Origin of the sequence: Clostridium pasteurianum, from assembly GCF_001705235.1 — a bacterium.
Taxonomy (GTDB): domain Bacteria; phylum Bacillota; class Clostridia; order Clostridiales; family Clostridiaceae; genus Clostridium_S; species Clostridium_S pasteurianum_A.
In genome coordinates this window covers 519,044-576,714 of sequence record NZ_MCGV01000001.1, presented here as the reverse complement: position 1 = coordinate 576,714, position 57,671 = coordinate 519,044, and the positions used below count along the sequence as shown (strand labels likewise).

Here is a 57,671-nt window from a genome sequence, read left to right as displayed (position 1 = left end):
AGATGTATGAACATTTTTTAAGCTTTTACAGTAAATATAATATTATTCCAAAGTCTATTATAACTGCTGCAGATAGTCAAATATTAAGTTTAATGATTGATTTAAACATGGGAATAAGTATTGTTCCTAAAAAAATTAAAGAACTAAATAAGGAGAAAATTTCATTCGTAGAAATAGAAGGGGAGCCACATTCAATTAAATTTAGTGCAGCATATTTAAAAGGAAATACAAATCCATGTGTAGATTTATTTATAAATAATGCAGCTATAAGATAATCTTATAGTTGCATTATTTTATTGTATTTCTAATTAAAATAAATGAGAATTATAATAGGTGTATACAAGTAATGGGAGGGAATTATATGAACAAGAATTCTAATATTTTTAAATCTATAAAGATAGGAAATTTTACAGCTAAAAACCGTATAGAGATTTCTCCAGCAGGATCATTTTTATGTGCAAAAGATGGTGGAAATAATGCGGAATTTTTAGCATATACACGATCACTTGCTAGATCTAGAGCTGGAATTGTTACTTTAGGAGTTTCATCAATAGATGAAGAAATTTCAGGTGTGCCTATAACCAGTGTTGGAAGTCCTTTATGCATAGCTGATTTAGCAGATATAGCAGAGATAATTCATACATATGGAGCTTTAGCTAGTATAGAATTAGTATCTGGAAAATACATGCTTATGCCGCCGGAGGTTGTGGCAACAGAAAGCAGCAAAGAAGAAGTAAATCACCTCATAGAACTTTTTGCAAATGCAGCAGAAAGATGTATGATAGCTGGTTTTAATATGATAATGATTCATGGTGCACATGGAAATGTTCCAGCAATGTTCTTTTCTAAAAAATACAATCATAGAACTGATGAATATGGTGGAAGTTTTGAAAATAGATGCAGGTTTGGAAAAGAGCTGTTAGAGGTAATACGTCAAAAGGTTGGAAATAAAATTGCAATAGAATATCGTATAAGTGCAGAAGAATTATTAGAAGGAAATTCTGAAATAGAGGAAACTTTAGAATATGCAAAGAAAATTCAAGATAAGGTGGATATGATGCATGTTTCAAGAGGACTCCTTTCAGAAAATTCTCTTCTCCCATATTTATTTCAGCCAACATATTTTCCGCGTGCAATGAATTTAGAAGCAGCAAAAAGATTTAAAAAGGAACTTAATATTCCAGTGTCTGTAGTTGGAGGCTTTGATTTGGAAACGGCAGAAAAAGCTGTATCAAATGGTGATGTTGATGTGGTTGCTATGATAAGGAATATTTTAGCAGATACTAATTGTGTAAGTAATGCATATAAGGGAAAAAGTGAAGAGACAAGACCTTGTGTACGCTGCAATACTTGTATTAATAGAACTCATACACAGTTTTTACATTTAAGATGTGCAGTTAATCCACTAATAGGAAGAGAAATTCAATTTCCTAAAATTAGAGAAGAAGCTAAAAAGAAAAAGGTAGTTATAATTGGAGGAGGACCATCAAGTCTTGAAGCAGCAAGGGTATTAGCTAAAAAAGGTCACAATGTCGTTATCTTTGAAAAAAATAATGAGCTTGGTGGAGCTTTAAGGATGGCTTCTACTGCAGCATTTAAAAAAGACATGAAAAAGTATTTAGATTGGTCAATTAGAACTGTAATGAATAATCCTAAAATAGAAGTAAGACTTAACATGGCAGCAACAAGAGAAAATGTAATCAGTGAAAAGCCGGATGCAGTTTTAATAGGGGTTGGAGCAAAGCCAATAATCCCTAAGTTTACTTTAAGTGGTACAGAAAAGCTTGCTTGGGTTGGAGATGTGGAACTTAAAAGAGTAAAAGTTGGACAAAATATTGTAATAGTAGGAGGTGGTTTTACAGGCCTTGAAGCAGCTCTTAGCTTATCAAGAGAAGGAAAGAAAGTTAAAGTTATAGACATGCTACCAGAAGAAAGAATAGGTGCCGATGGTATACAGATAAGTATGATTGCACTAAAAGAACTTCTTAAAAAAGAAGGGGTAACTTTCACCTGTGAAGTTAAATTAGCAGATGTTACAGAAGAAGGTGCGGTTGTAGAAAATAAATTTGGCAAAAAAGAAGTTATTACATGCGATACTGTGATTTTATCTTTAGGTGTGAGAGCAGATAGAGAGCAAGTAGAATTGTTTAAAGATATAGCAGAAGAAACTTATGCTATTGGAGATTGTAATACAAAAGGCGGAACCTTGTGGAATGCAACAAGAACAGGTTTTGATGCGGCAATGGAAATATAAAAAAGGTGAAGTAACAATGTTTCGTCGCATTAAAAAAATTCTATAAATCTTATCATAACTGAGGCTTGGATCATATTGGATTACCGATAATATTTAATATATTATTATAAATACAAAGCTATATTATATTTGGTAAAGAAGGATAATGAGCTTCGTCCAAGCCTCACATATGATAATTATCCTTCTGTATAAAATACAGGCTATCTTAATATTTACGAGTAATAACTTTGATTTATTAGAATTTTTTAGGCATCTGAAAGAAAATAACAAGTCTATATTGTGAGATAATTTTGTGCAATACGAGGAAACTGGTTCCGTTAATACTAGGCAGTCTTAGCGGGTTCAGTTGACGAAATATTACGCAAAATTAACCACTAGATGGACTTGTTATTTTTTTAAAGATGCCGTCAACTGTTCCTTCACTGTGAAATGTGAACTGATTCAAATTTCAGTTTATAGTTTTAAAGTTTTACTATATAATTATAGAAAAGTGAGGTGGTTATATGGATTATAAAATAGATTTACATACTCATACTAATGTTTCTGATGGAGCAAGTGCGCCAAAACAATTGATAGAAACAGCTGCTTTGGAAAAGATTAAAGCGGTGGCACTTACAGACCATGATAATATAGGTGGATTACAAGAAGCCGCTTCAGCGGCGAAAGATAAAAATATAGATTTCTTAAATGGAATAGAGATAAGTTCTCTATACAAAAATGGGAGAATACTTCATATTTTAGGTCTTGGAATAGATACTGAAAACGAGGAATTTTTATATGAGTATAATAAAATGAAGAAGGCTAGGGACAAGGGAGTAGAATACATTTTAACTGTAATTAAAAAGCAAGGCATAAATATAGATATAGAAGAATTAGGGCAAAAGGCTTTTGAAAAGTATTTGGATAGATATGATATTTATAGATACTTTGTTAAAAATAAATTATGCAGTACAGCTCAAGAGATTTGGGACAAATATTTAGATCCAATTCCATATGGTGAAGATGAACTTATGAATGTTAAAACTTCTATTAGAATCATAAAAAAAGCAGGTGGACTGTCATTTTTGGCACATTATAATAAGGCTATAGGTTTTGCGGGACTTAATAATGAAGAAATAGAAAGTGAAATTAAGTATTTAATTAGCATTGGTCTAGATGGAGTTGAAAGGTACTATCCTTCATTTAATGAAGATGATTATAAATTTCTAGATTATTTGATTAAAAAATATAATTTAATATTTTCTGGTGGAACGGATTATCACGGAGCAAATAGACCAGAAATAAAACTTGGAACTGGAAAAAATAATAATCTTTTTATACCTTATGAAGTTTATACTGGGATTATAAGCAAGTTAAAATAAGGGATAAATTCATATTGAAAACATAGCACTACTGTGAAAGTGAAGTAACAATGCTGAAGGAACGCTTTATAAGATTTCTTTAACGCAGCTAAGCATTATTACTTCACTAAATTACAGCTTGCCTATCTATAAAAAATGATCTTTAAAAGCATCCAAATCCAGTAATATCGCTTCCGCTAACTGGGCGCATAAATGTAACATCAGGTAAATTACCATTTGCAGTTCTACTTTTAGATAGTTCATTTACATCTAAGCTTTGAAAATCTGAAGCTGATACAGCTATGCCATTTGTATTCCATGAATTATTATTTGCATTTGCGTAAGGAAGATTGGAATCCTTTAGTGAAATCCCACTATATGCAAGATTGTAATGAAGTATTTCTCTTGTTCCTGGAATATCTGTTGGATTATCTGGACTTATACGCTCAAGCATATCAAAATTTCCAAGTCTATTATTGTAAGCTGTATTGTAAGTCCAAGTTGCAGCCTGTCCTGGCTGATGATTTGCATAAAAGCCATGAGCATTGTTATTTGCTGATATGCAGTACTTTACAGTATGAATTGGAGCTGGATTAAATGGAGTACCACTTGCATATCCGCCAATTTTAAAACCATTGGAGTCACCGCCAGCTTTCATGTTAAAGGCCCAACAGTGATCAAAAGTATTAGAACCTCTTGAAGTTAAACAATCAAAACCATCATCACTATCGTTCCAGGCTCTACAGTACTGAAAGGTAACACCATCGGCATGTGCTCCAAAGCCATCTGTATTTCCAATTGAATATGATGTAGTTCCTATGTTGTTGTAAGAATCACATTTAATACAGCTTCCAGTACCATGGTTTACAAAATAAAAACCATTAGCAGCATTATCATGACAAGCTACTTGATTAAAGGTAGCATTACCTTCTACTCTGAAACATTCGGATTGTTTTTGATTACCAACTTGAACACCTGTTACTTGGAGTGATAAAAAAGTAACATTAGATACTCCAGGAGCTATATGAAAAGCTGCAACACGTTTAGTAGCTGGAATTTTTGAAAAATCGAAAATTGGTACATTCTTAGAAGAATATGCTCTATAAGCAATTCCACTTTTAGTTATATTATTAACGTAATTATAATTAGAATCTGAAGCAGCAATTTTAAAATTATTGTAGGTTCCACCTAATATGTAGACTGTATCGCCATAAGAAGCTGCTGATTGTGCTTTTGTAATACTTTCAAAAGGAGAGGTAAAAGTTCCTAAATTGTTATCATTACCGTATGGAGCTATATAATAATTAGCAGCATAAACAGTCTTAGATGAGATTGAAAAAGAAGCTAAACTTACTCCTAAAAGTATAAAAAACAGAAATAATTTTTTTGAAAAATGTTTCATTAAATGTATCCTCCTCATATTTGTTATATAATTTGCAGCCAATATAGTAACATTATATGTGTAAAATAAAATATTTTGTTACCTTGTGTAATATAATGTATGCACATATTATATGTTACAAATAAGGAAATGTAAACATAAGAAGTAAAACAGTATTATTACAAAATAGGTCTATTGATTTGTATTTGTTATTAGTCATATAATAAAACAATAAAAAGGATAGTGGAAAGTGGGGAATAAAATGGATTTAGTAAATTTCTCAAATAAGAAAGTATTACTTATAGATGATGAAAAAGATATAACTGATTTAATAGAAGATGTCTTACTAAAGGAAGGTTTTAAAAACATAAAAAAGGTGCATTGCGGATTAGATGGCATAACTATTTGCAAAAATGAGGCTCCTGACGTAATTGTACTTGATATAATGCTTCCGGATATTGATGGTATAGAGGTGTGCAAAAGAATAAGAGAATTTTCTTATTGTCCAATTTTATTTTTGTCAGCTAAAAGTGATGATATTGATAAAATTCTTGGTCTAAGTATGGGTGGTGATGATTATATTACAAAGCCTTTTAGTACAAAAGAAATTGCTTTTAGAATTAAGGCACAGCTTAGAAGGCAGCAGTATGATAATGTAAAAGAAAGTAAGCAAAATAAAATTTTAAAAATAGATGATATTTCTATAGATACAGAGCATTGTCAGGTATACAAGGAAAATAAGGAGGTCAAACTTACAGCCAAGGAATATAAGTTGCTTTTATACTTATCAGAAAATGCAAATAAGATAATTAACAAGGAAAGAATTTGTGAAGTTGTGTGGGGCGATGAATATACGGGGTATGATAATACTATTTCTGTTCATGTAAGACATCTCCGTGAAAAGCTTGAAGAAGATCCGTCTAATCCAAAGCTTATAGTTACAATAACGGGACTTGGATATAAGCTTGTAAAAGGAAATGAACAAAATGAAAAAATTGAATTATAAATTTATTTCTCGGGTGTATTCTATATTTTTTGTCCTCCTTTTAATATTAATTTTTTTGTTTGTAGGAATAACAACTTATTTGCTAAAAAGTGATAATGGCAGTAAAGCTAGTTGGGCAAGCTGGCCCATATCTTTTACGGAAAAGTTCAGCGAGAAAATTATTTTTAATAATGGAAAGCCAGAATTATCAGCTTCAGGAATAAATGAATTAAAAAAGTATAAGCTTTCTTTGCAAATTATTGATGAAAATGGTAATGTGGTTAAAAGTTATAATAAAATTAAAGGTGAATTAGTACATTATTCTCCTATACAAATGGTGCAATTATATAAAAGTGGTGGAGATGTGAAAAATCATACCATATTTGTTGGAAGTGTTAAATCAAATGGAACCAGATGGACATACATAATTGCCTTTCCTATGCAGGTATCAAAATTAACCTTGTATGTGGATTATAATAAAGCTTCAAACTTTAAGTTCCTTATATTAGGAGTAGTGCTTGTAATTGTGATTATAATTGCTGTGTATGGAATGAAGATGAACTATAGTTTGTTAGAAGTAATAGCATCAATAAAAAAGTTGACTTCAAATTCATATGTACCTATGAAGAAAAATGGGATTTATAAGGATGTATATGAAAATCTTAATCTTTTAGATACTAAGCTTAAAGCAGCAGAACTTGAGAGAAAGAAAAATCAAACTTTAAGGGAAGAATGGATATCAAATATATCACATGATTTAAAAACTCCTTTATCACCTATAAAAGGTTATGCTGAGATGCTAGCTGATTTTAATTATGAAGTTAATTCTAAAGATGCACAAAAATATGGGACCATAATACTTAGAAATGCAAATAATTTGGAAAGTATAGTTAAAGATTTGAATTTCACGTATAAGCTTAAAAATGGCAAAATACCTATGAAAAAGGAGAATGGAAATTTAGTACGATTATTGAAAGAAGTAATAATAGATATATTAAATACTCCTAAATATGAAGAAAGAAATATTGAGTTTAAGTGCACTAAGGACAAAGTGAATTTTAAATTTGATAATACACTTTTAAGGAGAGGATTTACAAACTTAATTTATAACTCAGTAGTGCACAATGAGTCTAATACTATACTTAAGGTTTCAATAGAAGAAGATGATAAAATACATATAAATATTGAGGATAATGGCAAAGGTATGGGAGAAGAAGAGGTTAGTAAACTTTTTGAAAGGTACTATAGAGGAACTAACAGTGAAGTTAAGGTTCAAGGCTCCGGGCTGGGTATGGCAATTGCAAAGCAAATAATAGAAGCTCACGGTGGCAATATTCGTGTTGAAAGTAAATTGAATGTAGGAACAAGCATAAAAGTAGAATTTGCTAAAGAAACTTAAGATGAAATTAAGATTAATTAAAAGTCCAGTTAAGAACGTTTATTTATAATCTAACTAAAGAGATACGAAAGTGTAACTTAATTTATGCATGTACCAAAATGTCAGTCTTCAAGGTATTATGGTACATGTATAAAGTAATAGCTGCCTGGTAACTCTCCATGAAGTTAAATTTTGGAGGTAATTTTATGAATGTAATGGAAGTTAGAGATGTAAAAAGGACTTATAGTTCAGTAGCAAGTGGAATTCCATCGCAAGCTTTAATGGGAATAAGTTTTTCAGTTAAAAAAGGCGAGTTTTTGGGAATAATGGGTCCCTCTGGAGCGGGAAAATCAACTTTGCTTAATGTAATATCCACTATAGATAAGCCGACTAGCGGAACTGTATTAATTGGCGGTAAAAATATAGTTAATCTTGATGAAGATGCATTATCTGATTTTAGACGAAAAAAACTTGGATTTATATTTCAAGACTACAATCTACTGGATACGCTTACGATTAAAGAAAATATTATTCTTCCACTATCACTTGCAAAGGTTAAGGTTTCCTTAATTGAAGAAAAGTTAAAAAGGATAAGTGAATTACTTGGAATTGAAAAAATAATAAATAAAGCTCCATATGAGGTTTCTGGTGGTCAAAGGCAGAGAGCAGCGGCTGCAAGAGCAATTATAACAGAGCCTGAATTAATTTTAGCAGATGAGCCAACTGGTGCACTTGATTCAAAATCATCATCGGAACTTTTAAATAGTTTATCTGAGCTTAACGAAAAGAATGATGCAACAATAGTAATGGTTACTCATGATTCTTTTTCTGCTAGCTACTGTGACAGAATTATATTTATAAAAGATGGGACTTTAAATTGTGAAATTGAGAGAGATGGACGTAATAGAAAAGAATTTTTCGATGAAATTCTACAAGTGCTTTCTTCCTTAGGAGGTGGCATGAATGACGCTGTTTAAGCTTGGAGTTTCCAATGTTAAGCATAATTTTGGAAAATATCTGTCATATTTTATAAGCACAGTATTTTCAGTTTTTATGCTTTTCTTATTCTTTTCTATTTACTTTAATAAACAGATACAGGCCTTTAGTGGGGGAAAAGTAAAAGTTGATACTGCTTTTAAGGCGGCTTCTATTATAGTTATAATTTTTTCGGCACTTTTTATTTGGTATGCTAATAGTTTTTTTATAAAAAGTAGAAAAAAAGAAATGGCTTTATACTCAATTCTTGGTATGAAAAAGAAAGAGATAGGTACGCTCTTATTTTCAGAAAACATATTTCTTGGATTGTTTTCAATCATATTAGGCTTACCTCTAGGAATTATAGTATCTAGGTTTATTTTACAGCTCTTAGTTAACATGATGAAGTCTAATGTCAACATAAAATTTACATTGGAACCTAATGCGGTTATTGCTACAATACTAATATTTGCAGTGGTATTTATATTTAATTCGATACGGTCTTCAAAGGTAGTATATAAGTACAGTCTTATAGAACTTTTGAGTGCGGAAAAAGAATGTGAAGTATCGACTGAAGGCTCAAAGGGCATGGCTTTAATATCTATACTAATGATTTTTGTTGGGTATGTTATTGCTTATACTAAAACACTTCAAGGTGGAAGTCAAATGGTTTACTTTGGACTTCTTGTATTAGTATTAGTAGTCACTGGAACATATATTTTATTTAATAATCTAATTGTAATACTACTAAAGCGCTTGAAAAAAAATAAAAAGCTGTATTATAAGGGAGAAAATCTCGTGAGTATTTCGCAGATATTGTATAGAATAAAGGCAAATTCAAATGTCCTTGCAACTATAGCTATAGTATCTGCGGTTGCAATTACAGCCCTTGGTTTTACTTTTAGTCTTTATATGTCTTTAGAAAAACAAACAGCATTAGCCGCGCCATATTCTTTGATGTACAAGGCTGGAAATAAAGAATTGGATACTAAAATATATGATGTAATAAATAAACACAAGGAAGTGAAAATTACTCATAGATCAAATATTTCAATTGTAGAAGCGTCAGGACTTACAAACAAGTATAAGGGTCCTAATGGCAAAGATTTAAAAGTGCCTTTTGGTGTTAAGATAATATCTGAAAGTGAATACAATGAAATCTTAAGATATTCGGAATTAAATAAGTCTGCGGATAGTTTAAAGATGGTTAAGAAATTGAAATTAAATAAGGATAATGATTGCTTTTTTATAGAGGTAAGTACTACAGACAAAAAGGGATTTTTAAAAGGAGAAAATGTTAAAATTGAGTCTTCTAAGGCTAGAGGAGAAGCTTTTAATTTAAATATCGTGGATTCTGATGTAAATGGTGTGCTTGGATACAATTTGGGTGGAACAACAGTTGTAGTTACGGATAAAGCTTTTAAGAGGTTAACTAATAATAATGCATATAGCAGTATATTAATTAGAGGCTACAGTTTAAATGATTCATTAAAAAGTGAAAAGCTTGTTTCTGAATTAAATAAGATAATTCCTAATGAAGCGTACTTTGATTCATATTTTAGTGAACATGTGAGTGAATATAGGTTAATGGGAAGCTATGTGTTTATAGGAATGTTCCTTGGCATTTTATTTGTGCTTTCTACGGGAAGTATACTTTATTATAAGCAGTTAATAGAAGCTTTTGCAGATAGAGAAAGGTACAGAATATTAAGGAAGATTGGTACTAAGAAAAAAGAAACGAAGCATATTATTTCTAAACAACTTGCGCTTATATTTGGCATGCCTTTAATTATAAGTTTGCTGCATAGTTCTGTAGCCCTGGCTGCTTACATTGTTAAATTAATGGGAGCAAGCAAACTTGTGGTAGAAAGTACCCTTGCTATAACCGCAGGTTATATTATAGTTTACTTATTTTATTATGTTATTTCAGTTAGTTCATATACTAAAATTGTTAGCTCAAATAATTAAGAAGGGTAATGGGTCTATGACCCAACCTTCAGTTATGATAAAGATTTACATAATTAGCTTTAATGCTGTAATTTTGTCTGTATTGGAAGTGATGACATTACCGTTATTATCATATGCAACGGCGAAAAGCCAATTACTATTATAAAAATAGATTTCAGCATTTGGTATAATATATTTGCCTTTCGAATCAGTTTTTGCATATCCACTTTCATAAGTAGTTACTTTTGAATCAGCATTATTGTCGTATACTTTTACCAGTACATTAGGAATGGGTTTGCCATTAGCATCTTTTACATAACCTGATACATATAGATGTGGATCATGAAACAGACCAGTTATGATTACAAGATGATTTTCAGGCACTAATGTAACACTTTTTAATGCAGCTGCATTTACGAAGTTCGCAGGAGTAATAGAAAATACAAACAATAAAATAGTTAAGAACCTAACAAATTTTGACTTTAAAAACTTCATTTATAAATGCCTCCTAATTTGTTTATATTATACAATTGTGCACTATAATTATCGTATGCTTAATTAAAAAAATTAGCATATTAATTAAAAAATGCTAATTTTTTGATGTAAACAATTATTAAAAAACAAATTTAAAGATTTATATATTGATGAAGAATTTTTGAAATGAGTATAATAAATTAACGTATAAAGTTTGTTTTAACTTTTGTCTCTTTTTCAGGAAGAGCAATTCCGGCTTTTTTGCCAGCTTCAATTGATTTTAAAAGCCATGCCATATTTTTGCCGAGAGTTCTCATTGTCTGCATTCCTTCTAAATCTTTTTTTACTTCTTCAGGAGTATTTCCGTGAACCATATTCCAGTAAGAAGAAGATACTACAGGCATGTTTCTAATAGTAAAATATTTGTTTAATTGGTCAAGTGCAGCAGAGGCACCACCACGGCGGCAGCTTACAACAGCAGCACCAGGTTTGTATTCCCAAAAGTTTCCGGCACAAAAAGCCCTGTCCAAAAATGATGTCAAAGCACCAGATGCAGCAGCATAATGTACAGGAGAACCAAATATAAAGCCGTCACAATTTTTAGCTTTTTCAAGACCTGCGTTTAAGGTATCATCGTCAAATATACATTTATTATCTGAACATTTACCACAGCCTATGCAGCCTCTTACAGGAGCGTTTCCAACATGGAAAATTTCGGTTTCGATATTTTCTTCTTTTAAAGCTTTTGCAACTTCGCATAGAGCAGTATAAGTACAGCCCTTAGCTTTCGGACTTCCATTGATAAGCAATACTTTCATTTTTACACCTCATTTTTAATATATAATAATAAAACTACTTGTAAAATTAAATGTAGTTCTAATATATTATATAATAAAACATGACTTATTTAAAAGTATGTTGAGGTATGGATAATATACTAATTACTTTGATTTTTAAATTATAAGATTACAAAATACACACTAAATTGTTAAAATGAATACGGTATAAAGGAATTTTAAAGTATAAAAAAAACAGCCAAACTCCCATCATGGGGCGAATGTCTGTCGCGGTACCACCCAAATTATTACTTGTGATTATAACGGCATTACCGGCACGACTTAATTTAATTAATTTCAGTCTGCAACTCTAGAGTGATATTCAACAAATTTTAGCTTATGGGTTCACACCAAACTCCCATTCTCTGAAAGCATATTTTTGTTTACTTGTCTCTGTCATCGTTTTTCTATTTGCAAACACTATAATATAAAAAAAATTTTTTGTCAACAGTGAAAATTTGAATGAATTTAATCCAAACGGTTAAAAAATTGAATAAATTAAAAAATGAGTACAATACAATCGATTACAATATCAAATTAGCAATAAAATAATAGCTTTTTAAAAAAATAATTAAAAAATACTACCAATACCAAACTTTTTAATACTGATTTTTAAATATAATGTAGTAAAAAATAATTTTTGAAAAACAGCAAAAAAACTATTGACATTTTGTGAAAGTGGTACTATTATCTTAGCATACACTAAATTTTGTTAAGTAAATTTGAATTTGTTATAAAGAAATGATTAAAGGTAAAATGAAGAATTATGGTATGCAATTTTGCGACTCCGATGATTCTAGAATTTATCTTTATTTGTGTATATTAAAGTATAAAAGTATCTATAATGAAATTATTTGGATAAAGGCTATATGTACCATAATTTTTGAAGATTATGATTTTGGAATATGTGTAGTTTAAGGTTCATTCTGTTATTACGTTAAGTGAAAAATTTGGGTGGTACCGCGCGGTCAAGATTCTCGCCCCAAGGAGAGAATCTTGACCGCTTTTTTATATATTAAAAAAAAAATTATTATTATGTATATTAATTGCAATATTCATAATAATAAAAATTAATTTAATATTTAGAATAGTAGCAATTCAATACATTTATTATGAAAAATTTTTTAGTAATATGATTATGCAAAAACAAATAAGGGGGGAAAAAAATTATGACTATTAAAGGTAGTGTCACTAAAAGGAAATATTTAAATGTTATCTTACCATTATTTATCGCATCAATGCTTGCATATATTGACAGACTCAATATATCATATGCAGCACTTACAATGAACAAAGATCTTGGGTTTTCTGCTCAGGTTTTTGGGATGGGAGCAGGAATCTTATTCTTTGGGTACATAGTGTTTGAAGTACCAGGAACTGTATTTGCAGAAAAACGAAGTCCAAGCAAATGGGTTGTTAGAATTATGCTTACGTGGGGTATAGTTACTGCACTTATGGGTTTTGTACATACACGAACTCAGTTTTATATTGTTCGTTTTTTAGTAGGATCTGCAGAAGCAAGCTTTTATCCAGTTTGTTATTCAGCTATTGTTCCTCGTTGGTTCAACACGAAAGAGAGACCTAAAGCGCTTTCAATACTATTAACTTCAATGTTAGTTTCAAGTATTATTGGTTCTCCTTTAGCAGGTGCAATTTTAGGTATTGCAGCTTTTGGATTTAAGGGATGGCAGATGTTATTTATTTTAGAAGGAGCCTTGGCATTTATTTTTGGAATCGTACTTATATTTTGGCTTAAGGATTCTCCTGAAGATGTTAATTGGTTAACTCAAGAAGAAAAGAAGTCAATAAGAGAAGATTATGAAAGAGAAATTGCTGTAAAAAATTCAGTAAAGAAGTATACATTATGGGAAGCTCTAAAAGATAAAACAGTTCTTAAATTGTGTTTCATATATTTTATGTGGGTTACAGGATTTTGGGGCTTTGGTTTCTGGCTTCCAACAGTACTTAAATCAATTTCTGGATTAAGTAATTCTAGTGTAAGTTGGTTAATTATAATACCAATGTCGGTTGCACTTGTTGGTTTCATAATTAATGGTAATTCTACATCTAAGACAGGGGAACGAAGATGGCATATAGCTCTTCCACTTTTTATTGGTGCTGCAGGTATGGCTTTAGGAACTTTGACAGGTAATCCTGTATTGAGTTTCATATTTACTTGTGTTACTGCAGTTGGTGTATATGTAGGAATGGGAGTATGGTGGACAGTACCTACATCATTCTTATCTGGCCCAGCAGCAGCTGGTGCTACAGGACTAATTAACTCTGTAGGAAACTTAGGAGGTTTTACTGGACCTTATTTTGTTGGATTCATCAAAACTAGTACAGGCGATTATAAAGCTGCATATATTTGTTTAGCTATATCACTTGTAATTGCAGGTGTTGCTATGCTTTCACTTAAGTCAAAAGCTCCTGCTGATATACTGGTTCAAGATATTGACGAGCCACAAAAAGCTGAATTGTAACAAATTGACTTATTGTTTTTGAAGATAAATTTTTATTATTAAGTTATAGTGTTTAAAGAAAAAAACTCTAGCATACTTGCTTATATTATCATTGATTGATGATATTTTAATGATGGATTAGCAAAATGTTAGAGCTTTTTTATTTTGATATTAAATATTAATATTGATATAATTTATTTAGGATTAATTGTATAGAAATGAAGGAGCCCAAAATGGAATGCAAAATAAATGATATGTCACTAAATTATGAAATTATAAGGTAAGTTATTTTGAAAAATTATTACTTCAAAGGAGAATGCAAATGAATTGTAAAAAAAGTAGTAAAGTAAATTTATATTTAATGAGACATGGACAAACTATATTGAACAGGGCAGAAAGAACACAGGGTTGGTGTGATGGAGTACTTACAGAAGAGGGTATAGAGGTTGCTAAAGATGTTGCAGCCGGACTTAGTGATATCGAATTTAAAGCGGCTTACAGCAGTGACCTAGGACGGGCTATAAAAACTGCAAGAATTGTAATAAAAGGAAATAAGGTAAGTGGAAATTTACAAGTAAATGAAGTCCCAGAGCTTAGAGAAACGTGTTTTGGAAAGTATGAAGGCGAAAAAGAAAAAATAATGAGAAAAGATATGCTCAATTATTTTAAGATGGATTCATTTGAAGAAGTTATAAAAAAAATTCCGGAATTTGATAAAGCATTTGTTAATACCTGTGCTGCTTTAGATGAAACAGGAACGGCAGAAGATTATGATACTTTAATGAAAAGAATTAAAGGAGGAGTTCAGAATATAAGTGAGCATATTTCAGAGCAGGGTGGAGGAAATGTACTTTTAGTAGTTCATGGTGGAATGCTCAGGATACTTCTTACGAGTATAGATAAGAATATAAATGTAAGAGAAATGGAAAATTCAAGTGTTTCTATGGTTGAGTATGATAATGGAAACTTTAAAGTTTTATCTGTAAATGATATGAGTTATAGAAGAAAAGGTGAGAAATTAAGAAAAAAATGATTAAAAAGAGTGCTGAATTAGAAAAATATGCAGCACTCTTTTTAATTTATTATCTTATAAAATATATAGCAATTACTGCTGCGCCAGCTATAAGTCTATAAACAGAGAAAATGCCAAAGCCTCTTTCTTTCAAATAATCTAGAAGGAATTTGATACTTAGTAGTCCAACTATAGCTGCTGTTATAACCGCAGTAATAAAAGGTGTATTTATTACTAATGTACCTGCTTTTGCTACCTTTAATAGGTGGTAACCAGCATCTCCTAATATAATTGGTGTGGATAAGAGAAATGTAAATTTTGCAATATCTTCTCTTTTCATTCCAAGAAAACGTCCCATGGACATTGTAATACCTGAACGTGAAACACCAGGAACTATTGCAAGAACCTGAGAAATTCCAATAATTACACTTCTTTTAAGTCCTATGTTTTCAATTTTAATGTTGCTTCTGCTAAGCTTATCAGCATAGTATAATACAATACCCATAATAATAAGCATAACACCAATAAGTGCTGGATTTTTAAAGCTATCCATATACTTATCTAATACTAGCCCGAAAACTGCTCCAGGGATTGTGGCTATAATAACCATCCAAAATAATTTTCCGCTTTTTGATTTAGGATTTGTAAATCCGTTTTTAATTAGTTCTATCCAATCTTTCCAGAAGAATAAAATAACGGCTACAGATGTACCTAAATGCAGTGCTACATCAAAAACAGTTCCTGGATCCTTCCAGCCAAAGAGCCATGGAAGTAATACTAGATGCGCAGTACTGGATATTGGTAGAAATTCACCAATTCCTTGAACAACACCATAAATAATTGCTTGAACTATAGTCAAAAAAATCACCTCATATTTAATTTGTCTAAAATAATATTATATTATATATTTTCAATTTATAAAAGTAGGTTACGTAATTATTATCAACCTGTTAAATTAAAATGGCATTGCATAAAGCAAATATGCATTTTTAAAAAATAGGGCGATTTATAACGGAATTAATATATAAATGTTATAGAAATTATTGATTTAATAAAAATACAATGATAATATTATAATACAAATAATAAATAATAAAGTTAGGAAGTGTTATTATGCATGAAGCATACAAAATGACAAGTACAAAATTCAAAGAGGGAAATTATGATAAAGCTATTTTAGCAGTAGGTTCATGTGAAAATCATGGAGGACATTTGCCGCTTGGAAATGACACTCTTGTATCTTATAAATTAGCAGTTGAGGTTTCAGAAAAAGTTGAAGGACTGCTTGTTTTGCCTCCAATAACAGTTGGCTACAGCAAACATTATAGTAAATTCCCTTTTACAATTTCACTTAGCAATGACACTCTTATAAATGTTTTAAAGGATATTTTGATATCAACTATAAAAAATGGTGTAAAAAATATATTTATATTAAATGGCCATGATGGAAATATTGCACCTATAGAAATTGCAAGTCGTGATGTAAAAGTGGAATATCCAGAGGCTAAAATAGCTTCACTTGATGCATGGTGGGTGGCAGCAGGAAATTTACTTCCTAAGGATACTTTTGAAGTTTGGGATGGACTTGGACATGCAGGGGAAGGGGAAACTTCCATGTCTTTAGCTTTGTTTGAAGATTTAGTTCAAATGGAAAAGGCTAAGGGGGTAGTTCCTGATAATTTAGTAGATAACATTGATATAAAATGGAATTTTGCAGAGCTTACGAATTGTGGGGCAACAGGAGATCCAACTAAGGCTACTTTTGAAAAGGGTAAAAAAATGGAGAAAGCTTTAGTAGGCTTATTGGTGGATTTTTTTAATCGAATGGACAAAAATAATTGGGATTATAATTCTAAAGATTCAGCGATGAAGGTAGATTAATACAGATTATAACTTAACGTAGGAGGCAGCTATGGATTTGGAAAATTATCATATAGAAGAGAATATAGTAAGAATTGTACACCTTAAAAGTGATAAGATAATAAGATTTAGAAGAAAATTTCATATGATGCCAGAACTTGAGCTCCATTGTTATGAGACTTCAAAAATAATAAAAGAAGAATTACTAAAATGTGGACTTGAAGTGAAAAGTGGGCTAGCCAATACAGGTGTAGTTGGCATATTAAAAGGTGGTAAAAGCGGTCCTGTAATTGCCCTTAGATTTGATATAGATGCTCTACCTATAACAGAGAATACTGGACTTCCTTTTGAATCTAAAATAGAAGGAAAAATGCATGCCTGTGGTCATGATGGACATACAGCGATAGGACTTGGATTAGTTAATGTATTTGCTGAAATGAAAGATTCTATATGTGGAGCTATAAAGTTCATATTTCAACCTGGGGAGGAGGAACCTGGTGGAGCTAAAATAATGATTAAAGAAGGTGTATTAAAAAGGCCAAGGGTTGATGCTATTTTGGGTTTTCACATATTTCCTGGCATAGAGTTTGGAAAAGTTGGCTTACGATATGGAATAATGACTGCTGGAGATGATGATTTTACTATTACAATAAAGGGTACTGGAGGACACGGTGGACATCCAGATAAAACAAAAGATCCAATTGTGGCAGCGGCATATTTTATAACAGCTGTTCAGACAATTTCGTCAAGGAATGTAGAGCCAACAGAACCTTTGGTAATAAGCATTTGTGAAGTTAATGGTGGAAAGGGCTACAATGTAATTCCTGATAGTGTGACTTTAAGAGGAACTATAAGAACTACTTCTGGTAAGACAGCAATTATGGCTAAAAAGAGGATAAAGGATATTTTAAAGGGAATTAAGTACAGTTTTGGTGTGGAATGCACCGTAAATATTATTCACGAAGCAAATCCGTTAAAGTGCGATAAAGGGCTTTCTGCGTTTTTTCATGGTCAATTAAAAAAAATAATTGGAGATGATAATATTACTTTGATTGATGCTCCTTCCATGGGGGCTGACGATTTTGCTGATTATACGTATAGTGTTCCTGGGATATATCTTAGATTAGGAAGTTATAATGAGAAAAGTGGAAATATTCATATGCTTCATACATCTAAGTTCGACTTTGATGAAGAACTTCTTATTAATAATACGGCCATTTTAGCCCAACTCATAAAAAATTATTTAAGTTCTTATTATTTATAAAAATTTGTGAAAGAGGTTGTATAAAAATATGGATAAAATAATTGAAAAAATGAAAAAGGAAAATATTAAGTATACACGTTTTTTATATATGGATAATGATGGGGTTATAAGGGGTAATATTGCTGTCGGTAATGATATAGAAAAAAATTTTGAAACAGGTCAATCTTTCTCAATTGGAATGCCATTTTTTAGTGTGCTGGATAATTCTGCTCCTGATTCAAAATTTGGATGTTTAGGGGAGCTTAGCGCTGTCCCCGATAAAAACACATTTAGGGTACTACCATATGCTTCAAATACAGCTGCAGTTATATGTGATTTTGTTAAAAAGAGTACTCACGAGGCTTCAGGTGTGTGCGCCCGTTCTATTTTGAAAGGGGTTTTAAAGTCTATAGATTTCGATGCGAATATAGGTTTTGAAAATGAATTTTATGTTCTAAAGAAAGATGAGAATGGTAAGCTTATTCCTTTTGACAGAAGTTTGTGCTTTGCTTCAGATGGCATGAATAAGTGGCAAGAGGTTATGGATGAAATAATAAGTGCACTTGAAGTTCAGGGTATTGTTGTGGAAAAATATCATCCTGAATATGGTGCTGGTCAGCATGAAATTGTTATGAAATATAATGAAGCTCTTAAAATGTGTGATGAAGAATTCATGTTTAGAGAAACAGTTAGAGGTATATGTAATAAACACGGTCTATTAACATCATTTATGCCAAAACCATTTCAAGATCAAGCTGGAAGTGGAATGCATATGCATATAAGTTTATGGAAGGATGGCAATAACTTACTGTTCGATGATAATGATAAGTATAAGCTTAGTACCATTGGAAAATATTTTGTTGGAGGCATATTAAGACATATAAAGGCACTATGTGCATTTACTGCACCTACAGTTAATTCATATAAAAGGCTTGTTCCTCACAGTTGGGCATCGGCATTTACTTGTTATGGATTTGACAATCGTGAGGCCCCAATTAGAATTATTTCAGGACAAAAGGGAAATGAAGAGAAAAGCTATAATATTGAATTTAAGCCTATTGATGGTACTTGCAACCCATATTTGGCAGCAGCAGTAATCTTAGCGGCAGGTATGGATGGAGTAAAAAATAAAATAGAGCCAGGAAAACCAGTTTTATGTGATCCTCTAAGTTTTAGTGAAGAAGAACAAGCTGAAAGGAGAATTTCTAGACTTCCAGAAACTTTAGGACAATCAATAGAAGAGCTTGAAAATGATGAATTTTTTAAAAGGATGTTTACTAAGGACATGTACGAAGAATATATAAAATTAAAACGATTTCAATGGACGGAATATATTAGGTATGTTTCAGATTGGGAGTTTAATAAATATGTAGGTGCATACTAAAATGGAGAAAAGGAATAATATGGATTTTACTAAATTACCGGTAATAGATAATCACTGCCATTTATTTGATGCTCAGTATAAAGAACGTGATTTAGCAAAAATTTTGAGTTTATCTTTAAATAATATTCCTGAAGATCAGCTTAAAAATACTTTAATGTATAAGAAAACTATAAAAAGTTTGGGTAAATTCTTAGAGGTCAGTGGCAGTGAAGACGAAATTTTAGCAAAGAGGCATGAGGTTATGAAACAAAATTATAAAAAATATGTCTCTGATTTGTTTAACAGGGTAAACATTAAAGGATTGATAGTTGATACAGGATATAAACCAGCAGATGTAAGCTTAGACGAATTTGAAAAGGTACTTCCCTGTGGTGTTAAATACATGTTCAGGATAGAAACTATAATTGATGAATTTGTAAAAGATAAATTGGACTTTAATACTTCTGAAGAGAGATTTTTTGAAACTATTTATAGGGAAATGAAAAATAAAAATATAGTGGCACTGAAAAGCATTATTGGGTATAGAACTGGACTCAAAATAAAAAAGCAAAGTAGATCACTTTTGCAAAAAGGAAATTATAGTGAAAAGGAATTTAGAGATTACTTTTTATTAAAAACAATTGAAAAAGCCATACAATATAATGTACCCCTTCAAATTCATGCGGCTTTTGGAGAGTCAAATATAAATATGATAAATAATAATCCTATGCTCCTTAAGGAGGTGCTGGACGATAAAGACTATAATGCAGCTAAAATCGTTTTAGTGCATGGAGGATATCCTTATACGTTTGAAGCTAGTTATCTTGCAGCTATGTACCCAAATGTATATCTTGATATGTCAGAAATGATACCTTTTGTCACCCTAGGTGTAAGGAAGGGGATTAGAGATATGTTTGATATGTGTCCTTTAAATAAGATAATGTATGGTTCAGATGGCTTCGTAACTCCAGAAATACACTATTTAGGTGCTGAAATGGTAAAGCATGAATTAGGTATGTTATTTGATGAACTAGTTAAAAATGAAATATTAGATGAAGATTTTGCACAAAAATCCGCAGAAAACATATTGTTTATTACGGCTAAAAAATTATATAAAATAAATTAAATTCTAGTACTTATAGTACACACATATTTTAAGAAATTATCAAAATATGTGTGTATTTTTTAATAATATAATTTATTAATTAAAATAAAAATATTAATTTATTAAAAATATATTGACTTTTTTGATAAATTAATATATATTTATACCATGGATTGCAAAATACAATAATTTTCGACAAAACAATAGTTTAATTACAAAGGAGAGATTTCAGTGTCAGTTAATATTGATTTATGGAAAACATTATTTAATTTGAAAAAATGCAAATGGGTTGATTTAACACATTCATTTGGTTCAGATACACCAAAGTGGTCTGGATTTAAAGCTGAAAAAATTGAAACACTTTTTACAATAGAGAAGGATGGAATTTTTGTTAATCAATATACTTTCCCAGGGCAATATGGAACACATATGGATGCTCCAGGACATTTTGCAGCAGGAAAGAGACTTATTGAAGATATAGAGCTCAAGGAAATGGCTCTTCCATTAGTTGTAATAGATTGTTCGGAAAAATTTAAAGCAAATTCTGATTATGAACTTACACTTGAGGATTTATTTGCTTTTGAAGCTGAATATGGAACTATTCCAGAAGGAGCTTTTGTAGCAATGAGAACAGATTGGGGTAAGGCTTGGCCAGACCAAGAAAAATGTTCAAATGCAGATAGTGAAGGAAATCTTCATTACCCAGGTTGGGCTTATGAAACATTAGAATTTTTGTATGAAACTCGTAAGATAACAGCAAGTGGACATGAACCATTTGACACAGATGCACCAATTAGACAAGCTGAATATGGTTTTAAAGGAGAAAATTATATATTAAATCAGGACAAGTATCAAATAGAGGTTATGACTAATCTCGATCAGGTTCCACCAGTTGGAGCAATAATTTTCTGTGTAGTTCCAAAAGCTAAGGATGCACCAGGTTTCCCAGTACGTGCTTTTGCAATAGTTAACGAGTAAAACTTTAATTCATAAATATTGCCAAGTAATAGTATTTTGAAACATTAAATAAAAATCATAAGACTAAGCTCCAAATTATAAAAATACTAATAAATTTTAATAACTCGCTGAAAAAAGCTCAGATAAATTAAAATTTCTAAGTCTTTTTATAATTTGAAGCAAGTCTTATTGACTTTTATTTAAATCGTTCCCAAAATATTATTACTTAGCTTAGAATAAAAGCAAGGTAAATTTTTCTCTGCTTCCCTATAAAAAATAATATAGATATTAAACTAAATCAGCTATTTAAGTTTTGCAAGCTTCGTAGAATTATTAAAACTCTTAGTATTTTATGATTTTTTTACCTTAGATTTATAGAATTTTTTTAATGTTACAAATAAATGTTAATTCGCAATATTTAAATATTATGAATTGACAAAATAAAAAGAGAAAGGGAAGACTGTTTTAATGATAAAAGAAATAAAAAATGTATCTATAATTGGAATGGGTGCAATGGGCTGCGCTTATTCAAGTCATATTTTTAAAAATATACATAATGTTAACATAAAAATAATTGCTGAAGGTGAAAGAGCTGAAAGGTATAGAAAAAGTGGGTTTGTAATAAATGGGGAGAAATATTTTTATGATGTTGTTACCCCGTTTGAGAAATGTGAGAAAGCAGATTTAATAATAGTTTCAGTAAAATATAATCAGTTAAAAGAAGCAGTACAGCAAATTAAAAATCATGTTGGTGATAACACTATTATAATATCATTGCTAAATGGTATTACAAGTGAAGAAATACTTGGTGAAGTTTATGGCATAGATAAGGTTCTTTACTCAATATCAGCAGGAATAGATGCTGTTAGGGAAGGACATCAGAATGTAACATTTAAAAACATTGGTTATATTGAATTTGGAGAAAAAAGTAATAATACTTTAACAGATAAAGTTATAACTCTTAAAGAATTTTTTAATAAGGCTAAAATTGAAAACAGGATTCCAAAGGACATGCTCAGAATGTTATGGTGGAAATTCATGGTTAATGTTGGCATAAACCAAACATCAGCAGTTTTAAGGGCAACTTATGGGGTATTTCAAAAGGAAAAAGCTGCAATTGATATTATGAAAGCTGCTATGAAGGAAGTTATTTTAGTAGCTGAAAAAGCAGGTATTAATCTAACAGACGAGGATATAGAAGCTTGGGTGAAGGTTTTAAACAAGCTGTCACCTGATGGAAAAACATCAATGTGTCAGGATATGCTGGCAAAGAGAAAATCAGAGGTTGGAATTTTTGGAGGTACAGTTGTTGAGCTTGGCAGAAAGTACAATGTGTCAACACCTGTAAATAGTACACTTACTAATATTATTAAAGTTACAGAATCTATGTATTAATGGACTTATTTTAAGATATTGAAAACAATAAGATAAAGGGGGAAATTTTAATGGCTAAAAATGAATTGAAAAAAAATCAATTAAATTACCTTGAAGTAATAGCATTATCGGTTGCTATTATAGCACCAACCTTTGCTATGTCTATGAATGTATCTTTAATGGCGAGCATATCTTCGTACTCTACTAGTTTAGTTTTCTTTGTAAGTACACTTATAATGGGATGTGTGGCTTTAGCATTTGTGAAATTTAATCAGTATATTTCAACTGCAGGCTCTGTTTATACTTTTGTGCAAAAATCTCTAGGTAAAAGAGCTGGAACAGCTTCAGGATGGATATTATTTTTGGCATACTTTATGTTTTTTACTGGATGTTGCTGTGCCTTTGCTGGACTTTTCGCGCAATTCATAAAGGAGATTAGTGGTGTTACACTTCCATGGGTGCCTGTTGCAATAATATGTGCTATAGGAATGTGGTATATTTCAATTAATGAAGTTGCAATAAGTACACGCGTAATGCTTATATTTGAGGGTATAACAATATTAATGATACTTGTTCTTTCAGTTGTAATAGTTGCAAAAGCTGCTATGACAACAGGATTAAATTTAGCACCTTTTAAGTTAAATGGTAATAGCGTTGGAACTATAGGTAGTGCTGGAGTTGTTGCACTTTTATGTTTTGGCGGCTTTGAAGGAGCATCGAGTTTAGGAGAAGAAAGTAAGAATCCTAAAAAGGTAATACCGCTTGCGCTTGCAAGTACAGTTATAGTAACTGGAATATTCTTCATCTTTGTAAGTTATGCTCAAGTTATAGGCTTCGGTGCTACGAAAAGTGGTTTAGCAGCACTTACAAAATCTTCTTCAACTACTGTAGATTTATCACAAAAATACATTGGAAAATCTTTTGCTATATTATTAACCTTTGGAGCAAGTTTATCAGCCTTTTCATCAGCTTTAGGTTCTTTGACGGCTGGCGCAAGAACTCTTTTTACAATGAGTAGGGATAAAAACATTCCATCCGTATTTATGAATGTTCATCATAAACACAGTACACCATATATAGCATTAAATGTTATGTTAGTTGCAGCAGTTGGAATAATTTGTGCAATGTTTAAAAATGATGGAATAACAACTTACGGTTATTTGGGAACCATTGGTGCTTTAAGTCTTTTAATAGCTTATTTGCTTACATGTCTTGGAGCGATAATATACTTCAAAGCTAAGGGAATTTGGAAAACTTATAATTTAATACTTCCTACTATAGGTTTACTTGGACTTGCATTTGCATTCTATTCAAACATTTATCCTGTACCAAGTTATCCAATAAATATTTTCCCTTATATAGTACTTGGATGGACAGTTGTAGGATTTTTATTTAGTGAAATTTATAGCAGAAGTAATGAAAATGTAATTGAAGAACGTGAAGAAGAAGCAGTATAGTGATGGGAGTGAATATAATGAATTTTTCAATAAAAGAAATTCCAGATAGTGAATTAAAGCCAATGTATAAAGACTATGACAGTCTGGGATTTGGTCAGATTTATACTGATTATATGTTTAATATGAAGTGGACAAAAGAAAATGGATGGGAAAAGGGAGAGCTTACAAAATATGAACCCATGACCTTTGATCCAGCATCGGTTGTGATACAATATTCTCAGGAAGTTTTTGAGGGTATGAAAGCGTACTACTCAAAAGATGGAAGAGTACTTTTATTTAGACCTTTTGATAATGCTAAGAGGATGTACAGGTCTGCTGAAAGATTGTGTATGACACCAGTTCCAGAAGAGGTTTTTGTGGATGCTGTAAAGGAACTTGTAAAAATGGATAAAAGATGGCTTCCTAAAGAAAAAGGAACATCTCTTTATATAAGACCTACTCTTATGGGGACAGGAGTAGCTTTAGGAGTTCATCCTTCTCCAGAATATAATTTCTGTGTTTTTATAACTGCAGTTGGAGCTTATTTTAGCAGCGGATTTAATACAGTTAGTTTGTATGTAGAGGATAAGCTTGTTCGTGCAGTTGTAGGTGGAGTTGGAGATGCAAAAACAGGAGGAAACTACGCCGCAAGCCTTCTAGCAGGATTAAAGGCTGAAAAGAAAGGATTTTCTCAAGTATTGTGGTTAGATGCTAAAGAAAATAAGTATGTAGAAGAAGCAGGTTCTATGAATATTTTCTTTGTTTATGGAAATAAGCTTGTAACACCCAAGCTTACGGGCTCAATACTTCCTGGTATAACGAGAGATTCTGTAATAAAATTAGCAGAACATTTAGGATACGAAGTTGAAGAAAAAAATATATCTATAGATGAAGTTATAGATGGAATTAAGAATAAGAAAATAACAGAAATGTTTGGAACAGGTACTGCAGCAGTTATAGCCCCTGTTGGTGGCTTGTGTTATAAAAGTGAAACAGTTTATGCAGGTGATAATGAGGTGGGAAAGGTAACTGAAGAACTTTATAATAAGCTTGTAAACATTCAGTATGGCGAAGAGGAAGATATCTTCGGTTGGGTAGAGACTGTAGATACAATATAGATATTAAAAAAGAGAACCGATAAGGTTTTCTTTTTTTATTTAATTTGGTACAATTTTAAATATAACGCATAAATTCTATTAAATATGAACATATGAGAAAGATTAGGGGAATTTATAATGATTAGTTTATTGTTAATACGTAAAATTGTACAGCTATTTTTTATTATGCTTTTAGGATATATACTTGTTAAATTGAAAGTTGTAAAATCGGAAGAGAGTGTTGTTTTATCTAAATTATCACTTTATCTTATTACACCTTGTGTTATAATTAATGCCTTTCAAGTTGATTTTAAAAATGATGTTCGGCAGGGGCTACTATTGGCACTTATAGTTTCTGTTATTATTCATATTCTTTTAATTATAATTGCATACCTTATAAAAAATATATTTAAATTAGAGGAAGTAGAAATTGCTTCTATAATTTATTCTAATGCTGGAAATCTTATTATTCCAATTGTAACATCAGTTTTAGGGGCAAAATGGGTTATTTATTCAAGTGCATTCATATCAGTACAATTAGTTTTTTTATGGACGCATTGCAAAGTAATGTTTTCAAAAGAAGAAAAGTTATATATTCGTAAAATTATTTTAAATGTAAATATGCTTTCAATTTTTTGTGGGGTTTTTCTCTTGATATCAGGTGTTAGACTTCCCGGAATAATACATGAAGCAATGAGTTCTGTTGGAGATATGATTGGACCAGTTGCTATGCTTGTTACTGGTATGATAATTGCAGGAATGCCTTTTAAACAATTTTTTGTTCATAAAAAAATCTATTTAGTAACATTTTTTAGAATGATTTTTTGTCCGGCTGTTATAATAATGTTATTAAAGTTTAGTAATGCAGCAAGTTTAGTACATAATGGAAAAGAAATATTACTTATTACGTTTTTAGCAACTGCAACTCCAGCCGCATCGACTGTGACACAGTTTGCACAGATATATAATAAGGATGCCGAATATGCAGGGGCAATTAATATCATGACAACAATATTGTGTATTGTGACTATGCCTGTATTTGTAACTTTATACTATTTGTAAAGCTAAATTTATTACCATAAGGTATCTTTACGAAAATTTTTAATGACTTGAGTTTTGAATCTGTAACATCTTATTTTATGTTAATTGAAATTTTATTTTTAAAATACATGGAATATGAAGCGAAAAAAGAAAAGGTGAAGAAAGTTGGAATTAGAAACATCAATTGATGAAAATAAATCATCTAAAAGAATGTGTGAATTATGAAGCCATATAGTATATTAAACAATCTAGTATTTTTAAATATAATAGCAGCAAATGAGAGCAAGCTTATAACGGTTGATGCTGTTAAGATAAAGGATAGAGTGGTTACTAAATTTAATAAAGTTTTAGAACTTAGTAAAGTTAAAGAAGAACTTAAAAATTTCGCTGAAGGTCTTTCTTTTGTTTGTTATAATTCAAAAGACGAGCTTAATATTGAAGGTGAATTTTTAGATTTATTAGAGCTTGTAGCAATACTTTTTCCGGAACTTAAAGAGTTTAACCTTCAGTATTTAAAGAATAAATTTGTCCCAGAAGATGAATATATTAGTGTTTCAGAAGAAATGATAGAAGTACTTAATTATGTTATAAGCCGCTTTTATTATGAAAATGGTTATGCTATTCCTATAAATTTATTAGAACTAGAAAATTGGAACTGGTATAAGTATATTTCCAGCGTGAATATGGATGATGTGAAGTGTTTTGCTAATAACAAACCTGTTGTGTTAGAAAATAAGAAAAGAGAGCCGTATCCAGTTTTTGCGCTTAAGGATTACGAAAAGCTTTTTGAAAATGAAGCTATATGGAAACGTGGGGGAAGAAGCTATACTTTAAGACCACAACAGAGAGATGCAGCTAAGGTCATAAGAGAAGGATTAGAAAAAGGAAAAATAACAATAATGGAAGCACCAACGGGTCTTGGAAAAAGTATGGCGTATTTGCTTCCTTCTATTATTTATACATATCTTAAACAAGAAAAAGTGATTTTATCTACAAATACTAAGGGATTACAAGGTCAACTTGTAGATAAAGATATACCCAATATTTTAGAAGCACTGGATTTAAAAAGGGATGTTAACTATACCTTGATAAAAGGAAAGGGCAATTATCTATGTTTTGATAGGTTTGAGGATATAGAATATCCAGATGATATGAAAACTCTCCTTGGTTATGTGTACTTAAAAAGGTTATTAACGGAAAAGCAAATTGGGGACATTGAAGAAATAAGTGATGATATAAAAGAAAAATTTAATTTAAATAAGTTACTAGAACAGTGCTTTTGTGATTCGGAGCTTTGTGATGTGGATAGCTGCAAATATAAAGAAAGATGCTATTATGCCTTAAAGGTTGAGGCGTTAAAAGAAGCTCAGCTAGTTGTAGTAAATCATTCACTTTTATTAAAGTGGCCTTATCAAAATATTGCGCCACTTCAAAATATTGTGGTGGATGAAGCACATAATTTAACTAAAGAAGCTTATGATACTTTTGAAAGCAATTTGATTTCTTATGAGTTTGAGAAATTTTTAGATGATATATATAATAGCAGAGGAAAAAGTGGATATTTATATTATTTATCAAAGAGAACTAAAAAGGAAAACTTGCCTTTAAGCCAAATAGAGAGTGATATAGAAAACTGTAAAAATCAAATTATAAGAATTAAAGCTGTTTTTGAAAGTTATGTATCTACCAGTGGAATAAGCAGGGAGTACAATATTAAAGAGCGTTTTAATAAGCTTAATCCCAAGATAGCGGGAATAATGGAGCAGTTAGATTATCTTAAAGAGGATATAGCAAGTTTAAATATAGATTTAGAAAAAGCAATTACCGCTTTAAAAAATATATCTACTTTAGAAAAGGATAAGAGACTTAAAATACTCACAGAAAAGATAGAAAACATGAATGATTACCTTAGGCTTTTAGAGGAAGTACATACTCAAAGGGAAGAGGATTATTGCTTTTATTTTGAAGTGGATAGAAATTTTAAGTGGTGGAAAATATCAAGCATACCTTTAGATGTGTCTGGTGCTTTTTATGAAAAGGTTCTAAAGGGAGTTAAAAGCTGCTTGTTTTTATCAGCTACTTTAAGTACGAATAAGGGATACAATAATTTGAGAAACACTTTGGGAATTAACATTGCCAGCTCGGAAAACAAGGAAATAGTAGAAGTGCCACCTATAAAGCCAATTTTTAAATATAAAGAGAAAAGTGCAATTTATGCAGTGCAAGGAATGGATCCAAATGATGTAGATGCTTTTTCAGAGGAAATGGAAGATTTTATTTTAGAACTTTTAAATAATGTAGAGGGAAATATCATTATACTTTTTACAAGCATAAAAAGGCTTAAACTATTTAAAGAAAAGGCGGCGGAAAAGCTTAAGGCTCTGGGAATTAGCATTGTTGAAAGCAAAAAAGATATAGAAAAATTGAAATCTAGAGAAGAAAGATATATTTTACTAGGCTCAAAGGGATTTTTTGAAGGCATAGATATACCAGGTGATACTATGGCAACTGTGGTTTTAGATAAACTTCCGAATATAAATGGCAAGGAACCCTTTTATAAATCATTAATAGATAGAAGTATTGAAAAAGGTAAAAACTATTGGAATGCTTATGCAGCAGTGAATTTCCCAATAGTATCTATAGATTTAAAGCAGATTTATGGCAGAATTATAAGAACGGAATATGATTATGGAGCTTTATTTATTATGAGCAAATTTGATAGTAACAATTCCACCGTAAGAAAGCTTGAAAAACAGCTTTATGGGGTGCCTATTATAAGAAAAAATAGGTTCCAGATTTTTAAGGACTTGAATTACAGGCGAATAAGGTGGAGACAAATAAACCTATATAAGATAATGAAAGAGGTTAAGGTTTCTTTAAATAAATCTATTTTAGAAAAAAGGCCTAAGGATATAGAGAAATTTATAAATGAATTTATGGCTTTAGAATATGGCAAAAGGCGTTTAAAATATGATGTAAGTATTGAGCTAAAGGGAAAGCTAGAAATTTATATTTGTGGAAAAAAAGTAAACTTAGGCATAAGTAGAAAAAATATAGAAGAGTACTTTGGGGATATTTATTATAAGAATTAAGGGAGCTGCTGCAATAAATATATTAAGTTATAATTTATAAGGAATATTTTTCTCCGATTCTCTACGAAAATACACTGTTAACGAGATTTTACAATAAATATGATTATAATTTCTTCAAATAATGCACTATAAAGATTTAATCCAAAATTCCGTAGGAACGGAGGAATTTTTTCCTTGTACTACCGTGGGAATGAAGTAACAATGCTGAAGGAACGATTTAAAAAAATTCTAATAAATCTTGGTTCAAAAATTGTAAAATGCTTAGATATTTCAATCTGTCTGAGCAATAGCGAGTTATTGAAATATCTTAGTATTTTACAATTTTTGAACCTTAGATTCATAGGATTTTTTTAACGCAACGAAGCATTGTTACTTCACTAACTTCCAGTTTGTCGTGATGAACTTAATATTAACAATTTCAGCCTTCCCTCTTCTTGTCTATCTATATTACTCCTGAGCCTCTTCGAATTGGTCTTTGCCAACACCACAGAGTGGACAAGTCCAATCATCAGGTATATTTTCAAAAGATGTTCCAGGCTGTACACCGTTATCCGGGTCACCTTCAGCTGGATCATAAATGTATCCACATACTACGCATACGTATTTTTTCATATAAATTCCTCCTTTTATTTGTTTAATAATAAATTGTCTATAGCAGGTTTGTCAAAACCAACAACTATATTTCCATCAACATTTATAACGGGAACACCTGATTGTTTAGACAAATTAAGCATTTCTTCTCTTGCTTTTAAATCTTCTTGAACATTTAAATCCTCAAATTCTATATTTTGTGATTTTAAGTATGATTTTGCTTTTACGCACCAAGGACAAGTTGGTGTAGAATATACTTTTACCATAATAAATTCCTCCTCGAATTAAAATTGTTTTATATATTTTTCAGCCATTAATGCAGCAATAGAACCATCATTAACAGCAGTAGTAAGCTGTCTTATTTCTTTTTCTCTAACATCTCCAGCAGCAAAAACACCTTTAATGTTAGTTTCAAGCTTTTGGTTTGTTTTAATATAACCAGATTCTGATAAAATTAAACTATCTTTAAAAATATCTGTTTGAGGCTTGTTGCCTACGTATACAAAAATACCATCAGCTTTTAAAGATTTAGTCTCACCAGTTTTCTTGTTTTCGGCTATAATTTCTGTAATTGCATTATCACCGATTACATGAGTTATTTCAGTATTTAATAATAAGTCTACATTTTTATGCTTAAATAATTCATCTTGACTAATTTTTTGTGCTTTTAGGTTTTCTGAATGATGAACAACTAGTATGTTTTTTGCATATTTTGTTAAGAATAGTGCTGCATCTATAGCAGAATTTCCTCCACCAACAACTATTATGTCTTTTCCTTCATACATTGCACCATCGCATAATTCGCAATAATGTATGCATTTACCATGAAGCTTTTCCTCTTCTGGGACTGGAAGCCTCTTACTTTTGGAACCAGTTGCAATAATTACAGATTTAGCTTTGTATATTGTACTGTCTGTTTCTATTATTTTTTCATCATCAGATAGTTTAACTTTTTCTATATTTTCAAATTCATTTATATTTGCACCTGATTTTATAGTTTGCTCTTGCATTCTATCAGCTAGATCTGAACCTGAAATGGAATTAAAACCAGGAAAATTTTCAACGGAAAAGGTTTCTCTAATTTGTCCTCCTATAAGTCCATTTTCAAATATTAAAGTATTAAGTTTAGAACGTGCTGCATATAAACCAGCTGTAAGACCGGCAGATCCAGCACCAATTATGGCTAAATCTAATTTCTTTTCATTTTTCATATTATATCAACTCCAATAATTGAGAATTATATCTATAATTAGAAAAACACAATAGTTATTTATTAATAATTATTATCTATAAATAATATATCACTTTCAATTCGCTTTGACAATAGTTTTTACAATATTATTAAATTTATTTACAATAACTTTATAAGCGTATAAAATTAAAGGAGACAAATTTAATAGTATAGATGAACAAGTTGAAATATTTAAATTACTAACACCAAAATTATCCCTACAAACTGGAGGTTGACTCAGAGCACAGAGTACAGGGAAGGATGATTTTTCTCCGCTGTCACTACAAAAAATCTTAAACCTAATGCAGATCAGCAGCGCGCTTTTGCAGAGGGAGGAGTATTTAAGGGGGCACAAAATTCTAATCTAGAAAAGGCTGAATTTGGATGGGAAATAGATCCTGTAGGCTTTAAAAATACACTTCGTGAAATAAATGAAAGATATAATTTGCCATTAATAGTTACGGAAAATGGTTTTGTGTATGTTAATCGTGATGAATTTGATTTGAAGGATTTAAAGAGAATTAAAAAGAGGAGTTTTTGCTGGTATAAAGATGTAATAATGAACAACGGAGAAGAGCTGAAATAAGTAAATTGTGGCTGCAGCACTAAGAAATTAGTGCAGTAGCTTTTTGTTGTAGTTATATATTAATTTATTTCGGACATATTTAAGTAATCAATAATGTGAAAAGAAAGTTCATAATTATACAATCGTTCAGAATTATCCAGTGATAGATTAAGTAATTCAGTTATTTTATTTAGTCTATAAAAAAATGTACTTTTATGGATGTGAAGTGCTTTTGAAGCTCTTACTGCATTGCGGTTTTCTTCTAAATATGTATGTAAAGTCAAAAACAATTCATTTTTGAATTTCTTGTCGTGATCTATAAGAAAAAGAATATCTGGATGAATTGCAGCAAGTAAGAAATGTCTATCGTTGCAATATGATAGTATTGAATCTGTTACTTTATTTTCATAATATATAATTGACTTATCTTTTGTAGATGAGTTTTTTATATTTGAAGCATTTATTAATTTATATGCTTGATGATAATACTCACGAAGATCTGAAAGATTACTGCAGCAATAACTTAAAGAACTAATGAAGCAGTTAAATTGAAGAAAATTTTTAAGTTTATATTCTTCTAATTCACTAAAAGGTTTATTTGAATTTTTACTGATAAGCACGGTTAAATGCTCATTATAATAGGCTACTAAATATGTTGGGAAAATAACCTGAAGCTGACTTTTTAAATAGTTTATTTTAGAAGAAACAAGTGCATTTTCGTAAGTACTTGAAATTATTAGAAACCAAAAATTAGAACAAAGAGGATGCCCAAGCTGGTCAAATCTATTCCTAAAATATTCAGGATTATCAATTGGTTTTTCTATTAAATCACTTAAAAGGTATTCAAATTGAGCCTCATAAGTTCCATAATAAAAATTACACTTTTGCATTTCTAAAGATAAAATTCCTGATAAAATATCTACAATTTCAAGATCTAAATCTAAAAAATTTCTAGTTGTATCACGCACACAAATATAGCCAATTACTGATTTATTAATGTGTATGGGACAAAAAATCATATGGTAATTAGGATATTTAGATTCAAAGAAAAATGCATTTTGGGTCTGAAAGATTCTGTCCATAAGTTTTTCTTCCTGCATGGTTTTTAGGTTATTTAATGGTAAATATAGAGTTCCATTTTTATTATCCAGCAATTCCATATATTCATTTTTAGGATAGTTTTCTATTACGGAGTAACTAGAAGTACAAACAGTAATAGAATTGTTTAAGTAATTATGAGCTAATTTTAATATTTCTTTTATGCCATCATTGTTTAAAAGTGAGTTGTAAAGAGTGTCTTTTATTTCAGTAAGTTTTTTATCATAAGTATCCATCTTTTGATTAACTCCCTTCTTATAACTCTTATATATATTGTAAACTTTATTTAGAATTTTCTCAATTCATATTCAGACAAATGTCTGAAATAAAATGATTTTTTAATTGAATTTTTCAACATTTGAAGGAAGTATCGGTAAGAAAAGACATGTATAATAATTGTTAAAGGGATAACAATACTTTGTGATTTTATAATTAAATAAGGAAGTGGTAGACAAGTGGTTAGCATTACAATAGATGGAAAGAAATTTGAAGTTACCGAAGGTGTAAACGTTTTGGAAGCTGCGCTTCAGAATGGAATTTATATTCCACATTTATGCCATCATCCTGACTTGCCAGAACTTGGTTCATGTCGCTTATGTGTAGTTGAAGTAGAAGGAAAGGAAGGAGTTTTTACATCTTGTACACTTAAAGCAGAGGATGGCTTAAATATCTGTACGAAAAGTGAAAAAATTAATCGGTTAAGAAAGCTTGCAATGGAATTATTACTTGCAGCTCATCCAGAAGATTGTTCAACTTGCCCTAAATATGGAAGATGTGAATTTCAGACATTGATACAGTATATGGAAGTATCTGCAGCAAGAATGAGGACAAGAGTAAAAGGATTTAAAAGTAATGAAGAAAATCCTCTTTTAATTCATGATATGAATCGCTGCGTATTATGTGGAAGATGTGTGCGTGCTTGTAATGATTTGAGAGGAGCAAAAGTTCTTAAGTACAATAAGAAAGATATGGAGACATATGTAGGAACCCTTCATGATAAATTACTAAAGGATTCAGATTGCCGTTTTTGTGGAGCATGTGCAGAGGTCTGTCCAACAGGAACTATTCGTGATATGTTAAATTATTCTCCTATAGAGAAACATGATACTTTAATTCCATGTGAAGCTACCTGTCCGGTACATACGAATATACCTAGATATTTGCGTTTTACAAAGGAAGGTAAATTTGCTGAAGCTACAGCAGTTATACATGAAAGACTTCCTTTCCCAGAATGTTTAGGTCGTGTATGTGCGCATCCATGTGAAGGCAAATGCAGACGAGGCGAGGTCAATGAAGCTGTGTCTATTCGTGATATTAAAAGATATGCTGCAGAACATGACAATAATAAATTATGGAAGAAAAACAGCAAACATCTTCCATCAACAGGAAAAAAAGTTTGTGTAGTTGGAGGTGGTCCAGCTGGACTTGCAGCGGCATTTTATTTGGCTAAGCAGGGACATGAAGTTGTTTTGAAAGAAGCATATCCAAAGCTTGGTGGACAAATGCAGTATGGAATTCCAGCCTATCGTTTGCCTCGTGAAATTGTAGACAAAGAAGCTAATTACGTTAAAGAAGTTGGGGTTAAGGTTGAAGTAAATACTAGAGTAGATGAGCCTAAAGGATTATTAAAGAAATTTGATGCAATACTTATGGCTATAGGAACTCACAAGGGGGTACGTCTTCCTATGGAAGGAAATGAACTTGATGGAGTTATAGTTAATACAGAATTTTTGCGAAAGGCTTCAATGGGTGAAAATACTGGAATTGGAAAACATGTTATTGTTTTAGGCGGAGGAAATGTTGCTTTTGATTGTGCAAGAACTGCTAAGCGTCTTGGGGCAGAGGAAATTCATTTAGCATGTCTAGAGAAGCGTGAAGTAATGCTAGCTGATGATGAGGAAATTAAAGAGGCTGGAGAAGAAGGCATTTTTGTACATCCCGGACAAACTTTTGAGAGAATTGTTGGTGATGATAAAGTTACTGGTGTTGCTTTTTGCAATGTTAAGAACTTTTCTTTTGATGAAAACCGCAGAGCCATCATTGAAAAGGAACCTGATTCAGAACACATTATTAATGCTGATACTGTTATATTTGCAGTTGGGCAGAGAACTGCAATAAGTGAAGAAGCAGGACTAAAGCTTGGACGTGGAAATTCTATTGCAGTTGAAATAGGAAAAAGTGCAAAGACAAGTGTAGAAGGAATTTTTGCCTGCGGAGACGCAGTATATGGAACTAAAACTGTAGTTGGAGCAGTTGCAGCAGGAAGAGATGCAGCCAGTGAAATTGATCGATATCTTGGTGGAGATGGAGATATTTCAGAGGTATTAGCACCTAAAGATAAAAAAACTTCAAACATTGGAAGAATAGAAAAATTTGGCTATCTAAAGCGTGCAAAAGAGGACATTGTACAAGCAGATGAGAGAAAAGATAATTTTAATAATGTAAACAAAGGGCTTTGCAGTGATGATATTTGCAGTGAGGCAGGAAGATGTTTGCAGTGTGACCTTAGATTCGATATTACAAAGCATCGTGTTTGGAGCGATTATTCTATAAGTAATGAAGTGGAGGCGAATAAAAATGCTGACTAATAATACTAAGGCACTTATATTGGCAGAAAAAATTGAAAAAGAAGCTGCACTATCATGCTTACAGGGAATGTATGATTATGGCACAAGACCTATGAAAGTTTTGGATATGATAGAGGAAAAAACCAATTGCAAAATTATAGTTGGGGCATTAAATAATTCTGATACAGATGGAATGCTTAATATTTTGGCAAAAACAAATCCAGCTGGACTTGCAGCAGGTCTTTCAGTATTAGTAAAGGCAGCAGGAGCAGAAGAAGCTCTATTGATACTTCGCAATACGGATAATGAAGCCGAATTATTAGCAGGTGCAAAAACAGCAGGAGTAAAACTTAGAGTAGAAGCAAGCGAAATAGTTGATGTAAGAGCACATAAAGAGCATGTTATTTTTAATTTAGAGACTTTAGCAGGAGTTGCGGATAAAATTACAGGAATATCACCAGAAATTATCATATCAGTCAATGAAGATGTACCTAAGGAAGTTAAGTTTGGTACAAAGCTTGCGGATTTGGTAGATACAGCTAAGATTAAATCGATTATGATTAACCATCATTTTCATGGATTAGAAGTATTAAATAATAACATTACAAAGGAGAAATCCTATGGAAGCGGTGTTATTCATATAATTTATGAAAATGACTGCATAGTAGAAAAGACAAAAAAAGAGCTAGAAGATCTTAGAAAGCAGAGCTGCGGGAAATGTACTTTTTGCCGTGAAGGATTATATCAACTTGATGTTATATTTGATGACATGACAAAAGGAAGATCAAAGAAAGATGATATTGCTATGGTAGAAGAGCTAACCAGTGCAATGGAATTTTCATGTAATTGTTCATTAGGAAAAAGTTCAGGAGAACCAGCAGCAAGTGCAATAGCAAAATTTAAATCAGAAGTAGAGCAGCATACTAAGAAGAGAGGCTGTCCTGCTGGTCAATGTTTAGCTTTTACCAATATATATGTAGATCCCGCAAAATGCAAGGGATGTGGAAAATGCCTGGAAGTATGTCCGGAGGATTGTATTGAAGGAAAAAAGGGTTATATTTCAATGATTGATGAATTTGACTGCACTAAATGCGGCAAATGTATAGATGAATGTCCTAATAATGCAATTGTTAAGGTAAATGGAAAAGCTCCTAAACTGCCTACAAAATTAACAAGAATAAAAGGAAGTAGAAATTTAGTAGAAGAGGAAACAGAAAAGAAAAAACAGCACAATTTAAAGAGGCATAGAAGTAGGCTTGTTATGCCTCTTAAAAAAGATAATAATGAAGAACATAAGGAAATATCGAAGATTAAAAAGTCTAAGGAGGGAACTATTATGAAAAAGATGGAAACAGATATTATAATCGCAGCAGGAGGCCCAGCAGGACTTGCAGCAGCTATTACAGCTGGAGAAAACAATTTAAAATCTATTCTTTTTGAAAAATCCAGTGCAACAGGTGGAGCAGCAAACATGGGTATGGGACCACTTGGAATAGATACTAAAATTCAGAAAGATGGCTTTAATAACATCAGTGTAGAAGAAGCTCTTGATATGCATATGAAATATACTCATTATCGTGTAGATGAAGACTTAGTTCAAACATACTTTAATAAGAGTGCAGAGACTATCGAATGGTTACAGGATATGGGAGTAGAATTTGCAGGAGCATTTCGTTATTTTAAAGAATCTGAGGCAACTTGGCATATAGTTAAACCTGAAAATGGAGTTATTGGACCTCGTGCGGCTAGTGGAATGGTAAAAGTTATGACAGAAAGAGCAAAAGAACTTGGAACAGAAGTTTTACTAGGAACACCAGTAGTATCTTTAATAAAAGAAGATGGGAAAGTATGTGGTGTTACAGCAGAGGATAGTGAAGGAAATATCATTGAAGCTAGGGCAAAGGCTGTTATTGTAGCAACTGGAGGCTTTGGAAATAATAAAGACATGATAAAATCTGAATTTGGATTAACAATTGGAGAAGATTACTTCCCATTTACGATTCCTGGAATTACAGGTGATGGCTTAAAAATGATGTGGCAAGCAGGTGCAATGAAATATGGAGAAAATATTGAGGCAATTTATCAGCTTCCTGATAATTTAAGCTGGTTCTTATTAGATGCAGTCTTGCGTCAGCCAAATCTTTTAATCAATCAGCTTGGTGACAGATTTATGAATGAAGGTGACATGGGTAATACTACATTTACAGGGAATGCTATTGCAATGCAGCCGGGAAACTATGCTTATTGTATTATGGATGAAAGTGTTTTAAAACATTATAAAAAGAATGGACCAGATATTTTTGATATTGTTCATCCAGCAGATGCTTTCCTTGCATTTGATGAACAGGCTGATAAGGCAGTGGAGCAGGGTTATGAAGCATATTTCGAAGCAGAAACAATAGAAGAGCTTGCTAAAAAGCTTAATATTGATGCCGAAAAATTACAAGATACTATTGATGAATACAATGAAGCCTGTGAAACGGGAGTAGACACTAAGTTTCATAAAAAACAAGCATATCTTCATCCTATTACTGGAAAAGGGAAGTATTTGGTTGGAAAGTTCTACCTTGGAGCTTATGGAACAATAGGTGGTGTTCGTATCAATAAATACTGTGAAGTTTTAGATGAAAGCTTTAATCCAATTGAAGGACTTTATAGTGCAGGAACTGATGCTAATACTATTTATGGAGACAGCTATAACTTTACTCTTCCTGGTAACAGCATGGGCTTTGCAGTTAATTCTGGGCGTATGGCAGGAGAAAGTGCTGCAGATTATATTAAAGAGGTATAGAGAGAGGGGAAATATAAATGTCAAGTGTAATTACAGAGGAAGAGAAGAAATTACCTTATGCAAAATATTATTATATGCCACTTGCTGAGATTCCAAAGGAGAAATTAGATATATGGAATGGACCAGCAGCGGATAATAAAGGAGTTTTATGAAAGATGTTACGCCAGAAATGATTGATTGGTGGTTTGGTTGGCATCCAATAGGAAGTGATTTACGTTATAAAATTTGGGACAGAGATGATCATTATTACGCAAGAGCAGATAAACCTGAATATGTAAAAGATCCTAAAGTGCCTTGCAGTCAGAAAACTTGGGGAGTAAATCATAGTATTTTAGAGGACATTGGTATGGGACCAGATCCGATTATACTTTGCTTTAAAAAGCCTAGCGATTTAGGTTATGATATGAGTAAAATTGGTACAAAAGGTTGTGCCGCCATGGTTTGTGCAGTAGGAGAGGGAAAGGCTCCAGCTTTAATGACACATAAATGCATAAAAGTAGACGGTGGTGTTATGTTTGAATCAAGATTTTGGATGGGATATGGACTTAAAGAAGGAAAGGTTGTAAAGCTAATTCCTGATGGAGTAGCAATATCTGATATAATGCCTAAGATGCTATTTGGACATAACATTAAAGAATTTGCCAATCTTGCAGCAATACTCCCTAAAGTATATGCAGAAGAGAAGGACAACTGGTAAAAGATGAAAAAGTTAAAGCGAGAGGTGTTTATATTAGCTTTTTGCATTGCGCTATTTCCACCAATATGGGCAGTGCTTGCACCACACATAGGTGTTACAACTGGTGCAGTTGCACTTATTTGTGCGGGCTTATATGTGACAAATGGAAATAAAGTTTCAGATGCTGTTAAAATTTCTTTGGGTTTTTTAATGGGAGATTTTTGGGCAGTATTTGCACTCTTTATTATGAATTATTTGCCTTTCAATAAAGACATAAATTTATTTATAACGCTTTTTATTTTAGGTGGACTTGGAGTGATAATTTCAGCATTGTTAGAAAGATGGATTTTTTGCCCAGCACTGCTTTGCGGGTGGGCAATTGGTCTTACAATACTTGCACCGGTAGGATATGGAAGGTTAGGAACACTTCCAATTCAGATAGGTGCAGCTATGCTTGTTGGGGTGTGGTATGTTGGAGTTGGAGTTAATAAAATTCAAATTGGAATAGAAAAGTGTTTGGAAGGAAAAAATAAAAATGAGTAAAAAAATATTAGGTGTTATGGGAGGACGTAAAAATAGCAACAGTGAAATTTTATTAAAAGAAGCATTATTAAGCTGTCAAAATCAAGGCGCAGATGTAACTTATTATCCGATTGAATGTCAGGTATGCGGAGTTGGTGGAAATTTAGAAAAGACAGAGGACGGCAAGTGGAAATTTATAAATGAAAAAATAGAAGAATATAGGAAAATACAGTTTAAATCAATTTAAAATAAATATTCTTAAGTATATGTAAGAAAGAGCTGTCGGACTAAAAAAGTTTGGCAGCTTTTTTAATAAAAATTATACTTTGGGTGAATCAGGAAAAGGTTTTTAAAATATTTGCAAGCATTAAAGCGATATTCAGTGAGATAAATAAAGGAAGTATTTAGTGCAAAAAATATGAAACTTGCTATGATTATGGGGTTACTTTCAAATCTAAATCTTACGAAATGTGATTACATGGATATAAATAAGTGTATTAGCAATGTTGCAGATGAAGAGGTACAACAAAAGAAAGCTGCATAATGAATAGCAATTGTTGGCAGTAAGGTATTGTTATAAGACTATAGATACAGACTTTTAAAGAATACTATTGGACTTTGGGTAATTCAGGAGGTCAGAAGAAACTTAAATGACAAATATTCTTTTGTTGAATTAGTTGATTTAGCTAAGGAACATATGGATTTTCCATCAACTGTTGATGTAGATCATGATAGATTTTTGAACATTAGATTTATAGAATTCTTTTAACGTGACGAAGCATTGTTGCTTCGCATTTTTGTTGCATGTTTTTCTATAAAGTGGTATACATATTATGTGACTAAAATTCATTGAAATAGTCATATGAATAGAAATGGAAGTGAAGAAATGTCGATATTTACTGATGAAAAGAGAGAAAAAATAAAAATAAGGTTGCTTGAAATAGGAATTAATATGATTAAACAAAAGGGTATCAAAAAAATGATTATTGACGATGTTACTGAAGGTGCCAATATAGGCAAGGGAACTTTTTATCATTTTTTTAAGTCAAAGGAAGATTATGTGTATAAGGTCATTAGGTTTAACAAAGAGAAGATATTAGAGTACATTAATAATGCTATTGAAGAAAAAGGCGGAATTGATAAAGAGACTTTTTTAAATTTACTACAAAAGTTTTCTTTTACTAGTGGAGACAATGTTATTTCTTTTATAACAAGAGAGGATGAAGAGTGGTTAAAGAAAAAACTACCTAAAGAAACTAAGCTAGATACTGATGAGGAAGACCATATTGCGGCTCTAATTTTTGGACATGCAATTGGAGCAAAACAAAATTTAAACTATCATGTTATTGAAAACATACTTAAAATTATGGCTATAACATCAGAAAATAAGGATGAATTACATGAAGATGCATTAGAACAGAATCTTTTAATGATGATGAATATGTTGTGCAATTATATTTATGAGAATTAGAAAACTTTAGCATGCGAGGAGTGATGGCTATGTTATTTGTAATAGCGAGTATTATTTTATGTGCTATTTTTGCTTTGATAGTGGTTCCAGCAACATTAAAGAATCCATTAAAGCAGGTATTTAATTATCCGCCAGTAATTCAGGAGAGAGTAAAAAGTTTGTCTCAATATAAGGATAAAATTCGTACCAAGAATAAAAAAGTAAGCTTAAAAATATTAGGAGCAATAATATTTATTGTTATATTTACTATGGTAGTATATTTTCAGGCGCCAGAACTTTTTCTCATGCATTTATTTATGCTTTTGGGTTATTCATGGTTGGAAACCTATTTGATGTATTGGTTTTAGATATCATGTTATTTTGCCACGATAAGAGGTTTAGAATTCCTGTAACGGAAGATATGATTAAAGAGTATGAAAGTCCTTGATTTCATATTATGAATTCTATAAAGGGTACAGCGGCAGGTATAATTATTTCAGTAATAATAGCGTGTATAATAGTTTTAATTAAATAACATTTTATGATATGTTTTTGATATTAAATTGTGCTAAAATGTAACATAATATGTATAGATGAATTTTAAGAGGAGGTATAAAACATGAAAGAAATAGTATTTGCAGGAGGATGTTTTTGGGGTGTTGAAGCATATTTTAATACAATTGATGGAGTTATCAGCACTAGAGTAGGATATGCCAATGGACATACAGAAAATCCAACATATAAAGAAGTTTGTGAAAATACCACTGGTTATGCTGAAGCCTGCTATATTAAGTATGATGAAAAGAAAGTTACATTAGAAAAACTTTTAGAGGCATATTGGAAGGTAGTAGATCCAACTATAAAAGATAGGCAGGGACATGATTTAGGAACACAATATCGTACTGGAGTTTATTATATAGATAAAGGTGATTTAGATGTCATATTAAAATCTAAGGAAGAGGAACAGAAAAAATATAAAGCTCCAATCGTAACTGAGTTTTTACCTTTAAAGAATTTTTATGATGCAGAAGAGTATCATCAAAAGTATTTAGATAAAAATCCTAATGGGTACTGCCATATTCCAAGAGAACTATTAAAGAAGAACTAATGAATCATAATAAATTAGAAAATACTTTATTTGAATTTTATAAAAATATTTTTGATTAAAAGGATTGTTTCATTAAAATATTAATAATTTGTAGTTTATAAATATTGCGAATTAACATTGATTTGTAACATTAAAAAAATTCTATAAATCTAAGATTAAAAAATCATAAAATCCTAAGAGTTTTCAATAACTCACTAGCGTTCAGACAAATTGAAAACTCTAAGTATTTTATGATTTTTTAACCAAGATTTATTAGAGTTTTTTTAAAATTGTTACTTCATCAATGTTAATTTGCTTTTGGAGTAAAACAAGGAAAAAATTCCTCCGTGCCTACGGAATTTTAGGCATAAATTACAGAGATTAAGTTAGTAAATCACTATTTAGGCAAGTAAATTTTCAATAATTCTACGAAGTTTGCCAAATTTAAATAACTGATTTAGTTTGATATCTATATTATTTGATCTTTAAATAGGTTAATATATTATTTTTCGCAGGGAAGCGGAAGAAAATCTTCCTTGTGTTTTCCTCTATGAGAAATAACAGTATTTTCGAAACTGTTTAAATAAAGCTCAATAAGACTTGCTTCAAATTATAAAAAGACTTAGAAATTTTAATTTGTTTGAGCTTTTTTTCAGCGAGTTATTAAAATTTCTTAGTATTTTTATAATTTGGAGCTTAGCCTTATGAGCTTTATTTAATGTTTCAAAATACTGTTACTTCGCAACTTTTATTTCATGTTATTTTCTACATTTTTAATCATATCTTTAACCATCTGTCCTCCAAGATTATATTGAGGATTTTCTGGATTTTTTATATTATTTTTAGCCAATTCTTTTGAAGCCTCCATTTTCAATTTCTGAAGTCCATATTTGGCACCTGGTATTAGTACTCTGTGATTTCTAGACATATGAACATCTCCTTCCTATTTTAAGCTTTTCATTTTTAAAATTTAACATAATAAATTTTTAACGATTTTTTAAAAAATACACCACTAAATATTTTGTACTTTAGCTAATTTATATATTCATAAAATAAGGGACGTTTTTTTAAGCTAATGTTTACAATTATGCGAATTATTTAGCAATTAATTAATGACTTCTAAAAATTAGAAAAAATAACACGAACATTATGACGCTAAAGCCCAGTATATGATTGCCACAACACGAACATTAAGACCATTATGGTGGACAATGTTATTGACTTATGAAAAATATTATGCTAACATGAAATTACAGTGACAAGGAAAATTCATAAATGAAATTCTTAATATAGGAGGCAGTTAAATGAAAGTTGCTATTATATTTGGAAGCAAATCAGATACTGAAAAAATGAAAGGTGCAGCAAATGCACTTAAAGAGTTTGACATTGAGTATAAGGCTTACGTATTATCAGCCCACAGAGTACCAGAGAAATTAACTGAGGTTATTAAGAGCCTTGAAAATGATGGATTTGAATGCATAATTGCAGGTGCAGGATTAGCAGCACACCTTCCAGGGGTTATTGCTTCTCAAACTACACTTCCAGTTATAGGAGTTCCTATAAATGCGGCACTTGATGGACTTGATGCTTTGTTTTCAATCGTTCAGATGCCTAAAAATATACCAGTTGCAACTGTTGGAATAAATAACAGTTATAATGCAGGAATGCTTGCAGTACAAATACTTTCGATTAAGTATCCTGAAATTAAAGAAAAGCTTGTTAAATTCAGACAAGACATGAAAGAAAAATTCATAAAGGATAATGGAGAAGGAGTGCAATTATAAAATGGAAAAAAAAGAAATGATATATGAAGGAAAAGCTAAAAAGGTATACGCTACAGATGATGCAGATAAAGTTGTAATATATTATAAAGATGATGCTACAGCATTTAACGGAGAAAAAAAAGGACAAATTGAAGACAAAGGAGTTCTTAATAACACTATAACATCAATGCTTTTTGAATTGCTTGAAAAACACGGTGTTAAAACTCACTTTGAAAAGAAATTAAGTGAAAGAGAACAGCTTTGTAAGAAAGTTCAAATAGTACCTCTTGAAGTTATAGTTAGAAATGTAGCAGCAGGAAGTATGGCAAAAAGACTTGGACTTAAAGAAGGAACTGAACTTAAGACAACTGTTTTTGAATTATCTTATAAAGATGATGAATTAGGAGATCCTCTTATAAATGACACACATGCTGTTGCAATAGGAGCTACAACTTTTGATGAACTTAAAAAAATCTATGCTATGACTAAGACAGTAAATGATGTTCTAAAAGAGTTTTTCCATAAACAAGGAATTAAATTAATAGATTTTAAAATAGAGTTTGGAAGATTTCATGATGAAGTTTTACTTGCAGATGAGATATCACCAGATACATGCAGATTATGGGATGAAAAGACAAACGAAAAGTTAGATAAAGATAGATTTAGAAGAGATTTAGGAAATGTAAAAGAAGCATACATTGAAATTCTTAAAAGAATAAGTGGAAAATAAACATAATTTTATATGTATAAAATACTGGGCTATTGTGCTATAATAAAGTACTTTAGCCCGTATTAACCTACTGGCAAATTATTTATCTTTAAAATAAAGAGAAGGAGATAGGTATGGTAAACAAACAGTGTACAGCTGAACGTGAAGATCTAGATAAGTTTAAAGAAGAATGCGGCGTTTTTGGTATATTTTCTAATAAAGATATAGATGCCTCAAAGCTTACTTACTATGGCTTATATGCACTTCAGCATAGAGGGCAAGAAAGCGCAGGCATTGCTGTTTCTAATGGTAAGGAACTTTCAGTTTATAAGAACATGGGTCTTGTGGCAGATGTATTTAATCCTGAGATCATAGATTCATTGGTTGGAAATGCTGCTATAGGTCATGTAAGATATTCCACAACAGGTGGAAGTAATGTGAATAATGCACAACCTATAATGAGTAACTTTAAATTGGGTCAAATTGCAATTGCTCATAATGGAAATCTTGTTAATGCAGATGTTATAAGGGAGCTTTTGCAGGATGGCGGAACTATGTTTCAAACTGCTATTGATACTGAAGTAATATTAAACCTTATAGCAAGAGGAGCCAAAAAGGGTATAGAAAGAGCCGTAGTAGATGCAATTCAAGCAATTAAAGGTTCTTATGCAATTGTAATACTTACTAATGATAAGCTTATAGGAGTAAGAGATCCAAACGGTATAAGACCGCTGTGCATTGGAAAACTTGATGATAGTTATGTAATTTGTTCTGAAAGCTGTGCTCTTGATACTGTTGGAGCTGAGTTTGTACGTGATGTAAATCCAGGAGAAATAGTAATAGTAGATAAAGATGGACTTAAGAGCATAAATTTTGCAGAAAAAACTAAATGTGAAACTTGTTCCTTTGAATATATTTATTTTGCAAGACCGGACAGTGTAATTGATGGAATAGATGTAAATAGATCAAGAGAACTTGCAGGTGAACAGCTTTATAAGGATTCTCCAGTGGAAGCTGATATAGTAATCGGAGTTCCAGATTCAGGAATACCGGCTGCAATTGGTTATTCAAGAGCTTCAGGAATACCATATACATTGGGGTTAATAAAGAATAAGTACATTGGAAGAACTTTTATAGCACCTACTCAGGAACTTAGAGAAAGAGCTGTATCTATTAAACTAAATCCTGTGAGATCTATAATACAAGGCAAAAGAGTTGTTTTGATAGATGATTCCATAGTAAGAGGAACTACAAGTAAAAGACTTGTTGATCTAGTCAGAGCAGCGGGAGCTAAGGAAGTCCATTTTAGAGTGTCTTCTCCTATGGTAAAATATCCATGCTATTTTGGAATAGATACTCCATATAGGAAGGATTTAATTGCTGCACATAAAACCGTTGAAGAAATAGGAGAATTTATAGGGGCAGACAGTTTAGGATATTTAAGTATTGATGCTCTTTTAAAAACTCTTGGTGAAAATAAAAAGTTTTGTCTTGGATGCTTTAGCGGAGTATATCCTGTATCAGCACCAATGGAAGCTGAAAAAGAAAGACTTGAAGTATAAAATTTTGAAAGGTTGTGTATCACATGGTAACATATAAGGATAGTGGAGTAAACATAGAAGAAGGATATAAATCAGTAAAACTTATGAAAGAATATGCTGCTAAGACCTTTATTCCAGGAGTTGTTAATAATCTTGGAAGTTTCGCAGGTATGTTTGAAATAGGAAGTGGATACAAGAATCCTGTTTTAGTGTCTGGAACTGATGGAGTTGGAACAAAACTTGCAGTAGCTTTTGCAACAAAAAAATATGACACTGTTGGAATAGATTGTACTGCTATGTGTGTAAATGATATTTTATGCCACGGTGCAAAACCAATATTTTTTCTTGATTATATTGCATGCGGTAAACTTGAAGCAGAAGTTGCATCAGACCTTGTTAAAGGAGTTTCTGACGGTTGTAGCCAGGCAGGATGTGCATTAATTGGCGGTGAAACAGCTGAAATGCCAGGCTTCTATAAAGAAGGAGAATATGATTTAGCTGGTTTTTCAGTTGGAATTGTAGATAAAGATAAAATAATAGACGGAAGCAAAATTGAAGATGGCAACGTACTTATTGGAATTGCATCTTCGGGAATACACAGCAACGGATATTCACTTGTAAGAAAGCTTATAACTGATTTTGATGAGGATTTTAATGGTAAGAAAATGGGAGAAGAATTATTAACTCCTACTAAAATATATGTAAAACCTGTACTTAAACTTTTAGAAAATTTTGATATAAGGGGTATGGCTCATATAACTGGGGGCGGTTTTTATGAAAATGTACCAAGAATGTTCAAGGGAGATTTTACAGCAGTAATAAATAAAGAAAAACTTCAGATTCCAGAGATATTTAAGCATATAATGACACTTGGGGTAGATGAAGACCATATGTTTAATACATTTAATATGGGCATTGGTTTTGTTATATGTGCTGCAAAAGAAGATGCAGAGGGGATAATAGCGTCTCTTAAAGAATCTGGAGAAACTGCGTATGAAATTGGATATGTAAAGGCCGGAGGTAATGGAGTATGTATAGAATAGCTGTTCTAGTATCTGGTGGTGGAACAGATCTTCAATCCATAATTGATGGGATTGAAAGTGGAAGCATAGAGAATGCTTCCATCGAAGCTGTCATAAGCGATAAAAAAGGGGCATTTGCAATAGAAAGAGCAAAAAAGCATAATATAAATACTTATGTTTTTGATAGAAAAGAATACAAGGGGCATGTATGCGATGAAGTATTGAATTTACTTGATGGCAAAGTTGATTTGATAGTACTTGCAGGATTTCTTTCAATACTTAAAGGCGAATTAATTAATAAATTCAAAAACAGGATAATAAATATACATCCTTCACTTATTCCATCTTTTTGTGGGAATGGTATGTACGGAATGAAGGTTCATGAAAAAGCTATAGAATATGGGGTTAAGGTTTCTGGATGTACAGTTCATTTTGTTGATGAGGGGACAGATAGTGGACCAATCATTCTTCAAAAGCCAGTTGAAGTTTTGGATGATGATACTCCAGAAACTCTTCAAAGTAGAATTTTAGAAGAAGAACATAAGCTGCTTCCGAAGGCTGTAAAATTTTTAGCTGAGGGAAGAGTAAAAATAGATGGAAGACATGTTAAAATCGTTAAATAGGAAAGGGAGTGAAGTTATTTTAACTTTTGCATGGCAGAGGTTAAAATATTAAATATGATAAAAAGAGCACTTATAAGCGTATTTAATAAAAATGGAGTCTTAAAACTTGCAAAATTTTTAAGCGAAAAAGGCGTAGAAATCCTTTCAACGGGTGGTACATATAAGCATCTTAAAGAAAATGGCATTCCAGTAATTGAAGTTTCAGATGTTACAGGTTTTGATGAAATTCTTGATGGAAGAGTAAAGACACTTCATCCTAAAATACATGGTGGAATTTTGGCTATAAGAAACAATGAAGAACATATGAAGACTTTAAAGGAAAAGGGAATAACTCCAATTGATATGGTAGTAGTTAATCTTTATCCTTTCTTCGATAAAGTTGATTCAGATATAAGCTTTCAGGAAAAGGTTGAGTTCATAGATATAGGCGGACCAACTATGATAAGAGCAGCAGCTAAAAACTTTCAGGATGTTGTAGTTTTAACTGATGTAAATGATTATGATGATGTAATTGATCAAATTGAAAAAACTGGTGACGTAGCTTACGATACAAAGAAGAAGTTAGCTGGAAAAGTGTTCAACTTAATGGCAGCTTATGATGGAGCTATAAGCAGATTCTTACTTGAAGATAAATATCCAGAATACCTTTCAATACCATATAAAAAGAAGATGGATTTAAGATATGGTGAAAATCCTCATCAATCAGCAACCTTTTATGAAGCAGCTGTTGGAACAGGAGCAATGAAGGATTTTGAGCAGCTTAATGGAAAAGAACTTTCTTATAATAATATAAAAGACATGGATATAGCCTGGAAAGTTGTAAATGAATTTGATGAAACTGTATGCTGTGCTTTAAAACACAACAGTCCATGTGGTGTTGCTGTAGGAAGTACTCAAGTTGATGCTTATAAAAAGGCATTCGAATGTGATCCTACTTCTATATTTGGAGGAATAGTTGCATTAAATAAACCTGTAGATAAGGCTTCAGCTGAGGAAATGGTTAAAATATTCCTTGAAATAGTTATAGCACCAGATTTTGAGCCTGATGCACTTGAAGTTTTAAAGACTAAGAAGAACTTAAGAGTTATAAAGGCACATTCAAAACCTTCAGATAATTTTGAACTTGCAAAAGTTGATGGGGCAATGTTAATTCAAAGTTCAGATAACAAACTTACAGACAAACTGGAAGTAGTTACAGATAGCAAACCAACAGATTCAGAAATGAAAGATATGATTTTTGGAATGAAAGTTGTAAAATACGTTAAATCCAATGCTATAGTTGTAGTAAAGAACGGAGCAGCTGTTGGAATTGGAGGAGGTCAAGTTAATAGAATTTGGCCTGCTAAGGATGCTATGGAAAGAGGAGAAGGTGCAACTGTACTTGCATCAGATGCATTCTTCCCGTTTGACGATATTGTTGAAGAGGCACATAAACACGGTATTAAAGCTATAATTCAGCCAGGTGGCTCCATAAGAGATAAGGAATCAATAGATGGCTGCAACAAATATGGAATCTCAATGGTTATGACAGGTGTAAGACATTTTAAACATTAATAGAGTTTAAAGTTTTATTAGGAGGATAGCTATGAAAATTTTGCTTATTGGTTCAGGTGGAAGAGAACATGCTATGGCATGGAAGATGGCACAGAATAGTAGTGTTGAAAAGATATATTGCGCACCAGGAAATGGTGGTACAGCAAAAGAAAATAAGTGCGAGAACGTAAACTTAAATAAAACAGATGAACTTTTGGAGTTTGCAGTTAAAAGCAGTATAGATTTAACTGTAGTCGGACCAGAAGCTCCTCTTGTAGATGGAATAGTTGATGAATTTAAAAAGAAGGGTCTTAAAATATTTGGACCTAGTAAATTTGGAGCACAGCTTGAAGGAAGTAAGGCTTTCTCTAAGGATTTTATGAAAAAATACAATGTTAAAACAGCAGAATATGCGGTTTTTGAAGATGCAGAAAGCTCACTTTCATATTTAAAGAAATGCTCATATCCTATAGTTATAAAGGCAGATGGATTGGCAGCAGGAAAAGGTGTTGTAATTTGCGAGGATTACAGAATAGCAGAGGAAACTATAAAATCATTTATGGTTGAGGATGTATTTAAAGGTTCAGGTCAGAAAGTTGTAATAGAAGAATATTTAGAAGGAGTAGAAGCTTCTATTTTATCTATTACAGATGGCAAAACTATAATTCCTTTTCTATCAGCGAAGGATCATAAACAAATCTTTGATGACAATAAGGGACCTAACACAGGTGGAATGGGAGCTATTTCTCCAAATCCATACTGCACAGAAGAAGTACTTAAGAGCTTCCACAATGATATTTTAAAACCTACTCTTGTTGGAATACAGGAAGAAAAAATGGATTTTACAGGGATAATATTTTTTGGGCTTATGATAACTAAAAAGGGAGTATATCTTCTTGAATACAATGTAAGACTTGGAGATCCTGAAACTCAAGTAGTACTTTATCTTATGAAGAGTGATTTAGTTGATATTATAAATGCAGCTTTAGACAAAAAGCTTTCTGATTTTAAAGTTCAATGGTATGAAGGAAATGCATGCTGTGTTGTTGCTGCATCTAAGGGATACCCTAAAAAATATAATACAGGCTTTGAAATAACAGGAATACACGATGTAGACGATAAGGTATTTTGTGCTGGAGTTAAATTAGAAGACGGAGTTTATAAGACTTCAGGGGGAAGAGTTTTATGTGCTTCTGCTAGAGGAAAGAATTTGGATGAAGCTATAGAAAAAGCATATAGTGACATAAAGAAAATTAATTTCGAGGGGATTTACTATAGAAACGATATTGGAAGAGTTAAATAGATAGGAAATTTAATAAACTCTTTACATTTGACAGAATAAATGTTAGCATAAATGTGTTGATAATTTCATATGTACTAGTGCTAGGGGTGCCTTTAGGCTGAGAGAAGTTTTAAACTTTAACCCTTTGAACCTGATTCGGTTAATTCCGACGAAGGAAAGCTTATTAATAGTTAGTTCAAAAAGCACTATATTTTATAGTGCTTTTATTTTTTTATACGAAGAAAGAGGGAATATTATTATGAAACCAGTTGTAAATGTAAGTTTGCAGGTACTTCCAGTTGTGGAAGAGGAAAGATTATATTCAGTTGTTGATAAGGTAATAGAGTACATAAAATCTACAGGGGTAAAACACATAGTTGGTCCAATGGAAACTACTATGGAAGGTGATTTAGATACTCTTATGGACATAGTGAAAAAAGCACAGGAAATATGTATAAATGCAGGTTCAGCGAGGGTTGCATCTGTTGTAAAAATAGACTATAAAGCTGAAGGCGTGACTATGGATGAAAAAGTTGGAAAGTACAAAGAATAAAATATACCCTATAGCTACTTTAATAGTTGCAATTATGATATGGGAAGGCATAGTTGATTTAAAAAATATTCCTCAGTATATAATTCCATCTCCTAAGGATATTTTTGGAACGTTAATTAGTGAATTTGGTGTTATAATGCAAAATGCAAAAATCACAATATATGAGGCACTTGTGGGATTCGTTATATCCATAATATTCGCTTTTATACTTGCAGTTATAATGGACAGTTTTGAAATAATAAAGAAGGCACTTTATCCTATTCTTGTGATATCTCAAACTATACCAACCATAGCAGTTGCACCTTTATTCATAATATGGTTTGGTTTTGGACCAATGCCTAAAATTGTAGTTGTTGTTATAACCTGTTTTTTCCCAATAGTAATAAGTCTTATGGATGGTTTTGAAAAAATTGATAAGGATTATATTAATTTATTTACTACAATGAAGGCATCAAAACTTCAGATATTTTATCATTTGAAACTTCCATCAGCTATGGTGAATTTGTTTTCAGGACTTAAGATAGCTTGTACATATATGATTATGGCAGCTGTAATAGGTGAATGGCTTGGAGGAGACAATGGTATAGGAGTTTACATGGTGAGGGCTAAAAACGCATATGCACTTGATAAAGTTTTTGCTTCAATTATTGTTATAGTGGTTATAAGTATATTGCTAATTTATATTGTAGATTTTATTGGAAAGAGGATAATACATTGGAAATAAGGAGAGATTTACGTGAAAAGAAATAGAATAATTGCTTTGGCGGCGGCTCTAGTAATGGCAACTTCAATGATGGTTGGATGCACAAATGGTTCAAAAAAGACAAGCTTAGAAAAAACAAATGTAATATTGGATTGGACACCAAATACAAATCACACAGGTATGTATGTTGCTTTAAATAAAGGATATTACAAAGAAGAAGGACTTGATGTTAAAATAATTCAGCCTTCTGACGGAAATGTCACTAATCTCATTGCAACAGGTAAAGGTGATTTTGGAGTAAGTGACCAGGAGGATGTAACTTATGCTTTAACAAGCAAAAATCCTCTACCTATTAAAGCTGTTGCAACATTAATGGAGCATAATACTTCTGGCTTTGCAGCACCTAAAAGCAAAAACATTAATTCGGTTAAAGATTTTGAAGGAAAAGTTTATGGTGGATGGGGTTCACCATCGGAAGAAGCTGTTTTAAAGGCTGTAATGGAGAAAAATGGAGCAGATTTCAGTAAACTTAAAATAGTTAATATAGGTAGTGATGATTACTTTGCAGCTACTAAAAAGAATGTAGACTTTGCATGGGTATTTGAAGGTTGGACAGGGATTGAAGCTAAGATAAAGGGAATTCCCCTTAATTATATAGCAGTTAAGGATTTGGACCCTGCACTTGATTACTATACGCCATTACTTATAACGAACAATAAAATATTAAACGAGAACCCTGATAAAGCTAAAAAATTCTTAAAAGCTACTAAAAAGGGATATGAATATGCTGTAAAGCATCCTGAGGAAAGTGCAAAAATACTTAGAAAATACGCGCCTGAAATAGATGAAAAATTGGCAGTGGAGAGTCAAAAATACATGGTTACTCATTATGCATCAGATATATCAAAATGGGGAGAAATGAAGTCAAGTGTTTGGAAAAATTATGGGGATTTTTTGAAGAGTAAGGGTCTTATAAAGAAAGATTTAAATACTAAGGATGCATTTACAAATGAATACTTGTCAAAATAATGATTTGGTTATAAGCATTAAAAATGTAACGAAAAGCTTTGATTCTGAAACTATACTAAAGGATATTTCGCTGGATGTTAAAGCAGGAGAGTTTGTATCCATATTAGGACCTAGTGGTTGTGGCAAAAGCACTTTGTTTAATATAGTAACTGGGCTTATTAAAGCCGAAAGTGGAGAAGTTAAAGTCTCAGGTGACATAGGATATATGCAGCAAAAGGACTTACTTCTTCCATGGAAAACTGTCATTAAAAATGTTGTACTTCCCCTTGATATTAAAGGTGTAAATAAGAAAGAATCTAGAGAAAAAGCTCAAAAATATATTGAAGTAATGGGACTTAAAGGATATGAAAATAAATATCCATATGAACTTTCGGGTGGAATGAGACAAAGAGCAAGTTTTTTAAGAACTTTTCTTTCTTCAGAGGAAATAATGCTTTTGGATGAACCTTTTGGAGCATTAGATTCAATAACAAAAGGAAATATGCAAAAGTGGCTCCTTAAAATGAAAGATATGCTTAATAGGACAATTGTTTTTATAACTCATGATATTGAAGAGGCTATATTTTTGTCTGATAGTGTATATGTATTGGGCTCAAAACCTGGAATTGTTAAGAAAAAATTCAACTTAGATTTTTTTAAAGAGGATAAGACTAAGAGATTGTTCTCAAAGGAATTACTGGAATATAAGAGCAGTATAATAGAACTATTGTAAATCATAGATTTCTAGTTAAGCGAAATAACAGCATTTCATAAGGATTCAAACATTCTTAAGTGCTGTTATTTCGCTTTATTTTTATATGTTTTTTGTTAGTTTTGCTTTTCCATCAAATCGTATCAATTTAAAAAATTTGCTAAATATGAATGATACTAATATAGTTATTATAAGGTAGATATATACAGTGTAACTTCCTTTTAATGATACAGAATTAAAATAGGGTACCATAATTTTCACATGAATGATATATAATTCATAAGCCATGGTACTTATAAAGATAAGTGGCTTAGAATTTAATTTTACTTTAAATAGGAATAGTAAAATTACAAATACGAAAAGCACAGAGGATATTGTATTGCATAAGCTCATAAATATTGATGGAATAAGATTACCTAAAGAGAAAAATACCAAGAACAATACTAAAGATGAAATTAAGCAGGATATGTAATGCTTTTTAATAAAGTTCACAAAGCTATCATAATGTAAAGCTGTATAGACTCCAAGAGGAAAACAAAAAGCTGTATTATATATCCATTGAAATCTAAATGCGAATAATAATAATGAGAAAAAGTAAATACCGGTAAGACCAAGAAGTACATGAGGGGCAATTTTTAAGCTTAAAAACCTAAAGGATAGATAAAAAAATACATAAAATATTATAATGGTAATTACAAACCATTGTGTGGAATCGATTAGGGATAAGCCTAATGTGTTAAATATTAGCTGCTTTACACTGAAATCAGCATTATAGATGGCAATGAGAGCTGTCAGGGTAATCATATTAATTATAATAAATGGTATGTAAACTTTACTGAGTCTTTTTGAAAAAAATCCTTTGAAATAATTTTGCTTTTTTAATTTTGAGGTCATTAAACCATAACCTGAGAAAAATAGAAACATGCTTACAGCAAGATATCCAAATGTAGTATATATAAGCATAGAACCTGGATGTTGCATTCTAAGTGATATATGGTGTAAAATTACCACTAGAATACTTAAACCTTTTATGCAGTCTGTTGATCTCTTGGACAAGAATTCAGTGTTGTATGAACCAAAGCTGTATATTGAACTTTTGTAAAATAACATCAACGGTAATATAATATATGCTAATATCCCAATAAAAATATAATCTGAAAAAAATAGTTTTAAGGTCTCCATTGTTTGCATCACCAATCCTTCAAAAATTATATATATATTATACATTTTATGATAAAAAATGTAAAATAGTATAAAATTGCAGTTAAGTGTTATTGAAATATAAATAATAGATATATGAAAGGGGCAAAATATTAAGTTATGTCAAATATGAAATTAGAGAAAATAAAGGGAAACACTTATTATATAAACGCTCCCACTAACATAGGCGTGTATGTATTTAAAAATAAGAATTGTCTTTTAGTTGATACAGGAATGAATAATACTGATGCAAGAAAAATAGATGAGGTTCTAATAGAAAATGGACTTCACCCTAAATACATAATTAATACTCATCATCATTTAGATCACTGTGGTGGAAATATATATTTTCAAAATAATTATCCAGGGTGTATTGTATATGCTTCTCAAAAGGAAAAAGTAAGTATGGAGAATACTCATTTGTATCCTACAGGTCTTTTTGGGGCAAGTGCTATAAGGGAACTTCACAAAAGCAACAAGCCATTTATGGTGGATGAGGTTTTAAGTGAAGGTGAAAGCAAAATAAATGATGAAAAATTTGAAATAATAAACCTTGGAGGTCATACAATAGACTTAATTGGAATAATTACTAGGGAAAAGGTGTGCTTTTTAGGAGATAGTATATTTTCTCCTGAAACTCTAAAAAAATATTCACTTCCATACCTTTATGATATAGATATGGAGGAGGAAACTTTAAATAAAATAAGAGAAATTGATGCGGATTATTTTGTAATAAGCCATTCTAATAGAGCTGTAGAAAAAGAAGAAATTTTAAAAATTGTAGATTCTAACCTTAGGAACATACAAAATTATAAAAATCAGATAATGGAGCTTTTAGACCAACCTTTAACTAGGGAAGATATACTTGAGAATTTAGCCATATTGAATGATTTGTCTATGGATTTTAATCAATATCATATAAATTTTTCGGCAGTTTCTGCTTTTGTATCATGTCTATATAACAAAAATTTGCTTGAGTATTCAATTGAGGATGGCAAATTATATTATTTTAAAAAACCGCAATAGGAGTATATAGAATTGACAATGCATGAATAGAATGATAACATTTTATTCATATAATGAACAATTTGAATCGTAATGGGTGATAAAAATGGTAATACTTGAAAGATGGGAAAAAATTCTGAAATATTTAAAGCAAAATGAAGCTGCAAGCGTGGAAGAGTTGATGGAGGCTTTTAATATATCAAGGTCAACTGTGAGACGTGACCTTATAGAAATGGAAAAGAAGAACCTTGTCAAAAGGGTAAGAGGCGGAGCACAAATAGTTGAGGATGAAGAGATAACAAAAGAAATTATAGAGAAAATTTTTGTTACAAATAAAGAAGAAAAGAAAAAGATAGCTAAAAAAGCAGCATCGCTAATAAAAGATAATGATTTTATTTTTATAGATGCTGGTTCTACCGCATACTATCTAATAGATTATATAACAGCAAAGAATGTTACTGTGGTTACTAATGGAATAAAACATATACAGAAGCTTATTAATAATGACATGGATGCTTATATACTAGGTGGCTATGCGGATAAAGAAAGAAATTTAGTGGTAAGCGAAGATGCAGAAGAAAAAATAGGTATGATGAATTTTAATATTTCTTTTTTAGGTACTCTTGGAATTGATTCTATTGGAGGGTTTAAAACAAATACCTTAATGGATGTAAATCTAAAGAAAGCGGTTATAAAATCATCTCAGCGTTGCTATGTGCTTGCAGATAACTCTAAGTTTGACGTGAGAAAATTTTATACTTATGCTAAACTTGATGAACTTACTGTTATAACCGATTCAAAAGTTAATTTTTTTGATGACAGGCTTAGAATAATTTACGCATAAAAAATGACATGAATTTTACATTGACTAAATGAACAAAATATTATAATATGTTCATATACAGAACAATAATGAATATTTGTGAATGGGAAGTGTTATAATGAGAATGAATGAAGGCTTTTTGTGGGGTGGAGCTGTTGCAGCACATCAATTAGAAGGTGGATGGAATAAAGGAGGAAAAGGACCTAGTGTAGCAGATGTTATGACTGCTGGTGCACATGGCATTCCAAGAGAAATTACAGATGGAATAATTGAAGGAAAAAATTATCCTAATCATGAAGCAATTGATTTTTATGGGCATTATAAAGACGACATTGCTTTGTTTGCAGAAATGGGTTTCAAATGTTTCAGAACAAGCATAGCATGGACACGTATTTTCCCTAATGGCGATGAAGTAGAGCCAAATGAAGAAGGATTAAAATTTTATGATGATATGTTTGATGAATTATTAAAATATGGAATTGAACCCGTTATTACATTAAGTCACTTTGAAATGCCATATTATTTAGTTAAAAAATATGGTGGGTGGCGTAATCGTAAAGTTGTTGATTTCTTTGTACGCTATGCAACTACAGTAATGGAGCGTTATAAGAATAAAGTTAAGTACTGGATGACATTTAATGAAATTAACAATCAAAAGAACACAGACAATGGTATATTTGCATGGACATGTTCAGGAATATTGTTTAAGGAAAATGAAAATAGAGAGGAAGTAATGTACCAGGCAGTTCATCATGAGCTTGTTGCTAGTGCATTAACAGTTAAAAAAGGTCACGAAATTAATCCTGATTTTAAGATTGGATGTATGGTTGCTTTTGTTCCTATCTATCCTTTTTCTTGTAATCCAGATGACATGATGCTTCAAGTTGAAGCTATGCATGATCGTTATTTCTTTGCAGATGTACACTGTAGAGGTCATTATTCTTCGTATGCGTTAAAGGAATGGGAAAGAAAAGGTTATAATATAAAAATGGAGCCAGGTGATG

At 31.4% G+C, this 57,671-nt stretch carries 55 protein-coding genes, 2 pseudogenes, 1 riboswitch and 1 other annotated feature (2 of these 59 running past the window's edge); of the genes and pseudogenes, 47 read left to right on the top strand and 10 right to left on the bottom strand.

Translation table 11 applies throughout. The features are described from left to right. The 3 genes from BEE63_RS02610 to BEE63_RS02600 form a co-directional block, all read left to right on the top strand. A protein-coding gene (locus BEE63_RS02610) for a LysR family transcriptional regulator (protein ID WP_066019903.1) crosses the window boundary here: on the top strand, positions 1-275 show its end. Its footprint begins 607 nt before the window's first position; 275 of the gene's 882 nt are visible here — the last part of the coding sequence; its start codon lies off the left edge, out of view; the stop codon is at positions 273-275. 86 nt (positions 276-361) lie between these two features. Continuing rightward, the gene (locus tag BEE63_RS02605; RefSeq protein ID WP_066019902.1) at positions 362-2,254 is read left to right on the top strand and encodes an NAD(P)/FAD-dependent oxidoreductase; all 1,893 of its coding nucleotides are present in this window, start codon (positions 362-364) and stop codon (positions 2,252-2,254) included. Between the two features lie 503 nt (positions 2,255-2,757). Further along, on the top strand, positions 2,758-3,615 hold the full coding sequence (locus BEE63_RS02600; RefSeq protein ID WP_066019901.1) for a PHP domain-containing protein: 858 nt from the start codon (positions 2,758-2,760) through the stop codon (positions 3,613-3,615). A 142-nt stretch (positions 3,616-3,757) separates the two neighbouring features. On the opposite strand, the gene BEE63_RS02595 is transcribed toward BEE63_RS02600, so the two are convergent. After that, positions 3,758-4,996, bottom strand: a complete 1,239-nt coding sequence (locus BEE63_RS02595; protein WP_066019900.1) for a right-handed parallel beta-helix repeat-containing protein — start codon at positions 4,994-4,996, stop codon at positions 3,758-3,760. Between the two features lie 241 nt (positions 4,997-5,237). On the opposite strand from BEE63_RS02595, the gene BEE63_RS02590 reads away from it, so the two are divergent. From BEE63_RS02590 to BEE63_RS02575, 4 genes are all read left to right on the top strand, one after another. Beyond that, positions 5,238-5,981: a response regulator transcription factor gene (locus tag BEE63_RS02590; protein WP_066019899.1), complete on the top strand. Its 744-nt coding sequence runs from the start codon at positions 5,238-5,240 to the stop codon at positions 5,979-5,981. 79 nt (positions 5,982-6,060) lie between these two features. Further along, positions 6,061-7,359, top strand: coding sequence for a sensor histidine kinase (locus BEE63_RS02585; RefSeq protein WP_242874653.1), 1,299 nt, complete (start codon positions 6,061-6,063; stop codon positions 7,357-7,359). A 194-nt stretch (positions 7,360-7,553) separates the two neighbouring features. After that, the gene (locus BEE63_RS02580; RefSeq protein ID WP_278286426.1) at positions 7,554-8,315 is read left to right on the top strand and encodes an ABC transporter ATP-binding protein; all 762 of its coding nucleotides are present in this window, start codon (positions 7,554-7,556) and stop codon (positions 8,313-8,315) included. Further along, positions 8,302-10,281: an FtsX-like permease family protein gene (locus tag BEE63_RS02575; RefSeq protein ID WP_066019896.1), complete on the top strand. Its 1,980-nt coding sequence runs from the start codon at positions 8,302-8,304 to the stop codon at positions 10,279-10,281. Before BEE63_RS02580 ends, BEE63_RS02575 begins: the two co-directional genes overlap by 14 nt. A 45-nt stretch (positions 10,282-10,326) precedes the next feature. Here BEE63_RS02575 and BEE63_RS02570 read toward each other — a convergent pair whose 3' ends face one another. After that, on the bottom strand, positions 10,327-10,755 hold the full coding sequence (locus BEE63_RS02570) for a carboxypeptidase-like regulatory domain-containing protein (RefSeq protein WP_066019895.1): 429 nt from the start codon (positions 10,753-10,755) through the stop codon (positions 10,327-10,329). Between the two features lie 179 nt (positions 10,756-10,934). Continuing rightward, on the bottom strand, positions 10,935-11,552 hold the full coding sequence (locus tag BEE63_RS02565) for a flavodoxin family protein (RefSeq protein WP_066019894.1): 618 nt from the start codon (positions 11,550-11,552) through the stop codon (positions 10,935-10,937). Positions 11,553-11,780: 228 nt separating this feature from the next. Beyond that, positions 11,781-11,979, bottom strand: a binding site (T-box leader). A 332-nt stretch (positions 11,980-12,311) separates the two neighbouring features. Here BEE63_RS02565 and BEE63_RS21525 point away from each other — a divergent pair. The 3 genes from BEE63_RS21525 to BEE63_RS02555 all read left to right on the top strand — a co-directional run bounded on the left by BEE63_RS21525 (position 12,312) and on the right by BEE63_RS02555 (position 15,065). Then, positions 12,312-12,488: a hypothetical protein gene (locus tag BEE63_RS21525; RefSeq protein ID WP_175400822.1), complete on the top strand. Its 177-nt coding sequence runs from the start codon at positions 12,312-12,314 to the stop codon at positions 12,486-12,488. Between the two features lie 251 nt (positions 12,489-12,739). Continuing rightward, positions 12,740-14,053 (top strand): MFS transporter, encoded by a 1,314-nt coding sequence (locus BEE63_RS02560; protein ID WP_066019893.1) that lies wholly within the window; start codon positions 12,740-12,742, stop codon positions 14,051-14,053. 301 nt (positions 14,054-14,354) lie between these two features. Then, positions 14,355-15,065: a histidine phosphatase family protein gene (locus tag BEE63_RS02555; RefSeq protein ID WP_066019892.1), complete on the top strand. Its 711-nt coding sequence runs from the start codon at positions 14,355-14,357 to the stop codon at positions 15,063-15,065. Positions 15,066-15,114: 49 nt separating this feature from the next. Here BEE63_RS02555 and BEE63_RS02550 read toward each other — a convergent pair whose 3' ends face one another. Continuing rightward, the gene (locus BEE63_RS02550) at positions 15,115-15,903 is read right to left on the bottom strand and encodes an undecaprenyl-diphosphate phosphatase (protein ID WP_066019891.1); all 789 of its coding nucleotides are present in this window, start codon (positions 15,901-15,903) and stop codon (positions 15,115-15,117) included. Between the two features lie 254 nt (positions 15,904-16,157). On the opposite strand from BEE63_RS02550, the gene BEE63_RS02545 reads away from it, so the two are divergent. From BEE63_RS02545 to BEE63_RS02500, 10 genes are all read left to right on the top strand, one after another. Further along, positions 16,158-16,925: a creatininase family protein gene (locus BEE63_RS02545; RefSeq protein ID WP_066019890.1), complete on the top strand. Its 768-nt coding sequence runs from the start codon at positions 16,158-16,160 to the stop codon at positions 16,923-16,925. Between the two features lie 31 nt (positions 16,926-16,956). Next, on the top strand, positions 16,957-18,168 hold the full coding sequence (locus tag BEE63_RS02540) for a M20 metallopeptidase family protein (protein ID WP_066019889.1): 1,212 nt from the start codon (positions 16,957-16,959) through the stop codon (positions 18,166-18,168). 28 nt (positions 18,169-18,196) lie between these two features. Beyond that, positions 18,197-19,531: a glutamine synthetase family protein gene (locus tag BEE63_RS02535; RefSeq protein ID WP_066019888.1), complete on the top strand. Its 1,335-nt coding sequence runs from the start codon at positions 18,197-18,199 to the stop codon at positions 19,529-19,531. Position 19,532: 1 nt separating this feature from the next. Further along, complete coding sequence (locus BEE63_RS02530) at positions 19,533-20,636, top strand: amidohydrolase family protein (protein WP_066019887.1); 1,104 nt, start codon at positions 19,533-19,535, stop codon at positions 20,634-20,636. Positions 20,637-20,846: 210 nt separating this feature from the next. Next, positions 20,847-21,593, top strand: coding sequence for a cyclase family protein (locus tag BEE63_RS02525; RefSeq protein WP_081312445.1), 747 nt, complete (start codon positions 20,847-20,849; stop codon positions 21,591-21,593). A gap of 447 nt (positions 21,594-22,040) precedes the next feature. Further along, positions 22,041-22,967 (top strand): ketopantoate reductase family protein, encoded by a 927-nt coding sequence (locus BEE63_RS02520; RefSeq protein WP_100369858.1) that lies wholly within the window; start codon positions 22,041-22,043, stop codon positions 22,965-22,967. Positions 22,968-23,017: 50 nt separating this feature from the next. Further along, positions 23,018-24,403: an APC family permease gene (locus BEE63_RS02515; RefSeq protein WP_066019886.1), complete on the top strand. Its 1,386-nt coding sequence runs from the start codon at positions 23,018-23,020 to the stop codon at positions 24,401-24,403. A gap of 17 nt (positions 24,404-24,420) precedes the next feature. Next, on the top strand, positions 24,421-25,500 hold the full coding sequence (locus tag BEE63_RS02510; protein WP_066019885.1) for a branched-chain amino acid aminotransferase: 1,080 nt from the start codon (positions 24,421-24,423) through the stop codon (positions 25,498-25,500). Between the two features lie 117 nt (positions 25,501-25,617). Next, the gene (locus BEE63_RS02505; RefSeq protein WP_066019884.1) at positions 25,618-26,541 is read left to right on the top strand and encodes an AEC family transporter; all 924 of its coding nucleotides are present in this window, start codon (positions 25,618-25,620) and stop codon (positions 26,539-26,541) included. A 200-nt stretch (positions 26,542-26,741) separates the two neighbouring features. After that, a complete protein-coding gene (locus BEE63_RS02500) occupies positions 26,742-29,612 on the top strand; it encodes an ATP-dependent DNA helicase (RefSeq protein ID WP_066019883.1) in 2,871 nt (956 codons plus the stop codon). A 447-nt stretch (positions 29,613-30,059) separates the two neighbouring features. On the opposite strand, the gene rd is transcribed toward BEE63_RS02500, so the two are convergent. Genes rd through trxB form a run of 3 tightly spaced genes read right to left on the bottom strand, consistent with a single transcriptional unit; the run spans position 30,060 to position 31,414 of the window. After that, positions 30,060-30,224, bottom strand: coding sequence for a rubredoxin (rd, locus tag BEE63_RS02495; RefSeq protein ID WP_066019882.1), 165 nt, complete (start codon positions 30,222-30,224; stop codon positions 30,060-30,062). A gap of 14 nt (positions 30,225-30,238) precedes the next feature. Continuing rightward, positions 30,239-30,469, bottom strand: coding sequence for a glutaredoxin domain-containing protein (locus tag BEE63_RS02490; protein WP_066019881.1), 231 nt, complete (start codon positions 30,467-30,469; stop codon positions 30,239-30,241). A gap of 18 nt (positions 30,470-30,487) precedes the next feature. Beyond that, complete coding sequence (gene trxB, locus BEE63_RS02485; RefSeq protein ID WP_066019880.1) at positions 30,488-31,414, bottom strand: thioredoxin-disulfide reductase; 927 nt, start codon at positions 31,412-31,414, stop codon at positions 30,488-30,490. 321 nt (positions 31,415-31,735) lie between these two features. Here trxB and BEE63_RS21135 point away from each other — a divergent pair. Beyond that, positions 31,736-32,020 (top strand): annotated as a pseudogene (locus tag BEE63_RS21135) (family 1 glycosylhydrolase); the annotation flags it as partial. 59 nt (positions 32,021-32,079) lie between these two features. Here the strand turns inward: BEE63_RS21135 and BEE63_RS02480 are convergent. Next, the gene (locus BEE63_RS02480; RefSeq protein WP_066019879.1) at positions 32,080-33,333 is read right to left on the bottom strand and encodes a PucR family transcriptional regulator; all 1,254 of its coding nucleotides are present in this window, start codon (positions 33,331-33,333) and stop codon (positions 32,080-32,082) included. Positions 33,334-33,552: 219 nt separating this feature from the next. Here BEE63_RS02480 and BEE63_RS02475 point away from each other — a divergent pair, with 219 nt between their 5' ends. From BEE63_RS02475 to msrA, 11 genes and pseudogenes are all read left to right on the top strand, one after another. Then, positions 33,553-35,685, top strand: coding sequence for an FAD-dependent oxidoreductase (locus BEE63_RS02475; protein ID WP_066019878.1), 2,133 nt, complete (start codon positions 33,553-33,555; stop codon positions 35,683-35,685). Beyond that, on the top strand, positions 35,675-38,455 hold the full coding sequence (locus tag BEE63_RS22430; protein ID WP_081312444.1) for an FAD-binding protein: 2,781 nt from the start codon (positions 35,675-35,677) through the stop codon (positions 38,453-38,455). Before BEE63_RS02475 ends, BEE63_RS22430 begins: the two co-directional genes overlap by 11 nt. Positions 38,456-38,472: 17 nt before the next feature. Next, the gene (locus tag BEE63_RS22275) at positions 38,473-38,607 is read left to right on the top strand and encodes a hypothetical protein (protein ID WP_278286402.1); all 135 of its coding nucleotides are present in this window, start codon (positions 38,473-38,475) and stop codon (positions 38,605-38,607) included. Continuing rightward, a complete protein-coding gene (locus tag BEE63_RS02465) occupies positions 38,604-39,152 on the top strand; it encodes a DAPG hydrolase family protein (RefSeq protein WP_242874651.1) in 549 nt (182 codons plus the stop codon). The genes BEE63_RS22275 and BEE63_RS02465 overlap by 4 nt, the downstream gene beginning before the upstream one ends. A gap of 3 nt (positions 39,153-39,155) precedes the next feature. Continuing rightward, positions 39,156-39,674, top strand: a complete 519-nt coding sequence (locus tag BEE63_RS02460; RefSeq protein WP_066019877.1) for a DUF1097 domain-containing protein — start codon at positions 39,156-39,158, stop codon at positions 39,672-39,674. Then, positions 39,667-39,900, top strand: a complete 234-nt coding sequence (locus BEE63_RS22510; protein ID WP_066019876.1) for a hypothetical protein — start codon at positions 39,667-39,669, stop codon at positions 39,898-39,900. The genes BEE63_RS02460 and BEE63_RS22510 overlap by 8 nt, the downstream gene beginning before the upstream one ends. 171 nt (positions 39,901-40,071) lie before the next feature. Then, positions 40,072-40,197 (top strand): hypothetical protein, encoded by a 126-nt coding sequence (locus BEE63_RS22270; RefSeq protein WP_278286401.1) that lies wholly within the window; start codon positions 40,072-40,074, stop codon positions 40,195-40,197. Between the two features lie 36 nt (positions 40,198-40,233). Continuing rightward, positions 40,234-40,395 (top strand): annotated as a pseudogene (locus tag BEE63_RS22035) (rhamnulokinase); the annotation flags it as partial. A 120-nt stretch (positions 40,396-40,515) separates the two neighbouring features. After that, on the top strand, positions 40,516-41,124 hold the full coding sequence (locus BEE63_RS02450; RefSeq protein WP_081312443.1) for a TetR/AcrR family transcriptional regulator: 609 nt from the start codon (positions 40,516-40,518) through the stop codon (positions 41,122-41,124). 29 nt (positions 41,125-41,153) lie between these two features. Next, positions 41,154-41,471, top strand: coding sequence for a hypothetical protein (locus BEE63_RS02445; RefSeq protein ID WP_066019874.1), 318 nt, complete (start codon positions 41,154-41,156; stop codon positions 41,469-41,471). Positions 41,472-41,722: 251 nt separating this feature from the next. After that, the gene (gene msrA / locus BEE63_RS02440) at positions 41,723-42,211 is read left to right on the top strand and encodes a peptide-methionine (S)-S-oxide reductase MsrA (protein WP_066019873.1); all 489 of its coding nucleotides are present in this window, start codon (positions 41,723-41,725) and stop codon (positions 42,209-42,211) included. A 727-nt stretch (positions 42,212-42,938) separates the two neighbouring features. On the opposite strand, the gene BEE63_RS02435 is transcribed toward msrA, so the two are convergent. Next, complete coding sequence (locus BEE63_RS02435) at positions 42,939-43,118, bottom strand: small, acid-soluble spore protein, alpha/beta type (protein ID WP_066019872.1); 180 nt, start codon at positions 43,116-43,118, stop codon at positions 42,939-42,941. Positions 43,119-43,494: 376 nt separating this feature from the next. On the opposite strand from BEE63_RS02435, the gene purE reads away from it, so the two are divergent. The 11 genes from purE to BEE63_RS02380 all read left to right on the top strand — a co-directional run bounded on the left by purE (position 43,495) and on the right by BEE63_RS02380 (position 53,660). Further along, on the top strand, positions 43,495-43,974 hold the full coding sequence (purE, locus tag BEE63_RS02430; RefSeq protein ID WP_066019871.1) for a 5-(carboxyamino)imidazole ribonucleotide mutase: 480 nt from the start codon (positions 43,495-43,497) through the stop codon (positions 43,972-43,974). A 1-nt stretch (position 43,975) separates the two neighbouring features. After that, positions 43,976-44,683 (top strand): phosphoribosylaminoimidazolesuccinocarboxamide synthase, encoded by a 708-nt coding sequence (gene purC / locus BEE63_RS02425; protein WP_066019870.1) that lies wholly within the window; start codon positions 43,976-43,978, stop codon positions 44,681-44,683. A 113-nt stretch (positions 44,684-44,796) separates the two neighbouring features. Beyond that, the gene (gene purF / locus BEE63_RS02420; RefSeq protein ID WP_066019869.1) at positions 44,797-46,224 is read left to right on the top strand and encodes an amidophosphoribosyltransferase; all 1,428 of its coding nucleotides are present in this window, start codon (positions 44,797-44,799) and stop codon (positions 46,222-46,224) included. Between the two features lie 23 nt (positions 46,225-46,247). Then, positions 46,248-47,246 (top strand): phosphoribosylformylglycinamidine cyclo-ligase, encoded by a 999-nt coding sequence (purM, locus tag BEE63_RS02415; RefSeq protein ID WP_066019868.1) that lies wholly within the window; start codon positions 46,248-46,250, stop codon positions 47,244-47,246. Beyond that, positions 47,234-47,848, top strand: a complete 615-nt coding sequence (purN, locus tag BEE63_RS02410; protein ID WP_066019867.1) for a phosphoribosylglycinamide formyltransferase — start codon at positions 47,234-47,236, stop codon at positions 47,846-47,848. The genes purM and purN overlap by 13 nt, the downstream gene beginning before the upstream one ends. A gap of 54 nt (positions 47,849-47,902) precedes the next feature. Continuing rightward, positions 47,903-49,402 carry a bifunctional phosphoribosylaminoimidazolecarboxamide formyltransferase/IMP cyclohydrolase gene (gene purH / locus BEE63_RS02405; RefSeq protein WP_066023129.1) on the top strand — a complete coding sequence of 500 codons (1,500 nt, stop codon included), beginning with the start codon at positions 47,903-47,905 and terminating at the stop codon, positions 49,400-49,402. 31 nt (positions 49,403-49,433) lie between these two features. Further along, on the top strand, positions 49,434-50,684 hold the full coding sequence (gene purD, locus BEE63_RS02400; RefSeq protein ID WP_066019866.1) for a phosphoribosylamine--glycine ligase: 1,251 nt from the start codon (positions 49,434-49,436) through the stop codon (positions 50,682-50,684). Between the two features lie 72 nt (positions 50,685-50,756). Next, positions 50,757-50,858, top strand: a riboswitch (TPP riboswitch). Between the two features lie 64 nt (positions 50,859-50,922). Then, positions 50,923-51,216 (top strand): MTH1187 family thiamine-binding protein, encoded by a 294-nt coding sequence (locus tag BEE63_RS02395; RefSeq protein ID WP_066023128.1) that lies wholly within the window; start codon positions 50,923-50,925, stop codon positions 51,214-51,216. Further along, the gene (locus BEE63_RS02390; RefSeq protein ID WP_066019865.1) at positions 51,188-51,940 is read left to right on the top strand and encodes an ABC transporter permease; all 753 of its coding nucleotides are present in this window, start codon (positions 51,188-51,190) and stop codon (positions 51,938-51,940) included. The genes BEE63_RS02395 and BEE63_RS02390 overlap by 29 nt, the downstream gene beginning before the upstream one ends. Positions 51,941-51,994: 54 nt before the next feature. Next, entirely contained in the window at positions 51,995-52,948 is a 954-nt protein-coding gene (locus tag BEE63_RS02385) for an ABC transporter substrate-binding protein (protein ID WP_175400879.1), read from the top strand. Next, the gene (locus tag BEE63_RS02380) at positions 52,929-53,660 is read left to right on the top strand and encodes an ABC transporter ATP-binding protein (RefSeq protein WP_066019863.1); all 732 of its coding nucleotides are present in this window, start codon (positions 52,929-52,931) and stop codon (positions 53,658-53,660) included. The genes BEE63_RS02385 and BEE63_RS02380 overlap by 20 nt, the downstream gene beginning before the upstream one ends. Positions 53,661-53,741: 81 nt before the next feature. Here the strand turns inward: BEE63_RS02380 and BEE63_RS02375 are convergent, their stop codons facing one another. Beyond that, the gene (locus BEE63_RS02375; protein ID WP_242874897.1) at positions 53,742-54,620 is read right to left on the bottom strand and encodes an acyltransferase family protein; all 879 of its coding nucleotides are present in this window, start codon (positions 54,618-54,620) and stop codon (positions 53,742-53,744) included. Here BEE63_RS02375 and BEE63_RS22030 point away from each other — a divergent pair. The 4 genes from BEE63_RS22030 to BEE63_RS02360 form a co-directional block, all read left to right on the top strand. After that, positions 54,562-54,741: a hypothetical protein gene (locus tag BEE63_RS22030; RefSeq protein WP_242874952.1), complete on the top strand. Its 180-nt coding sequence runs from the start codon at positions 54,562-54,564 to the stop codon at positions 54,739-54,741. The two genes, BEE63_RS02375 and BEE63_RS22030, sit on opposite strands and share 59 nt — an antisense overlap. A gap of 227 nt (positions 54,742-54,968) precedes the next feature. Then, a complete protein-coding gene (locus BEE63_RS02370) occupies positions 54,969-55,865 on the top strand; it encodes an MBL fold metallo-hydrolase (protein WP_066023127.1) in 897 nt (298 codons plus the stop codon). Positions 55,866-55,950: 85 nt separating this feature from the next. Next, entirely contained in the window at positions 55,951-56,688 is a 738-nt protein-coding gene (locus tag BEE63_RS02365) for a DeoR/GlpR family DNA-binding transcription regulator (protein WP_066019861.1), read from the top strand. 97 nt (positions 56,689-56,785) lie between these two features. Further along, positions 56,786-57,671, top strand: partial view of a 6-phospho-beta-glucosidase gene (locus BEE63_RS02360; protein ID WP_066019860.1) — the 5' portion only. The gene runs 545 nt beyond the window's last position; 886 of the gene's 1,431 nt are visible here — the first part of the coding sequence; the start codon lies at positions 56,786-56,788; the stop codon falls past the right edge of the window.

What these genes read in the sequence shown, in the direction of transcription:
- BEE63_RS21525 (WP_175400822.1), top strand. Translation starts at nt 12,312, where the DNA reads ATGATTAAAGGTAAAATGAAGAATTATGGTATGCAATTTTGCGACTCC.
- BEE63_RS02505 (WP_066019884.1), top strand. Translation starts at nt 25,618, where the DNA reads ATGATTAGTTTATTGTTAATACGTAAAATTGTACAGCTATTTTTTATT.
- BEE63_RS22430 (WP_081312444.1), top strand. Translation starts at nt 35,675, where the DNA reads ATGCTGACTAATAATACTAAGGCACTTATATTGGCAGAAAAAATTGAA.
- BEE63_RS02380 (WP_066019863.1), top strand. Translation starts at nt 52,929, where the DNA reads ATGAATACTTGTCAAAATAATGATTTGGTTATAAGCATTAAAAATGTA.
- purN (WP_066019867.1), top strand. Translation starts at nt 47,234, where the DNA reads ATGTATAGAATAGCTGTTCTAGTATCTGGTGGTGGAACAGATCTTCAA.
- BEE63_RS02515 (WP_066019886.1), top strand. Translation starts at nt 23,018, where the DNA reads ATGGCTAAAAATGAATTGAAAAAAAATCAATTAAATTACCTTGAAGTA.
- trxB (WP_066019880.1), bottom strand. Translation starts at nt 31,414, where the DNA reads ATGAAAAATGAAAAGAAATTAGATTTAGCCATAATTGGTGCTGGATCT.
- BEE63_RS02535 (WP_066019888.1), top strand. Translation starts at nt 18,197, where the DNA reads ATGGATAAAATAATTGAAAAAATGAAAAAGGAAAATATTAAGTATACA.
- BEE63_RS02500 (WP_066019883.1), top strand. Translation starts at nt 26,742, where the DNA reads ATGAAGCCATATAGTATATTAAACAATCTAGTATTTTTAAATATAATA.
- BEE63_RS02445 (WP_066019874.1), top strand. Translation starts at nt 41,154, where the DNA reads ATGTTATTTGTAATAGCGAGTATTATTTTATGTGCTATTTTTGCTTTG.
- BEE63_RS02370 (WP_066023127.1), top strand. Translation starts at nt 54,969, where the DNA reads ATGAAATTAGAGAAAATAAAGGGAAACACTTATTATATAAACGCTCCC.
- purM (WP_066019868.1), top strand. Translation starts at nt 46,248, where the DNA reads ATGGTAACATATAAGGATAGTGGAGTAAACATAGAAGAAGGATATAAA.
- BEE63_RS02465 (WP_242874651.1), top strand. Translation starts at nt 38,604, where the DNA reads ATGAAAGATGTTACGCCAGAAATGATTGATTGGTGGTTTGGTTGGCAT.
- BEE63_RS02375 (WP_242874897.1), bottom strand. Translation starts at nt 54,620, where the DNA reads ATGCAACATCCAGGTTCTATGCTTATATATACTACATTTGGATATCTT.
- BEE63_RS22270 (WP_278286401.1), top strand. Translation starts at nt 40,072, where the DNA reads ATGAAACTTGCTATGATTATGGGGTTACTTTCAAATCTAAATCTTACG.
- BEE63_RS02545 (WP_066019890.1), top strand. Translation starts at nt 16,158, where the DNA reads ATGCATGAAGCATACAAAATGACAAGTACAAAATTCAAAGAGGGAAAT.
- BEE63_RS22030 (WP_242874952.1), top strand. Translation starts at nt 54,562, where the DNA reads ATGCTTACAGCAAGATATCCAAATGTAGTATATATAAGCATAGAACCT.
- BEE63_RS02605 (WP_066019902.1), top strand. Translation starts at nt 362, where the DNA reads ATGAACAAGAATTCTAATATTTTTAAATCTATAAAGATAGGAAATTTT.
- BEE63_RS22275 (WP_278286402.1), top strand. Translation starts at nt 38,473, where the DNA reads ATGTCAAGTGTAATTACAGAGGAAGAGAAGAAATTACCTTATGCAAAA.
- BEE63_RS02490 (WP_066019881.1), bottom strand. Translation starts at nt 30,469, where the DNA reads ATGGTAAAAGTATATTCTACACCAACTTGTCCTTGGTGCGTAAAAGCA.
- BEE63_RS02560 (WP_066019893.1), top strand. Translation starts at nt 12,740, where the DNA reads ATGACTATTAAAGGTAGTGTCACTAAAAGGAAATATTTAAATGTTATC.
- BEE63_RS02365 (WP_066019861.1), top strand. Translation starts at nt 55,951, where the DNA reads ATGGTAATACTTGAAAGATGGGAAAAAATTCTGAAATATTTAAAGCAA.
- BEE63_RS02395 (WP_066023128.1), top strand. Translation starts at nt 50,923, where the DNA reads ATGAAACCAGTTGTAAATGTAAGTTTGCAGGTACTTCCAGTTGTGGAA.
- BEE63_RS02460 (WP_066019877.1), top strand. Translation starts at nt 39,156, where the DNA reads ATGAAAAAGTTAAAGCGAGAGGTGTTTATATTAGCTTTTTGCATTGCG.
- msrA (WP_066019873.1), top strand. Translation starts at nt 41,723, where the DNA reads ATGAAAGAAATAGTATTTGCAGGAGGATGTTTTTGGGGTGTTGAAGCA.
- purD (WP_066019866.1), top strand. Translation starts at nt 49,434, where the DNA reads ATGAAAATTTTGCTTATTGGTTCAGGTGGAAGAGAACATGCTATGGCA.
- purC (WP_066019870.1), top strand. Translation starts at nt 43,976, where the DNA reads ATGGAAAAAAAAGAAATGATATATGAAGGAAAAGCTAAAAAGGTATAC.
- BEE63_RS02600 (WP_066019901.1), top strand. Translation starts at nt 2,758, where the DNA reads ATGGATTATAAAATAGATTTACATACTCATACTAATGTTTCTGATGGA.
- BEE63_RS22510 (WP_066019876.1), top strand. Translation starts at nt 39,667, where the DNA reads ATGAGTAAAAAAATATTAGGTGTTATGGGAGGACGTAAAAATAGCAAC.
- BEE63_RS02570 (WP_066019895.1), bottom strand. Translation starts at nt 10,755, where the DNA reads ATGAAGTTTTTAAAGTCAAAATTTGTTAGGTTCTTAACTATTTTATTG.
- purE (WP_066019871.1), top strand. Translation starts at nt 43,495, where the DNA reads ATGAAAGTTGCTATTATATTTGGAAGCAAATCAGATACTGAAAAAATG.
- BEE63_RS02510 (WP_066019885.1), top strand. Translation starts at nt 24,421, where the DNA reads ATGAATTTTTCAATAAAAGAAATTCCAGATAGTGAATTAAAGCCAATG.
- BEE63_RS02580 (WP_278286426.1), top strand. Translation starts at nt 7,554, where the DNA reads ATGGAAGTTAGAGATGTAAAAAGGACTTATAGTTCAGTAGCAAGTGGA.
- BEE63_RS02555 (WP_066019892.1), top strand. Translation starts at nt 14,355, where the DNA reads ATGAATTGTAAAAAAAGTAGTAAAGTAAATTTATATTTAATGAGACAT.
- BEE63_RS02520 (WP_100369858.1), top strand. Translation starts at nt 22,041, where the DNA reads ATGATAAAAGAAATAAAAAATGTATCTATAATTGGAATGGGTGCAATG.
- BEE63_RS02595 (WP_066019900.1), bottom strand. Translation starts at nt 4,996, where the DNA reads ATGAAACATTTTTCAAAAAAATTATTTCTGTTTTTTATACTTTTAGGA.
- BEE63_RS02480 (WP_066019879.1), bottom strand. Translation starts at nt 33,333, where the DNA reads ATGGATACTTATGATAAAAAACTTACTGAAATAAAAGACACTCTTTAC.
- rd (WP_066019882.1), bottom strand. Translation starts at nt 30,224, where the DNA reads ATGAAAAAATACGTATGCGTAGTATGTGGATACATTTATGATCCAGCT.
- BEE63_RS02565 (WP_066019894.1), bottom strand. Translation starts at nt 11,552, where the DNA reads ATGAAAGTATTGCTTATCAATGGAAGTCCGAAAGCTAAGGGCTGTACT.
- BEE63_RS02450 (WP_081312443.1), top strand. Translation starts at nt 40,516, where the DNA reads ATGAATAGAAATGGAAGTGAAGAAATGTCGATATTTACTGATGAAAAG.
- BEE63_RS02590 (WP_066019899.1), top strand. Translation starts at nt 5,238, where the DNA reads ATGGATTTAGTAAATTTCTCAAATAAGAAAGTATTACTTATAGATGAT.
- BEE63_RS02385 (WP_175400879.1), top strand. Translation starts at nt 51,995, where the DNA reads ATGGCAACTTCAATGATGGTTGGATGCACAAATGGTTCAAAAAAGACA.
- BEE63_RS02390 (WP_066019865.1), top strand. Translation starts at nt 51,188, where the DNA reads ATGAAAAAGTTGGAAAGTACAAAGAATAAAATATACCCTATAGCTACT.
- BEE63_RS02530 (WP_066019887.1), top strand. Translation starts at nt 19,533, where the DNA reads ATGGAGAAAAGGAATAATATGGATTTTACTAAATTACCGGTAATAGAT.
- BEE63_RS02575 (WP_066019896.1), top strand. Translation starts at nt 8,302, where the DNA reads ATGACGCTGTTTAAGCTTGGAGTTTCCAATGTTAAGCATAATTTTGGA.
- purH (WP_066023129.1), top strand. Translation starts at nt 47,903, where the DNA reads ATGATAAAAAGAGCACTTATAAGCGTATTTAATAAAAATGGAGTCTTA.
- BEE63_RS02435 (WP_066019872.1), bottom strand. Translation starts at nt 43,118, where the DNA reads ATGTCTAGAAATCACAGAGTACTAATACCAGGTGCCAAATATGGACTT.
- purF (WP_066019869.1), top strand. Translation starts at nt 44,797, where the DNA reads ATGGTAAACAAACAGTGTACAGCTGAACGTGAAGATCTAGATAAGTTT.
- BEE63_RS02540 (WP_066019889.1), top strand. Translation starts at nt 16,957, where the DNA reads ATGGATTTGGAAAATTATCATATAGAAGAGAATATAGTAAGAATTGTA.